64 protein-coding genes and 3 tRNA genes (2 of these 67 cut by a window edge) are annotated in these 53,652 nt (G+C 68.0%); 19 read left to right on the forward strand and 48 right to left on the reverse strand.

Annotated elements, in window-relative coordinates; genetic code table 11:
- The 5 genes from ACK5NO_RS10955 to ACK5NO_RS10975 all read left to right on the forward strand — a co-directional run.
- Positions 1–452: the end of a reductase gene (locus ACK5NO_RS10955; RefSeq protein ID WP_416812712.1), read on the forward strand. It extends 523 nt beyond the left edge of the window; only the last 452 of its 975 coding nucleotides appear in the window; the start codon falls outside the window, past its left edge; the stop codon is at positions 450–452.
- A gap of 150 nt (positions 453–602) precedes the next feature.
- Positions 603–1,280 (forward strand): hypothetical protein, encoded by a 678-nt coding sequence (locus tag ACK5NO_RS10960; protein WP_416812713.1) that lies wholly within the window; start codon positions 603–605, stop codon positions 1,278–1,280.
- Complete coding sequence (locus ACK5NO_RS10965; protein ID WP_416812714.1) at positions 1,277–1,576, forward strand: transcriptional regulator; 300 nt, start codon at positions 1,277–1,279, stop codon at positions 1,574–1,576. Before ACK5NO_RS10960 ends, ACK5NO_RS10965 begins: the two co-directional genes overlap by 4 nt.
- Entirely contained in the window at positions 1,573–2,454 is an 882-nt protein-coding gene (locus tag ACK5NO_RS10970; RefSeq protein WP_416812715.1) for an ABC transporter ATP-binding protein, read from the forward strand. The genes ACK5NO_RS10965 and ACK5NO_RS10970 overlap by 4 nt, the downstream gene beginning before the upstream one ends.
- Positions 2,454–3,206 (forward strand): ABC transporter permease, encoded by a 753-nt coding sequence (locus ACK5NO_RS10975; protein WP_416812716.1) that lies wholly within the window; start codon positions 2,454–2,456, stop codon positions 3,204–3,206. Before ACK5NO_RS10970 ends, ACK5NO_RS10975 begins: the two co-directional genes overlap by 1 nt.
- A 206-nt stretch (positions 3,207–3,412) precedes the next feature.
- Here the strand turns inward: ACK5NO_RS10975 and ACK5NO_RS10980 are convergent, their stop codons facing one another.
- The 5 genes from ACK5NO_RS10980 to ACK5NO_RS11000 form a co-directional block, all read right to left on the reverse strand.
- Complete coding sequence (locus ACK5NO_RS10980) at positions 3,413–4,114, reverse strand: uridine kinase (protein ID WP_416812717.1); 702 nt, start codon at positions 4,112–4,114, stop codon at positions 3,413–3,415.
- 3 nt (positions 4,115–4,117) lie between these two features.
- Entirely contained in the window at positions 4,118–4,819 is a 702-nt protein-coding gene (gene purQ / locus ACK5NO_RS10985; RefSeq protein WP_416812718.1) for a phosphoribosylformylglycinamidine synthase subunit PurQ, read from the reverse strand.
- Positions 4,819–5,067 carry a phosphoribosylformylglycinamidine synthase subunit PurS gene (purS, locus tag ACK5NO_RS10990; RefSeq protein ID WP_416812719.1) on the reverse strand — a complete coding sequence of 83 codons (249 nt, stop codon included), beginning with the start codon at positions 5,065–5,067 and terminating at the stop codon, positions 4,819–4,821. The genes purQ and purS overlap by 1 nt, the downstream gene beginning before the upstream one ends.
- Before the next feature lie 18 nt (positions 5,068–5,085).
- Positions 5,086–5,532, reverse strand: coding sequence for a septum formation family protein (locus tag ACK5NO_RS10995; RefSeq protein WP_416812720.1), 447 nt, complete (start codon positions 5,530–5,532; stop codon positions 5,086–5,088).
- A gap of 81 nt (positions 5,533–5,613) precedes the next feature.
- Complete coding sequence (locus tag ACK5NO_RS11000; protein WP_416812721.1) at positions 5,614–6,105, reverse strand: hypothetical protein; 492 nt, start codon at positions 6,103–6,105, stop codon at positions 5,614–5,616.
- A 160-nt stretch (positions 6,106–6,265) separates the two neighbouring features.
- On the opposite strand from ACK5NO_RS11000, the gene ACK5NO_RS11005 reads away from it, so the two are divergent.
- Positions 6,266–6,988, forward strand: a complete 723-nt coding sequence (locus ACK5NO_RS11005; RefSeq protein WP_416812722.1) for a trimeric intracellular cation channel family protein — start codon at positions 6,266–6,268, stop codon at positions 6,986–6,988.
- Between the two features lie 19 nt (positions 6,989–7,007).
- On the opposite strand, the gene ACK5NO_RS11010 is transcribed toward ACK5NO_RS11005, so the two are convergent.
- The 14 genes from ACK5NO_RS11010 to ACK5NO_RS11075 form a co-directional block, all read right to left on the reverse strand.
- Positions 7,008–7,904: a phosphoribosylaminoimidazolesuccinocarboxamide synthase gene (locus tag ACK5NO_RS11010; RefSeq protein WP_416812723.1), complete on the reverse strand. Its 897-nt coding sequence runs from the start codon at positions 7,902–7,904 to the stop codon at positions 7,008–7,010.
- Positions 7,904–9,172, reverse strand: coding sequence for a phosphoribosylamine--glycine ligase (gene purD / locus ACK5NO_RS11015; protein ID WP_416812724.1), 1,269 nt, complete (start codon positions 9,170–9,172; stop codon positions 7,904–7,906). Before purD ends, ACK5NO_RS11010 begins: the two co-directional genes overlap by 1 nt.
- Before the next feature lie 177 nt (positions 9,173–9,349).
- The gene (locus tag ACK5NO_RS11020; RefSeq protein ID WP_416812725.1) at positions 9,350–10,648 is read right to left on the reverse strand and encodes an adenylosuccinate synthase; all 1,299 of its coding nucleotides are present in this window, start codon (positions 10,646–10,648) and stop codon (positions 9,350–9,352) included.
- A gap of 141 nt (positions 10,649–10,789) precedes the next feature.
- On the reverse strand, positions 10,790–11,809 hold the full coding sequence (gene fbaA, locus ACK5NO_RS11025; RefSeq protein ID WP_416812726.1) for a class II fructose-bisphosphate aldolase: 1,020 nt from the start codon (positions 11,807–11,809) through the stop codon (positions 10,790–10,792).
- Between the two features lie 93 nt (positions 11,810–11,902).
- Positions 11,903–12,562, reverse strand: coding sequence for a metal-dependent transcriptional regulator (locus tag ACK5NO_RS11030; RefSeq protein ID WP_416812727.1), 660 nt, complete (start codon positions 12,560–12,562; stop codon positions 11,903–11,905).
- Positions 12,529–13,419 carry a metal ABC transporter permease gene (locus ACK5NO_RS11035; protein WP_416812728.1) on the reverse strand — a complete coding sequence of 297 codons (891 nt, stop codon included), beginning with the start codon at positions 13,417–13,419 and terminating at the stop codon, positions 12,529–12,531. Before ACK5NO_RS11035 ends, ACK5NO_RS11030 begins: the two co-directional genes overlap by 34 nt.
- Positions 13,416–14,174: a metal ABC transporter ATP-binding protein gene (locus tag ACK5NO_RS11040; protein WP_416812729.1), complete on the reverse strand. Its 759-nt coding sequence runs from the start codon at positions 14,172–14,174 to the stop codon at positions 13,416–13,418. The genes ACK5NO_RS11035 and ACK5NO_RS11040 overlap by 4 nt, the downstream gene beginning before the upstream one ends.
- Positions 14,171–15,133 (reverse strand): metal ABC transporter substrate-binding protein, encoded by a 963-nt coding sequence (locus ACK5NO_RS11045; RefSeq protein WP_416812730.1) that lies wholly within the window; start codon positions 15,131–15,133, stop codon positions 14,171–14,173. The genes ACK5NO_RS11040 and ACK5NO_RS11045 overlap by 4 nt, the downstream gene beginning before the upstream one ends.
- 58 nt (positions 15,134–15,191) lie before the next feature.
- Positions 15,192–15,845 (reverse strand): TrmH family RNA methyltransferase, encoded by a 654-nt coding sequence (locus tag ACK5NO_RS11050; RefSeq protein WP_416812731.1) that lies wholly within the window; start codon positions 15,843–15,845, stop codon positions 15,192–15,194.
- Complete coding sequence (purT, locus tag ACK5NO_RS11055) at positions 15,842–17,026, reverse strand: formate-dependent phosphoribosylglycinamide formyltransferase (protein ID WP_416812732.1); 1,185 nt, start codon at positions 17,024–17,026, stop codon at positions 15,842–15,844. Before purT ends, ACK5NO_RS11050 begins: the two co-directional genes overlap by 4 nt.
- A 49-nt stretch (positions 17,027–17,075) precedes the next feature.
- Complete coding sequence (locus tag ACK5NO_RS11060) at positions 17,076–17,636, reverse strand: LemA family protein (RefSeq protein ID WP_416812733.1); 561 nt, start codon at positions 17,634–17,636, stop codon at positions 17,076–17,078.
- 35 nt (positions 17,637–17,671) lie between these two features.
- Positions 17,672–18,790 (reverse strand): hypothetical protein, encoded by a 1,119-nt coding sequence (locus ACK5NO_RS11065; RefSeq protein ID WP_416812734.1) that lies wholly within the window; start codon positions 18,788–18,790, stop codon positions 17,672–17,674.
- 51 nt (positions 18,791–18,841) lie between these two features.
- Entirely contained in the window at positions 18,842–19,408 is a 567-nt protein-coding gene (gene pyrE / locus ACK5NO_RS11070) for an orotate phosphoribosyltransferase (RefSeq protein ID WP_416812735.1), read from the reverse strand.
- A gap of 125 nt (positions 19,409–19,533) precedes the next feature.
- On the reverse strand, positions 19,534–20,298 hold the full coding sequence (locus ACK5NO_RS11075) for an SDR family NAD(P)-dependent oxidoreductase (protein WP_416812736.1): 765 nt from the start codon (positions 20,296–20,298) through the stop codon (positions 19,534–19,536).
- Positions 20,299–20,469: 171 nt separating this feature from the next.
- Here ACK5NO_RS11075 and ACK5NO_RS11080 point away from each other — a divergent pair, with 171 nt between their 5' ends.
- The gene (locus tag ACK5NO_RS11080; RefSeq protein WP_416812737.1) at positions 20,470–21,261 is read left to right on the forward strand and encodes an exodeoxyribonuclease III; all 792 of its coding nucleotides are present in this window, start codon (positions 20,470–20,472) and stop codon (positions 21,259–21,261) included.
- The gene (locus ACK5NO_RS11085) at positions 21,258–21,908 is read left to right on the forward strand and encodes a septum formation family protein (protein WP_416812738.1); all 651 of its coding nucleotides are present in this window, start codon (positions 21,258–21,260) and stop codon (positions 21,906–21,908) included. Before ACK5NO_RS11080 ends, ACK5NO_RS11085 begins: the two co-directional genes overlap by 4 nt.
- Before the next feature lie 40 nt (positions 21,909–21,948).
- On the opposite strand, the gene ACK5NO_RS11090 is transcribed toward ACK5NO_RS11085, so the two are convergent.
- Positions 21,949–22,515, reverse strand: coding sequence for a hypothetical protein (locus tag ACK5NO_RS11090; RefSeq protein WP_416812739.1), 567 nt, complete (start codon positions 22,513–22,515; stop codon positions 21,949–21,951).
- A 202-nt stretch (positions 22,516–22,717) separates the two neighbouring features.
- On the opposite strand from ACK5NO_RS11090, the gene ACK5NO_RS11095 reads away from it, so the two are divergent.
- From ACK5NO_RS11095 to ACK5NO_RS11105, 3 genes are read left to right on the forward strand one after another with little or no spacing between them, the layout of a single operon-like run.
- Positions 22,718–23,347, forward strand: a complete 630-nt coding sequence (locus tag ACK5NO_RS11095) for a LuxR C-terminal-related transcriptional regulator (RefSeq protein ID WP_416812740.1) — start codon at positions 22,718–22,720, stop codon at positions 23,345–23,347.
- Positions 23,344–24,519 carry a sensor histidine kinase gene (locus tag ACK5NO_RS11100; RefSeq protein WP_416812741.1) on the forward strand — a complete coding sequence of 392 codons (1,176 nt, stop codon included), beginning with the start codon at positions 23,344–23,346 and terminating at the stop codon, positions 24,517–24,519. Before ACK5NO_RS11095 ends, ACK5NO_RS11100 begins: the two co-directional genes overlap by 4 nt.
- A complete protein-coding gene (locus ACK5NO_RS11105; RefSeq protein WP_416812742.1) occupies positions 24,516–25,580 on the forward strand; it encodes a hypothetical protein in 1,065 nt (354 codons plus the stop codon). The genes ACK5NO_RS11100 and ACK5NO_RS11105 overlap by 4 nt, the downstream gene beginning before the upstream one ends.
- A 6-nt stretch (positions 25,581–25,586) precedes the next feature.
- Here the strand turns inward: ACK5NO_RS11105 and ACK5NO_RS11110 are convergent, their stop codons facing one another.
- The 3 genes from ACK5NO_RS11110 to ACK5NO_RS11120 all read right to left on the reverse strand — a co-directional run bounded on the left by ACK5NO_RS11110 (position 25,587) and on the right by ACK5NO_RS11120 (position 26,372).
- Positions 25,587–25,979, reverse strand: a complete 393-nt coding sequence (locus ACK5NO_RS11110) for an SHOCT domain-containing protein (RefSeq protein WP_416812743.1) — start codon at positions 25,977–25,979, stop codon at positions 25,587–25,589.
- Between the two features lie 161 nt (positions 25,980–26,140).
- Positions 26,141–26,216: transfer RNA gene (locus tag ACK5NO_RS11115), tRNA-Arg, on the reverse strand.
- Positions 26,217–26,285: 69 nt separating this feature from the next.
- Positions 26,286–26,372 (reverse strand) — tRNA-Ser (locus tag ACK5NO_RS11120).
- 232 nt (positions 26,373–26,604) lie between these two features.
- On the opposite strand from ACK5NO_RS11120, the gene ACK5NO_RS11125 reads away from it, so the two are divergent.
- The 6 genes from ACK5NO_RS11125 to ACK5NO_RS11150 all read left to right on the forward strand — a co-directional run bounded on the left by ACK5NO_RS11125 (position 26,605) and on the right by ACK5NO_RS11150 (position 29,096).
- Complete coding sequence (locus tag ACK5NO_RS11125) at positions 26,605–26,976, forward strand: ArsR/SmtB family transcription factor (protein ID WP_416812744.1); 372 nt, start codon at positions 26,605–26,607, stop codon at positions 26,974–26,976.
- 193 nt (positions 26,977–27,169) lie between these two features.
- Entirely contained in the window at positions 27,170–27,412 is a 243-nt protein-coding gene (locus ACK5NO_RS11130; protein ID WP_416812745.1) for a hypothetical protein, read from the forward strand.
- A gap of 592 nt (positions 27,413–28,004) precedes the next feature.
- Positions 28,005–28,400: a hypothetical protein gene (locus ACK5NO_RS11135; RefSeq protein ID WP_416812746.1), complete on the forward strand. Its 396-nt coding sequence runs from the start codon at positions 28,005–28,007 to the stop codon at positions 28,398–28,400.
- Between the two features lie 11 nt (positions 28,401–28,411).
- Positions 28,412–28,597 carry a helix-turn-helix domain-containing protein gene (locus ACK5NO_RS11140; protein ID WP_416812747.1) on the forward strand — a complete coding sequence of 62 codons (186 nt, stop codon included), beginning with the start codon at positions 28,412–28,414 and terminating at the stop codon, positions 28,595–28,597.
- Positions 28,598–28,632: 35 nt separating this feature from the next.
- On the forward strand, positions 28,633–28,854 hold the full coding sequence (locus ACK5NO_RS11145; protein WP_416812748.1) for a hypothetical protein: 222 nt from the start codon (positions 28,633–28,635) through the stop codon (positions 28,852–28,854).
- Positions 28,851–29,096 (forward strand): hypothetical protein, encoded by a 246-nt coding sequence (locus ACK5NO_RS11150; protein ID WP_416812749.1) that lies wholly within the window; start codon positions 28,851–28,853, stop codon positions 29,094–29,096. The genes ACK5NO_RS11145 and ACK5NO_RS11150 overlap by 4 nt, the downstream gene beginning before the upstream one ends.
- Before the next feature lie 291 nt (positions 29,097–29,387).
- On the opposite strand, the gene ACK5NO_RS11155 is transcribed toward ACK5NO_RS11150, so the two are convergent.
- From ACK5NO_RS11155 to ACK5NO_RS11250, 20 genes are all read right to left on the reverse strand, one after another.
- Positions 29,388–30,107 (reverse strand): GAF domain-containing protein, encoded by a 720-nt coding sequence (locus ACK5NO_RS11155; RefSeq protein WP_416812750.1) that lies wholly within the window; start codon positions 30,105–30,107, stop codon positions 29,388–29,390.
- Positions 30,108–30,346: 239 nt separating this feature from the next.
- The gene (locus ACK5NO_RS11160) at positions 30,347–30,790 is read right to left on the reverse strand and encodes a hypothetical protein (protein ID WP_416812751.1); all 444 of its coding nucleotides are present in this window, start codon (positions 30,788–30,790) and stop codon (positions 30,347–30,349) included.
- A gap of 65 nt (positions 30,791–30,855) precedes the next feature.
- Positions 30,856–31,296 (reverse strand): hypothetical protein, encoded by a 441-nt coding sequence (locus ACK5NO_RS11165; RefSeq protein WP_416812752.1) that lies wholly within the window; start codon positions 31,294–31,296, stop codon positions 30,856–30,858.
- A 12-nt stretch (positions 31,297–31,308) separates the two neighbouring features.
- Positions 31,309–31,761 (reverse strand): Panacea domain-containing protein, encoded by a 453-nt coding sequence (locus ACK5NO_RS11170; protein WP_416812753.1) that lies wholly within the window; start codon positions 31,759–31,761, stop codon positions 31,309–31,311.
- A 232-nt stretch (positions 31,762–31,993) separates the two neighbouring features.
- Positions 31,994–32,236 (reverse strand): hypothetical protein, encoded by a 243-nt coding sequence (locus ACK5NO_RS11175; protein ID WP_416812754.1) that lies wholly within the window; start codon positions 32,234–32,236, stop codon positions 31,994–31,996.
- Between the two features lie 7 nt (positions 32,237–32,243).
- The gene (locus tag ACK5NO_RS11180; protein WP_416812755.1) at positions 32,244–33,803 is read right to left on the reverse strand and encodes a hypothetical protein; all 1,560 of its coding nucleotides are present in this window, start codon (positions 33,801–33,803) and stop codon (positions 32,244–32,246) included.
- A 62-nt stretch (positions 33,804–33,865) separates the two neighbouring features.
- Positions 33,866–34,147 carry a hypothetical protein gene (locus ACK5NO_RS11185; protein WP_416812756.1) on the reverse strand — a complete coding sequence of 94 codons (282 nt, stop codon included), beginning with the start codon at positions 34,145–34,147 and terminating at the stop codon, positions 33,866–33,868.
- A gap of 206 nt (positions 34,148–34,353) precedes the next feature.
- Positions 34,354–34,884, reverse strand: coding sequence for a hypothetical protein (locus ACK5NO_RS11190; RefSeq protein WP_416812757.1), 531 nt, complete (start codon positions 34,882–34,884; stop codon positions 34,354–34,356).
- Between the two features lie 384 nt (positions 34,885–35,268).
- Positions 35,269–35,568, reverse strand: a complete 300-nt coding sequence (locus ACK5NO_RS11195; protein ID WP_416812758.1) for a WhiB family transcriptional regulator — start codon at positions 35,566–35,568, stop codon at positions 35,269–35,271.
- 127 nt (positions 35,569–35,695) lie between these two features.
- On the reverse strand, positions 35,696–36,754 hold the full coding sequence (locus ACK5NO_RS11200) for an AAA family ATPase (protein ID WP_416812759.1): 1,059 nt from the start codon (positions 36,752–36,754) through the stop codon (positions 35,696–35,698).
- Complete coding sequence (locus ACK5NO_RS11205) at positions 36,751–37,098, reverse strand: hypothetical protein (RefSeq protein WP_416812760.1); 348 nt, start codon at positions 37,096–37,098, stop codon at positions 36,751–36,753. Before ACK5NO_RS11205 ends, ACK5NO_RS11200 begins: the two co-directional genes overlap by 4 nt.
- Positions 37,095–37,310, reverse strand: a complete 216-nt coding sequence (locus ACK5NO_RS11210) for an excisionase family DNA-binding protein (RefSeq protein WP_416812761.1) — start codon at positions 37,308–37,310, stop codon at positions 37,095–37,097. The genes ACK5NO_RS11205 and ACK5NO_RS11210 overlap by 4 nt, the downstream gene beginning before the upstream one ends.
- Before the next feature lie 108 nt (positions 37,311–37,418).
- Positions 37,419–37,868 (reverse strand): hypothetical protein, encoded by a 450-nt coding sequence (locus ACK5NO_RS11215; protein ID WP_416812762.1) that lies wholly within the window; start codon positions 37,866–37,868, stop codon positions 37,419–37,421.
- Between the two features lie 2 nt (positions 37,869–37,870).
- Positions 37,871–39,034: a tyrosine-type recombinase/integrase gene (locus ACK5NO_RS11220; protein ID WP_416812763.1), complete on the reverse strand. Its 1,164-nt coding sequence runs from the start codon at positions 39,032–39,034 to the stop codon at positions 37,871–37,873.
- A 149-nt stretch (positions 39,035–39,183) separates the two neighbouring features.
- A tRNA-Ser gene (locus ACK5NO_RS11225) sits at positions 39,184–39,272 on the reverse strand.
- Positions 39,273–39,415: 143 nt separating this feature from the next.
- The gene (locus ACK5NO_RS11230; RefSeq protein WP_416812764.1) at positions 39,416–39,847 is read right to left on the reverse strand and encodes a hypothetical protein; all 432 of its coding nucleotides are present in this window, start codon (positions 39,845–39,847) and stop codon (positions 39,416–39,418) included.
- A 70-nt stretch (positions 39,848–39,917) separates the two neighbouring features.
- Positions 39,918–40,520, reverse strand: a complete 603-nt coding sequence (locus ACK5NO_RS11235; protein WP_416812765.1) for a GTP-binding protein — start codon at positions 40,518–40,520, stop codon at positions 39,918–39,920.
- Positions 40,501–40,896, reverse strand: a complete 396-nt coding sequence (locus ACK5NO_RS11240) for a DUF742 domain-containing protein (protein WP_416812766.1) — start codon at positions 40,894–40,896, stop codon at positions 40,501–40,503. The genes ACK5NO_RS11235 and ACK5NO_RS11240 overlap by 20 nt, the downstream gene beginning before the upstream one ends.
- A gap of 12 nt (positions 40,897–40,908) precedes the next feature.
- The gene (locus ACK5NO_RS11245; protein WP_416812767.1) at positions 40,909–41,349 is read right to left on the reverse strand and encodes a roadblock/LC7 domain-containing protein; all 441 of its coding nucleotides are present in this window, start codon (positions 41,347–41,349) and stop codon (positions 40,909–40,911) included.
- A 73-nt stretch (positions 41,350–41,422) separates the two neighbouring features.
- Positions 41,423–46,609 carry an ATP-binding protein gene (locus tag ACK5NO_RS11250; RefSeq protein ID WP_416812768.1) on the reverse strand — a complete coding sequence of 1,729 codons (5,187 nt, stop codon included), beginning with the start codon at positions 46,607–46,609 and terminating at the stop codon, positions 41,423–41,425.
- A gap of 178 nt (positions 46,610–46,787) precedes the next feature.
- On the opposite strand from ACK5NO_RS11250, the gene ACK5NO_RS11255 reads away from it, so the two are divergent.
- Positions 46,788–47,750, forward strand: a complete 963-nt coding sequence (locus ACK5NO_RS11255; RefSeq protein ID WP_416812769.1) for an NAD(P)H-quinone oxidoreductase — start codon at positions 46,788–46,790, stop codon at positions 47,748–47,750.
- Between the two features lie 91 nt (positions 47,751–47,841).
- Here the strand turns inward: ACK5NO_RS11255 and ACK5NO_RS11260 are convergent, their stop codons facing one another.
- From ACK5NO_RS11260 to serS, 4 genes are all read right to left on the reverse strand, one after another.
- The gene (locus ACK5NO_RS11260) at positions 47,842–49,074 is read right to left on the reverse strand and encodes an AGE family epimerase/isomerase (RefSeq protein ID WP_416812770.1); all 1,233 of its coding nucleotides are present in this window, start codon (positions 49,072–49,074) and stop codon (positions 47,842–47,844) included.
- A 58-nt stretch (positions 49,075–49,132) separates the two neighbouring features.
- Positions 49,133–49,993: an HAD family hydrolase gene (locus ACK5NO_RS11265; RefSeq protein ID WP_416812771.1), complete on the reverse strand. Its 861-nt coding sequence runs from the start codon at positions 49,991–49,993 to the stop codon at positions 49,133–49,135.
- 85 nt (positions 49,994–50,078) lie between these two features.
- Positions 50,079–50,969, reverse strand: a complete 891-nt coding sequence (locus tag ACK5NO_RS11270) for an HAD family hydrolase (protein ID WP_416812772.1) — start codon at positions 50,967–50,969, stop codon at positions 50,079–50,081.
- Positions 50,970–50,995: 26 nt separating this feature from the next.
- Positions 50,996–52,267: a serine--tRNA ligase gene (gene serS, locus ACK5NO_RS11275; protein ID WP_416812773.1), complete on the reverse strand. Its 1,272-nt coding sequence runs from the start codon at positions 52,265–52,267 to the stop codon at positions 50,996–50,998.
- 34 nt (positions 52,268–52,301) lie between these two features.
- On the opposite strand from serS, the gene ACK5NO_RS11280 reads away from it, so the two are divergent.
- Complete coding sequence (locus ACK5NO_RS11280) at positions 52,302–53,444, forward strand: diacylglycerol/lipid kinase family protein (RefSeq protein WP_416812774.1); 1,143 nt, start codon at positions 52,302–52,304, stop codon at positions 53,442–53,444.
- A gap of 168 nt (positions 53,445–53,612) precedes the next feature.
- Here ACK5NO_RS11280 and ACK5NO_RS11285 read toward each other — a convergent pair whose 3' ends face one another.
- On the reverse strand, positions 53,613–53,652 hold the final stretch of the coding sequence (locus ACK5NO_RS11285) for an endonuclease domain-containing protein (protein WP_416812775.1). Its footprint extends 875 nt past the window's final position; the window shows 40 of its 915 coding nt (coding positions 876–915); its start codon lies beyond the right edge, outside the window; the stop codon is at positions 53,613–53,615.

Consider the following 53,652-nt stretch of genomic DNA (forward strand, 5'->3'; position numbering starts at 1 on the left):
CCGTGCTTGCGCCCACCCTGGAAGGGCGGCACGCGCAAGTGATCGACGTTGAGGATCTGGCGGCGTGGGTGGTGCGGGCTGGCGCTGCTGCGGCCACGGGGGCGGTGAACGCCGTGGGCGCGGTGCACACGCTCGGGGACGTGCTGGAGGCGGCCGCGCGGGTGGCGGAGTTCTCTGGCCGGTGGGCGCACGCCGACGACGACGCGCTGCTCGCGGCCGATGTGCGCTACTGGGCCGGGCCGCGCTCGCTGCCACTGTGGCTTCCCGCCGACCATGGCGGCTTCATGCGGCGCTCGGGTGCGCGGTACCTTGAGCTGGGCGGGACGCTGACGCCGCTTAAGGAGACGCTCGAGCGTCTGCTGGCCGATGAGCGTGGGCGGGGGCTCGACAGGCCGCGCCGCTCGGGGCTCACCCGCGCCGAGGAACTCGAGGCGCTCGCGACCCTCCCCTGACCCACTCTTTTCCGTCAAATGGATCCATTTGGTCGGAGAGGCGGCGCCCTCGTCCGGTCAAATGGATCCATTTGACGGGACGGAGACTCTCACAAGTCAAGAAAATGGATCCATTTGACGGGGTGAGGTTTGTGTTACAAACTACTTTGCATGACGAGCCCTCGCGACACTGACGCCGACGCACCCGAGCCAGCCGACGCATCGGCCGCCCAGATGCTCGCCCTCATGCGCGACCAGCGTCGCAGCGTGCGCGTACGCCTCGACCACCGCTTCACGGTGCTGCTGGCGGTGTGGGCGGTCGTGTGGTGCGTGGGGTTCGGGGCGCTGTGGAGCGGCGAGAACATCGGAGGCAACACGGCCTTCCGCATCCCGGAGGCGGCCGCGTGGATCGTGTTCGGCTGCCTGATGGTGGTGGGCATCGTGTGGTCTATCGTGACCGGAATCCTGAGCGGGCGTCACTTCAGGGGCGGCTCGCGGCTGTCGGGGATGCTCTACGGCTGGTCGTGGAGCGTGTCGATGACGGGCGCTGGGCTCTTCACGGCCGGCCTGCAACGCGCGGGACTCACCGACGAGCTCGCGGCGCTGCTGTACCCGGGCCTGTTCGTGAGCCTCGTGGGCGTGCTGTACCTGACGGGAGCCGCCCTCGAACGCTCCCCGGCCTTGTTCGCACTCGGCTGCGCCATGATCGCCATCGTCGTGGTCGCGACCTTCGTGGGAAGTCCCACGCACTACCTGCTGTACGCGACCGCGGGCCCCGTCGCAATGGTCACCGTGGCGGCCTTGCAGGCGCGCGGCGTGCTGCCCGCCGCGACCGAGGACCCCGCATGAGCGACCTCGACCCCGTCATCCACGCCCCGGCCCGGCTGCGGATCATGACGACCCTGGATGAGGCCCTCGCCGACGGCGACCAGGTCACGTTCCCCGGCCTGCAGAAGTTGCTCGGCATGACCGCAGGCAACCTCACCACTCACCTCGCCAAGCTCGAGGCCGCAGGCTACGTCGACATCTCCAAGACCTTCGCTGGCCGCAAGCCAGTCACGTATATCGCCCTCACCCACGAGGGCAGGGGGGCGTTCCGCTCCTATCGCCACGCACTGCTCGATCTCCTGGGAGGACACGCATGACCGCTCTGCTCACTGCGCGCGAGCTCACCAAGCACTACGGCGACGTCGCCGCGCTCGCCGGCGTCGACATCGACATTCGCGCTGGCGAATGTGTGGGGCTGTTGGGCCCCAACGGCGCGGGCAAGACCACGCTGCTATCGCTGGCGCAAGGCCTGAGGCGCCCCACGAGCGGTCAGGTGCGACTGTTCGGCGGCGACCCGCTCGACCCTGCATCGCGGGTGGCATTGGGCTCCACCCCGCAGGCCACCGCGCTGCCCGAGTCCCTCAAGGTGGGCGAGGTGCTGGACTTCATTGCCGCGCATTTCCCCGACCCAGCGCCCCGCGAGCGGATTGTCGAGGAGTTCGACCTGGGACCGCTGCTGCGCAAGCAGTGCGGGTCCCTTTCTGGTGGACAGCAACGGCGGGTTGCGGTCGCGCTGGCCTTCGTGGGCAACCCCCAACTGGTGCTGCTCGACGAGCCCACCACCGGGCTCGACGTCGACGCCAGGCGCTCGCTGTGGGACGCCGTGCGCGCCCGCCATGCCGATGGCTGCGCGGTGGTGGTCACGAGCCACCATCTCGAGGAGATCGAACAGCTCGCGCAGCGCGTGATCGTCATCGACGACGGCCGTGTCCGGGCGGACGATGCGCTGGCCACCATCGTGTCCAACGTCGCCAGGCGACGGGTCACCCTCACCGGGGTGGCACCCGAGCGGATCGTCGCCTTGGATCCCAGTGCGGCGGTGACCGTCGACGGCGCCACCGTGGAGGCCGTGGTGGCCGATGCCGATGCGCTCGTGCGGGCATTGGTCGCGGCCGGCGAGCCGTTTGCCGACCTCACCGTCCGCGGGGCCACGCTCGAAGAGGCCTTCCTCGCGCTCACCAAGGAGACCGTCTGATGTCCACTGCGCAACTGATGTTCGTCCACACCCGCTACAACCTGGTCGAAACGGCCCGGGTGCCGATCGCCGTCATCGGATCGCTGGTGTTCCCCACCCTGGCGTTCTGCCTCTTTGTGCTGCCCCAGTCATACGTGACTGAGGACCCGCAGATGGCCACCGCATCGGTCGCTTCGATGGTGGTGTTTGCTTTCATGTCGGCGGGATTGTTCTCGATTGGTATCGACCTCGCCGAGCAGCGTGCCAAACCCTGGGTGCCCTTCATCCGCACGCTGCCCGCCAAGCCCAGCGTGCGCATCGGCGGGTTGCTGCTGGCGACCGTCGCCATCGCCGTGCTCGCGATGGTGCCGCTACTCGTGGTGGGCGCATTGTTCACGGCGGCCGCGCCCACGGCCGGGCAGTTGGTGGCCGCGATGGCGCTCGCGATCCTCACCTCGGCGCCGTCGATGCTCATCGGAGTGATCATCGGCACGCTGTCGGGACCCAAGGCCGCGATCGCCGTCACACAGGTGGCGATGTTCCTGCTGGCCTTTGGCGGCGGCCTGTTCCTGCCCCCGCAGATGTTCGCGCCGTGGCTCGACAGCGCGTCGTCGTTCTTGCCGGTGCGTCAGGCGCGCGAGATCGTCGTGGGCACCGCCACGGGTGGCGCCGTCCCGTGGTGGGCAGTGCTCGGCATCATCGCGTGGACGCTCGTGCTCGGCGCCCTGGCCGTGTGGCTGTACCGCCGCGACGAGGGCCGCCGCTACCGCTGAGTGACGGCCGGAGCTTCCGGCGCCCTGCCCGTGCCCCTGCCCCTGCCCCTGCCCCTGCCCCTGACAGGTACGAACCACAATCCGCGCGACACGCCGTACGAACGGGCCGGAACCGGCGCATCGGCCGGCGTGTCGGCTCCCAAGTGTTCGGAAGTGTCGGGCGCGGGGCGGGCGCGGGGCGCGGGCGAGAGCGCGCGAGCGCGACCCTAGGACCGCTCGAGCCCCAACGCCGTGACGGGAGCCTCTTCGCCGTCGGCACGGGGCAGCACGCGCGGCCGCGCCGGATCGGTGTTGTCGAGCACCACGGTCGCGCGCTCGCGCGGCCCCACCTCGGAACGGTAGATGAGCTGCCCGTCGAAGTAGCGCCGCTGCAGCGGGTCCTCGGGGTCGCGCTTGAGGCCGTCGCGCTCGACCATCCGGTCGAACCTCACGGAGAACGGCGCCTCCACCCACACCACGGCGTCCCAGTAGTGGGCGAGTGCGGGGTGCTGCATGAACAGGCCGTCCGCGAGCAGCGTCACCGAGTCGCCGACGGTAAACGATGGGACGCCTTCGATCAGCGCGTCGGAGGCAAGGTCGTGATGACGCAACGTCACCGCACGGTCGCCGTCCAGGCTCAACGGGTCGAGCACCTTGGCGATGAAGGCCTGATGGTCGAAACTGTCTTCCCAGAACCCGCGCCCAGAGGTGCGGCCCTGGCGGTAGCGGTGTGCGGCCGGGTGATGGAAGTCGTCGAGGCCGACCTCCACGACGTCACGCCCGCGCTGGCGCATGATCGCGGCGAGCTCGCGCCGCAAGGTGGTCTTGCCGGAAGCATCCGGCCCGTCAATCGCGATCAGCACCGGCCGGCCATGGGGCACTGGCAGTGCGTCGGCGACGGTGCCGATGACCTTCTCGCGGCGACTCATGTGCTACCCCGCGGCCACCAACCGGGAGATCGCCGAGGTGAAGAAGCCCAGCCCGTCCGTGCCACGGCGGCCATTCAGCACCGAGTCGGGACCAAAGCCGGCCTCGACCGCGTGCTCGGGGTGAGGCATGAGCCCCACGACGTTGCCACGCTCGTTGGTGATGCCTGCGATGTCGCGGCGCGAGCCGTTGGGGTTGAAGCCCACGTAGCGGAATGCGACGCGGCCCTCGGCTTCAAGCTCGTCGAGCGTGTGCTCGTCCGCGACGTACTGGCCGTCCTGGTTCTTGAGGGGGACGGTGATTTCCTCGCCCGCCTCGTAGTCGCTAGTCCACGCCGTGGACGCGTTCTCGACGCGCAGCACCTGGTCACGGCAGATGAAGTGAAGGTGCTCGTTCTTGATCATCGAGCCCGGTAGCAGGTGCACCTCGGTGAGGACCTGGAAGCCGTTGCAGATGCCCAGCACCGGCATGCCACCGTTCGCGGCGTCGACCACGCGCTCCATGATGGGCGCAAAGCGGCTGATCGCGCCCGCGCGCAGGTAGTCGCCGTAGGAGAAGCCGCCGGGCAGCACCACCGCATCGACGTCCTGCAACGAGGTGTCGGAGTGGAACAGGTTGACCGACTCGCCGCCCGCCAGACGCACCGCGCGCGCGGCGTCCCGGTCGTCGAGCGAGCCGGGGAAGGTGACGACGCCGATCCGGGCCATCAGTCCACGACCTCCACGGCGACGACGTCTTCGATGACGGGGTTGGACAGCATGGTCTCGGCGGCCTCGCGGGCCTTGCCGAGCAGCTCCTCCGTCACCTCGCCGTCGACCGTCAGCTCGAACCTCTTGCCCTGGCGGACCGAGGCGAAACCCTCGAAACCAAGGCGGGGAAGGGCGTTACCCACTGCCTTGCCCTGGGGGTCAAGAATCTCGGGCTTGGGCATCACGTGGACGACGATCGTGGGCATGTGCGGCAGTCTACCGGCTCAAGCAGCGGCGCCCTTGAGGCTTCCGGTGAGCTTCTCGTCCACCTCGCCCAGCAGCATGCACGCCACCTGGCGGTCGCCCATGTCCCACGAGGACTGGGTCGGGTACGTGAACGAGTAGTAGTACCGCGAGTCTTCGTACGCCACGCCCACGTAGGACTCGTAGTTCTCGCGGCAAGCCGCTTCTGCCTGCGCCTCGGCGTCGGCCGGCAGGTCACCCTCGGGCAGGTCGAGCACGAAGTAGACCTCCGCATCGTGTTCCTCTGCGCAGTCGACAGTAGGCAGCGCGCCCACCTCGGTCTCCGTCTCGGTGTCGAACGCCTCCGTGTTGACGCATTCACCCACGGAGACCTGGAGTTCCTCGACGGTCGCCCCTCCCAACAGCGAGCATCCGCTCAGCGCGAAGACGGCTGCGACAGGGGCAATCAGAACACGACGAATGCGCACGAGCATTCCTTTCCAAGAGTGAGGGTCGCCCGAAATCTAGCAGTCACACGCACGCGTGAATAGAGGCACTTTCCAGCGGTGTCAGCACACCCACTGGTATACGAGTTCGGTGGTCGTCAGCCACGTGTCCAGTTCGCCGTTGTCCGACACCCAGTAGGCGTGTCCGCCCTGGTAAATGGTCAGGGTTCCCGTGTCGTCGCCTTCTTCGGGCGCCACCACCGCTCGCAGGGCCGATGCGCGCGCAAAGCCCAGCGCCGCCCCGTCCAGTTCCAGCGGCGCGGCAGCGGTGGCCGGGTCAGGGAAGGTCGCGAGACCCGCGGGCGTGTAGGGGAAGTACTCGGTGCCCTCGAAGTCGAGCACCTCGTTGCCACAGGCCGGGTAGTAGGTGACGTCGCGCACCACTCGTTCTTGCTCGCCCGGGTAGCCCAGGTCGAGTTCCGCGTCCCATTCCAGCGGCCCGCTGGGCCACACCCCACCCGCGCCAGCATGGGTGCCCGAACCGGCGCAGCCGGCCACCATGGCCAGGCCCGCCACAGCGCAAGCCGCGGCGGTGGCGGATCTCAACACGCGCATCGTCCCTCCCTCTCCGTGACCGCCCCCGTCAAATGGATCCATTTTCATCGTCAGGATCCGGCGAATCCCCGTCAAATGGATCCATTTGACGGGAAGGGGGTGAGGTCACAGGTATGACGGCCCGCACGAGCGAACCGTTGGGTGAGATTACGCTTGCGACGTGCTTTCGCTCACGCTTGATACGCCCGAACTGATCGACTCGGCGCTGGAGACCCTGCGCGCGATGCTCGAGTACACGGGCACCGTCGCCTTCGCGATCTCGGGTGCGGTGGCCGCCGGGCGCAAGCGCATGGACATCGTGGGCGCAGTGGTGCTCGCTTGCATGGTCGCGGTCGGCGGCGGAACCTTGCGCGACGTCCTTCTCGACGTGCCCGTCTTCTGGATGGAAAGCCCCAGCTACTTGGTCGTGGGCGCGGTGACGGGCCTGGCCGTGGCGCTCATCGCGCGCTGGCACCCGCCGGACCGGCTCGACCGCTACCGGATTGTCCAGCTCACCGACTCCGCGGGCCTCGCGGTCTTCGTCGTGGTGGGCGCGGGCGTCGCGGTCGACGCTGGCGCCTCGATCGGGACCGCCGCCGTCATGGGCGTCATCACCGGCGTGGGCGGCGGCATCATCCGCGACATGCTCGCCAACGACGTCCCGGACGTGCTGCGCAACGGCCAGTTCTACGCGACCGCGGCCCTCGCCGGCGCGACCCTGTACGGCGTGCTCATGGCGCTCGACGTCCATCGCACCATGGTGATCTGGGCGCCCATCGCACTCATTCTTGCGATCCGCCTCGCCTCGTTGAAGTTCGGCTGGGGCGTGCCGACCATCGGCGGCAAGCCGGTTGACCTCGACTGGCACGAGCACCACACGGACGGCGAGGCGCCCCGGATTTAGCGCCGACGCGCCGGCTGGCTCAGTTCTTCGCGAGCCGGTCGTAGGCCTCGAGATAGCGCTGCCGAGTGCGCTCCACGACGTCCTCCGGCAGGGCAGGCGGCGGGACATCCGACGCCTTGTCCCAGCCAGAGGCGGGCGAGGTGAGCCAGTCGCGCACAAACTGCTTGTCGAAGCTGGGCTGAGCGCGGCCCGGCTGCCACTCGTCGGCGGGCCAGAACCGGCTCGAATCAGGCGTGAGGACCTCGTCGGCGAGCACAATGGCGCCGTCCGCGTCGCGACCAAACTCGAACTTGGTGTCCGCGAGAATCACCCCGCGCGTCGCCGCGAGTTCGTGGGCGCGCGAGTACACGGCAAGCGTGAGGTCACGCAGCGCGGTCGCATCCTCGAGCCCGATGCGCTCGACCACCTGCTCGAAGCTGATGTTCTCGTCGTGCTCGCCCACATCCGCCTTCGCGGCCGGCGTGAAGATCGGCTCGGGCAGCTTGGAGCCATCCTCGAGACCCTCGGGCAGCGGGATGCCGCACACGGTGCCGTGCTCGCGGTATTCGACCAGCCCGGAGCCGGTCAGGTATCCGCGCGCCACGCATTCGATGGGGAACATGTCCAGGCGCTTGCACACCATCGCGCGGCCCTCGACCTCGGCGGGCACGGGAGCCTCGACGGTGTGGTTCGCGACGATGGGAGCGACCTGGTCGAACCACCACAGGCTCAGGCCGGTCAGCACGCCGCCCTTGCCAGGGATCTCGGTGGGCAGCACCCAGTCGTACGCGCTGATCCGGTCGCTCGCGACCACGAGCACCACGTCGCCGCGTGGGTGCGGCTCGACGGGCTCGTACAGGTCGCGAATCTTGCCCGAGTACACGTGGCGCCAGCCGGCGAGCTCGGGCGCCGTGGGTGGCGTGACGTGCCCGGGCATCAGCCCTGCTCGGCTTCCGCGACGGCGAGCGCGATATCGCTGCGGTGGTGAGATCCCGCCAGGCCGATGCGCCCGAGGGCTTTGTACGCCGTCACCCTGGCTTCACTGAGGTTGGCACCCACGCCGACGGTGCACAGTACGCGGCCGCCAGAGGCGACCAGCGCGCCGTCGCTGTCAAGGGCGGTGCCGGCGTGCAGCACGTGAGCGCCCGCCACCTCCTCGGCCTGCGCGGTGCCCGTGATCGGGTCGCCGCTGCGCACGTCCTCGGGGTAGCCGTGGGCGGCGAGCACCACGGTCACGGCGGCGTTGTCGCTCCACGTGAGCGGGGGAAGTTCTGCCAGACGGCCCTCGGCCGCCGCGAGCAGCACGCCCGCGAGGGGGGTCTCGAGGCGCGCCAGCACCGATTGCGTCTCGGGGTCACCAAAGCGCGCGTTGAACTCGACGACCCGCAGGCCCTTCGAGGTCAGCGCGAGGCCGCAGTACAGCACACCCTGGAACGGGGTGCCGCGGCGGGCCATCTCGTCGACCGTGGGCTGGGCGACGGTGCGCACCACCTCCTGGACCAGACCCTCGGGCGCCCACGGCAGCGGCGAGTACGCGCCCATGCCGCCTGTGTTGAGACCCTCGTCGCCGTCGTAGGCACGCTTGAAGTCTTGGGCGGGCTGCAGCGGGACCACGGTCTCGCCGTCGCAGATGCAAAACAGGGACACCTCGGGGCCGTCGAGGTACTCCTCGACAACGATCGTGCCGCCCGCGCCCAGGATCGCGTCGCCGTGCGCGGTCGCCTCGAGCAGGCTGTCGGTCACCACCACGCCCTTGCCCGCGGCAAGCCCGTCGTCCTTGACCACGTAGGGGGCGCCGAACTCGCCGAGCGCCGCTGCGAGCGATGCGGCATCGGTGCACACGCGCGGAGCCGCCGTCGGCACGTTCGCGGCCGCCATGATCTCCTTCGCGAAGGCCTTGGAGCCTTCCAGCATCGCGGCCTGGCCGGAGGGACCAAAGCAGGGGATGCCCGCCTCGCGTACCGCGTCCGCGACGCCAGCGACCAGCGGAGCCTCGGGCCCGACGACGACCAGGTCGGCACCCACTTCCCGCGCGAGCGCCGCTACCGCCGCGCCGTCATTCGCGTCGCCCTGGTGCAGCGTCGCCAACGCGCCGATGCCGGGGTTGCCCGGGACCGCATGCAGTTCAGTGACGCTGGGGTCAAGGTGGAGTGAGCGGGCGAGCGCGTGCTCGCGGGCTCCTGAGCCGACGATCAGTACCTTCACGCGAGCGAGTCTAGCGACCGCACACGGCTCAGCCGATGGCGCCTGTGGCCGTCGCGGTCGAGTGGCACGGTGGCGCATTCGAGTCGGCGCGCCTGTACCGGCACAGCTCAGGCTCCGCCGATGCCGTGACCCGATGGATCGCGACGCTCGGCAGAGCCTGAGTGGGGAAACTACGCCTTAGGCGCCGCGGGCGTGCAGCAGGTCGTGGTTGACGATGATCTCGTCGCGGCCGGGGCCCACGCCAATGGCGCTGATGCGGCAGTTCGAGATCTTCTCCAGTGCGAGCACATAGTCCTGCGCCGTCTGGGGAAGGTCCTCGAAGGAGCGGGCCGCCGAGATGTCCTCGGTCCAACCGGGCAGGTACTCGTACACGGGCGTCGCCGCGGCAAAGGCCGCCTGGTCCTGGGGAAGCTCGTCGTAGCGCACACCATCGACGTCGTAGGCCACGCACACGGGAATCTGCTCAAGCCCGGTGAGGACATCGAGCTTGGTGAGCACCAGGTCGGTGAGCCCGTTGATGCGTGCCGCGTAGCGAGCGATCACCGCGTCGTACCACCCGCATCGGCGCTGACGGCCCGTGGTGGTGCCGAACTCGCGGCCCACGCGCGCCAGGAACTCGCCGTTCTCGTCGAACAGCTCGGTCGGCATGGGCCCCTCGCCCACGCGGGTCGTGTAAGCCTTCACGATGCCAATGACGGAGTCGATGCGGGTGGGGCCCACGCCCGATCCGGTGCACGCGCCACCGGCCGTCGCGGACGACGACGTGACGAACGGGTACGTGCCGTGGTCGACGTCAAGCATGGTCGCCTGGCCGCCCTCGAACAGCACGGTTTCGCCACGGTCGAGCGCCTGGTTGAGCACCAGTGCCGTGTCGGTGACCATCGGCTCGAGGCGGTCGCGGTACTGCAGCAGCTCGTCCGCGACCTCGTCGACGGAGATGGCGCGGCGGTTGTAGACCTTCACGAGCAGGTGGTTCTTCTGCTCGAGCGAACCCTCGATCTTGTCGCGCAGCAGCTGCTCGTCGAACAGGTCTCCCATGCGGATGCCAAGACGGTTGATCTTGTCCGCGTACGCGGGGCCAATGCCGCGACCGGTCGTGCCGATCTTGCGCTTGCCAAGGAAGCGCTCGGAGACGTTGTCGAGCGTGCGCGCATACGGGGCAATCACGTGCGCGGCGTTCGAGATCAGCAGCTTCGACGGGTCGACGCCGCGCTCGATGAGCGCATCGATCTCCTGGAACAGCACGGAGATGTCGACCACCACGCCGTTACCGATCACGGGAATCACGTCCGGCGTCAAAATGCCCGAGGGGAGCAGGTGCAGGGCGAACTTCTGGTCGCCAATCACCACCGTGTGACCGGCATTGTTGCCGCCGTTGAACTTCACCACATAGTCGACGCGGCTTCCCAGCACGTCGGTGGCCTTGCCCTTACCTTCGTCGCCCCACTGGGCTCCGACGATCACCACTCCGGGCATCGTGCCCTCTCCCCTCCCCCCGGTCCTTGCCGGGGGCTCTGGTTCCGTCCTGACGAGCGCTGCACGCGCATCGGCCGGGACGTACGCGAGCCCCGATCAGTCGTCCGACCGATCGGGGCTCGCGCCTGCCGAATATCGGACTTAGATCTTCTTACCAGCGGAACCGAGCTGCTCGCAGGCCTCGACAATGCGAGCGGCCATGCCGGCCTCGGCGAGCTTGCCCCAGGCGCGCGGGTCGTAGGCCTTCTTGTTGCCCCACTCACCGTCGACCTTGAGGACGCCGTCGTAGTTCTTCATCATGTGGTCGACCACGGGACGCGTGTAGGCGTACTGGGTGTCCGTGTCGATGTTCATCTTGACCACACCGTGGCTGACCGCGGTCGCGATCTCCTCGGCGGTCGAGCCGGAGCCACCGTGGAAGACCAGGTCGAACGGCTTGTCCTTGCCGAACTTCTCGGCAGCAGCCGACTGGATGTCGCCGAGGATCTCGGGACGCAGCTTGACGGCGCCGGGCTTGTACGCGCCGTGCACGTTGCCGAAGGTCATGGCGGTCAGGTAACGGCCCTTCTCGCCAAGGCCCAGACGCTCGATGGTGGCGATGCCGTCCTCGGGGGTCGAGTAGAGCTTGTCGTTGACCTCGGCCGAGTGGCCGTCCTCCTCGCCACCGACAACGCCGATCTCGATCTCGAGCAGCGTGTGCGCGGCCTGCGAGAGCTCGAGGAGCTCCTCGGCGATCGCGAGGTTCTCGTCCATCGGCACGGACGAGCCGTCCCACATGTGCGAGTTGAAGATGGGGCCGTTGCCCGAGGCGATCGACTCGGCCTCGATCTTCAGCAGCGGCTTGAGCCACTCCTCGAGGTAGACCTTGTGGCAGTGGTCGGTGTGCAGCGCGATGGTCACACCGTACTTCTCCGCCACGACGCGGGCGTAGGCCGCGAGCGCGAGCGAACCGACGACGGCGTCCTTGATGGTGGAGCCGGAAGCGTACTGGCCACCGCCCACCGAAACCTGGATGATGCCGTCAGACTCGGCCTCCGCGAAGCCCTGGATGGCGGCGGTGACGGAGGACGACGAGGTGATGTTGATCGCGGGGAACGCGTAGCCGCCAGCCTTGGCGGCATCAAGCATCGCGGCGTATGACTCGGTGGTGGCGATAGCCATGGGTAACTCCTGAATTTGGACGGATGGAACCGCCGTCCATTCTGTCAGATGTACCCCGGGTACGTCATGGGGCCATTGGTCCCGCTCTGCGCCTCACGCGGGAGCGGTGAGGATTTGACTGGCGGCGGGCAGTCCCAAGGTCACGGTGGCGCCGTTCACGTCGAGTTCGATGACCCCAACGACGGCCCGACGCGCCCGCACTGTCAGTTCGGCGCCGATCTGCAGGGAAACCTCGGCAAGGTGGCGCAACAACTCGGGGTCGTCGTCCCACACGCGAGCGACGCGCACTCGGACGCCTTCAGCCACCTGGTCGAGGGGCAGGTGACGTTCGACGGGCAGGGTGCCGTCGGCGGCAGGGATCGGGTCCCCGTGCGGATCGTGGGTGGGCGAGCCGAGCTTGAGCGCGAGCCGCTCGACGAACTCGTCGGACACGGCGTGCTCGAGTACCTCGGCCTCGTCGTGGACCTCGTCCCACCCGTACCCGAGGTATTCGACGAGGAAGGTCTCGACCAGCCGGTGCTTACGGACCGTGGCGAGCGCGATGACCCGGCCCTCATCGGTCAGGGAGATGGAGCCGTACTTGACGTGCGTGACGAGCCCGGAGTCCGCGAGCTTGCGCACCAACTCCGACACGGATGAGGGCGCGAGCGCCAGGCGCGACGCGAGCACGCTCACGGTGACGGGAGCGTCGGACCATTCGGCCGCGTTCCAGATCGCCTTCAGGTAGTCCTGCGTGGTGCTTTCCGTTGCCACTTGCTTGCTCCCCGCCGCGACGTGAGCCACTTGCCAAGCAGGCCGTGGCGCGGGCTGAAGAGGTAGACCAGGGCGAACACGCAGCCCTGCACCACCACCACCAGACCGCCCGAGGCCGCATCGAGCCAGTAGCTGAGGTAGATGCCAAGGATCGAGCATAGTGACGAGATCAGCGGAGCGAGCCACAGCATGCGGGAGAACCGGTCGGTCAGCAGGTACGCGGTGGCGCCCGGAATGATCAGCAGCGCGACCACGAGCACCACCCCCACCACCTGGAGCGCGACCACCGACACCACGGCAAGCAGGCCCAGCAGGATCGACCCCAGCACCCGCGGCGACAGCCCGATGGCACGGGCGTGCACCGGGTCGAAGGCGTACAGCGTCAGGTCGCGGCGCTTGATCACCAGCACGGCGAACGCGATGGCCGCGAGCACACAGATCTGCCACAACTCGGATGCGGACACCCCCAAGATGTTGCCGAAGATGATGTGGGTGAGGTCGGTGGTGCTGGGGGTGACGGACACCAACACGAGCCCCAGCGCAAACAGGGTCGTAAACACGATGCCGATCGCCGCGTCTTCCTTGACCCGACTGGTGCCCCGCACCACCCCGATGAGCACCACGGCCAGCAACCCAAAGGCGAGCGCACCGAGCGCGAACGGCGCCCCGATGATGTACGCGAGCACCACGCCCGGCAGCACCGCGTGGGACACCGCGTCTCCCACGAGCGACCAGCCCACGAGCACCAGCCAGCAGGACAGCAACGCGCACACCGCGGCAGCGATGACGGTCACCACGAGCGCCCTCACCATGAAGTCGTACTGGAGCGGCTCGACGAGCAGGTCCACGATGCTCATGCCGCCCCCTCCTGCGATCCCCACTCCATGCCGAACGCACGGGTGAGGTTCTCCGGCGCGAGCGCCTCGGCCACGGAGCCATGAAAGAGAGTGCGGCGCAGCAGCAAGATGGCGTCGTCGGCGAGCGCGGGCAGGGCGTGCAGGTCGTGGGTCGACACCAGCAGCGTGCGACCCTCGGCGGCGAGTTCGCGCAGCAGCGTCACCATCGTCGCCTCCGAACGCTTGTCGACGCCAGCGAAGGGCTCGTCGAGCAGCAACAGTCCTGCTCCTTGAGCAAGGCCTCGCGCGACGAAGGCGCGCTTGCGTTGCCCGCCCGACAAGCGCCCGATCTGGCGACCGGCCAGGTCGGTGAGCTCGACCCTGGCGAGTGCCTCGTCAACCGCCGCGTGGTCCACGGCACGCGGCCGGCGCATCGGCCCCATCGAGCCGTAACGGCCCATCATCACCACGTCGCGCACGGATAGCGGAAAATCCCAGTCGACCTCCTCCGTCTGTGGCACGTACGCGATGGCCGAGCGGGCGCGGGCGCGCGCGGCGTCCTCGCCGTCGACCCGCACGGTGCCGTACTGCGGCCGAACCACCCCCATCACCGTCTTGAACAGCGTCGACTTGCCCGAGCCATTCATGCCGATCAGCCCCGTGACGCGCCCGCGCGCGAGCGTGAGCGAACAGTCCTCGAGGGCGGGGACGTCGCCGTACGCGACACTCACGCCCTGGACGTCCAGGGCAGCCGATGCGGCGGCAGCGTTCGTCACGGCGTTCCACCCGTGAGCGACTCGGCAATCAGCTCCGCATCGTGCCTGATCAAGTCCAGGTAGGTGGGCACGGGGCCGTCTGCAGTCGACAGCGAGTCCACGTAGAGGGTCCCGCCAAACGTCGCGCCGGTGGCCTCCACCACCTGCTGCATGGCCGTGTCCGAGACGGTGGACTCGCAGAACACGGCAGGCACGTCGCGCTCCTTGACCTGCTCGATGGCGGCCGCGATCTGCTGCGGCGTCGCCTGCTGCTCGGCGTTGACGGGCCAGATGTAGACCTCCTCCAGCCCCGTGTCGCGCGCGAGATACGAGAACGCCCCTTCGCAGGTGACGAGCACGCGCTGAGCGTCGGGAATGGTCTCGATCGCGGCGCGCAGTTCGTCACCCACCTCGCGTAGTTCGCGCTTGTAGGCCTCGCCCCGCGCGGCGTAGTCGGCGGCGTTGTCGGGGTCGAGTTCGGAGAAGGCGCCGATCATCTCTCCCACGTAGGCCTGCGCGACGTAGGGGCTCATCCACGCGTGCGGGTTCGGGCGCCCCTCATAGGCGTCAGAGGCGATGTCGATGGGCTCGATGTCGCGCGACAGGTCCACATGGGGCGCATCGACGGACTGAATGAACTGGTCGAACCATGCCTCAAGCCCCAGCCCGTTGTCGAGGATGAGGTCCGCCTCGGCGGCCTTCGCGATGTCCCCCGGAGTGGGCTCGTAGCCGTGGATCTCCGCGCCTTCCTTGGTGATCGACTCGACCGTGAGGTCGTCGCCGGCCACCTCGCGCGCCATGTCAGCGATCACCGTGAAGGTCGTCAGCACCAGCAGGTCGCCGTCGCTCGCGCCGGCCTGGTCGCCGGAGCCGTCCGGTGCGCTCGAGCTGCACGCCGTCAACGCCAGCAGGACGGCCGATGCGGCGGCTGAGTTCGCGAGAACCGCTGACTTCGCGAGAAACCGGGGAGTTTTCGGCATGCCGAAAACTCTAGTCGCGGCGGACAGAAAAGCAAGGTCCGGGACGGGCCGAGTCGGCTCAGGCGTGCCCCGCCGCGATGTCGCCGTGTCGGGAGACCCACGCGTGCATCGCGATCGCGGCGGCGGCGCCCGCGTTGATCGAGCGCGTCGAGCCGTACTGCGCGATGGCCAGCGTCGCATCGGCGGCCTCCCGGACCGCGTCGGTGAGCCCGACGGACTCCTGCCCAAAGACCAGCACGCACTCACGCGGCAAGGCGTACGTCTCCAAGGGCACCGAGCCGGGAAGGTTGTCGATACCGATCACCGGCAGCCCCGCGCCGTGCGCCCAGTTCACAAACTCCTCGACCGTCGGATGGTGGCGTACGTGCTGGTAGCGGTCGGTCACCATCGCTCCGCGGCGGTTCCAACGCCGGTTGCCCACGATATGCACCTCACGAGCCGCGAAGGCATTGGCGGTGCGCACCACCGAGCCGATGTTGAAGTCGTGCTGCCAGTTCTCGATGGCAATGTGGAACGGGTGCCGCAGTGCGTCGAGGTCCGCGACGATCGCCTCGTGCCGCCAATACCGATAGCGGTCCACGACGTTGCGGCGGTCGCCCTCGCGCAGCAGGTCGGGGTCAAAATGCTCGCCTACCGGCCAGGCGGATTCACTGCCGGGCCACGGACCCACGCCGTGCTCGGGGGCGAGGTCGCCTTCGATTAGCTCGCTCACGACAGCGTGACGTCCAGCGCTGCGGCGGCCGCCCGGGCCCGCTCGCGCGCCTGGTCCACGTTGGCGCCGCGCGCGACGGTCGCGGCAATGCGCCGGCGCCCCTCGACGCGGGGCTTTCCGAACAGCCGCACGTCGGACTCGGGCACCGCGAGTGCCGCGTCGACCCCGGCAATGACGGGCACGCCCGAGCCTTCGGCAAGCACCGCGCACGAGGCGGCAGGCGCGGCCTCGACCTCGTCGGGCAGCGCGATGCCGAGGATGGCGCGGGCGTGGAGCGCAAACTCGGAGAGCCGTTGCGACGCAAGCGTCACTAGCCCCGTGTCGTGCGGGCGAGGCGACACCTCGTTGAACAGCACCTCGTCCCCGCGAACAAACAGCTCGACGCCAAACACCCCGTAGCCGCCAAGCGCATCGGTCACCGCGCCCGCGACCTCGCGGGCGCGTGCGAGGGCGGCGTCGCTCATGGGGTGCGGCTGCCACGACTCGCGATAGTCGCCGTCCTCTTGGGTATGCCCCACGGGCGCCAAGAAGGTGGTCCCGCCCGCGTGGCGCACCGTCAGCTGCGTGATCTCGTAGTCGAAGTCGACGAATGCTTCGACGATGAGCCTGCCGCCGGCCGCGCGAGCCCCAGCCGCCGCGTACTCCCAAGCCGCCGCCGCATCGGCCGGATCACGCACGACCGACTGGCCCTTGCCCGACGAGGACATCACGGGCTTGACCACACAGGGCGTTCCCAGGTGCGCGACAGCCTGCTCGAGACCCTCACGCGAGTCGACAAACAGGTACGGCGAGGTGGGCAGGCCAAGGTCCTCGGCCGCCAAGCGGCGAATCCCCTCGCGATCCATCGTGAGCCGCGTCGCCCGCGCGGTGGGAGTCACCGTCGCCTGGCCCGCGGCCTCGACCTCGAGCAGCACCTCGGTCGCGAGCGCCTCGATCTCGGGCACGATCAGGTGGGGGCGAACCTCGGCGATCACCTCGCGCAGCGCGGCCGCGTCGAGCATGTCGAGCACGCGGAAGTCATGGGCGACGTGCATCGCGGGGGCCCCGGGATAGCGGTCAGCCGCGATCACCTCGACGCCGAGCCGCATGAGCTCGATGGCGACCTCTTTGCCCAATTCTCCCGAGCCCAGCAGGAGCACGCGGGTGGCGTGAGGGGTCAGGGGCGTGCCGATCACAGTCATGGCCATAAGTGTGACACCGCCCCGGCGGTGGCCCGCGGGACCGCCTGGGTCAGAAGCTGACGGTCGGTGCCTGCCGGGCGCCGGGGTCGACCACCTCGAAGTAGTCCTCGCGACCAATGTTCATGGTGGACGCGACCAGGTTGGAGGGGAAGGTCTCGACCTTGGTGTTGAGCGCGCGCACGTTGGCGTTGTAGAAGCGCCGTCCCGCAGCGAGCCGGTCCTCGGTGTTGGTGAGCTCGTGTTGCAGGTGCAAGAAGTTCTGGTTGGCCTTGAGGTCGGGGTACGCCTCGGCGACGGCGAACAGTCGTCCCAGCGCCTCCGTCAGCACGTTCTCCTGGCGGGCCTGCTCAACGCGGTTCGCCCCGGGAGCGGCCGCCGTGTCGCGCGCGAGCGTCACTTCCTCGAGGGTGGCCCGCTCGTGCGCGGCATACCCCTTGACGGTCTCCACCAGGTTGGGGATGAGGTCGTGTCTGCGCTGCAGTTCGACGTCGATCTGACGCCACGACTCCTCGACGAGGTTGCGTAGCTTGACCATGGCGTTGTACTGAGCGATCGCCCACACGATCGCGATGACCACAAGCACGCCCAACGCGGCGAAGAACCATTCCATGATGCGAACCCCCTCGTACTGTCCCTGAGTGGGCCCTACGCTAGCGCCCGCGGGGGAGCCTCGTCACGGGGCATCTGCTTCCAGTCCTCGATGCCGTCACCGTCCGCGTCCACCCCCACGCCCGTGTAGCGGCGGCGCGTGAGCGCCCCCGCCTCCGTCGCCCAGGCGGGCCCCGTCATGGGTGGGGTGGGAGCGTGGGCCTCACGCGCATCGGCGATGCTGGCCTTGGGCGAGACCGGCGGGACGGCACGGCCGCCACGGGACGGCGGCTCAACGCCCAGCGGCGACCAGCCCGCCTGCGCCGCCAACTCGGTGGGGCGCCGGGTGGTGAGAGCGCCGGGCTCGGTGGCCCAGGACGGTGCGGACTCGGGCATGCCGTCACGCATCCCCAAGCCCTGCTCGCGGTATTCGCGCAGCACGTGCGCAGGAATGCGCCGCGCGATGCCGGCCACGAGCGCGAGGCGGCGCGCGAGGCCATCGACCTCTTTGCGGCCCAGGCTCCACGTGTAGACCGCCGCACCCTCAATGCGCACGGCCGTTCCCCGCGCGTCGAAGGCGAGCAGGCGCTCGATCATGCGGGCGTCCAGTACCGCGTGCGCGTACCGGGCATCGCTGGCCTTGACCCGCCACAGCTTGTTGAACTCGTGAGACTCGACGTCCACGTCCGTGCCGCCGAGGGCGCGCATGACGGTGGTCGACACGCCCTCGGGCACGATGTCGATGCGCGGCAGCCGCACCGGCAACTCCGCGAGCGTGACCTGGTGGGCCACCGTGACGGCGGTGTCGAGGTCGCGGTCGGTGCGTTCCTCGTACACATGGGCGAAGGTCGCGCAGCGGATTCCGCCAAACTCGCCTCGCACCACCGACTCCTGGCGGCGGCGAATACCCGACGCGAAGGGGTAGGCAGAAAAACGACCCCCGTACTCGGGGGTCGAGGTGAGGTACTCCCAGCCCTGGGCCTCGGCGAAGGTCCGGTACGCGTCGCTCAAGCGGGAGGCCTTGAGCGCATCGGCAATGGTGAAGGCCGCACCCGCTGCGGCGATCGCCGCGCCGAGCGCGAGGACCCAGCCGTAGCCAGAGCCCAGCAGCATCACAATGACTCCGACCGCGAAGGCCGACGTGCCCGTCCAGCGTCCATGCAGGTGGCGCAGCATGCCGCCACCCTACTCGCGGTGAACCCCTCCCGAAAGGGGAAGGATCTCAGGTCAGGACAACCCCAGGTCTTCCAGGCCAAACAGCGACAGGTAGGGCAGGCCCTCAGCCTCGATCTTCTCCCGCGCGCCGGTGTCGCGGTCCACGATGACGGCCACCGCGGCGACGGTTGCGCCGGCCTCGCGGATCGCCTCGACGGCCGTGAGCACCGAGCCGCCGGTGGTCGAGGTGTCCTCGACGGCAACGACGGTGCGGCCCGCGATGTCCGGTCCTTCGATGCGCCGCTGCAGGCCGTGGGCCTTGTTCTCCTTGCGCACCACGAAGGAATCAAGGTCGAGTCCGCGGCTGGCCGCAGCGTGCATGAGGGCGGTCGCGACGGGGTCCGCGCCCAGGGTCAGGCCGCCGACGGCGTCGACGTCAGCGGGCCCGTAACCGGACACCTCGAGGTGGTCGAGCAGCACGTGGCCTACGAGCGGCGCCGCGCGGTGGTGAAGCGTGACGCGGCGCAGGTCGACGTAGTAGTCGGCCTCCTTGCCAGAGGCCAGGGTGATGCGGCCGTGGACCACGGCCAGCTCCTTGATGAGGTCGCGCAGCTGCTCGCGAGGCGTGCCGGAAGTCATGGGGCCGATCCTACCGACCCCCCTTCCCATCAAATGGATCCATTTGGCTCGTTCGGGCAGCCCTCACACCCGGTCAAATGGATCCATTTTCCTTTTTTGGGGGCGGGGAGGGCCGATGCGCTGGCTCAGTCGGGATTGACCGACCGGCTTCTCCTGGTGAGGGCACGCGGAGCCATCTTGAGCAGAGACCCTCCGGCGGCGTAGCGCACCGACGGCGTCACGACGACCGCCTTGCGGCGCACGGCGGCGAGCGCTGATTCCACCACCTGCTCGGGCTCGAGCCACAGATACGAGGGGAAATCGTCGCGCATCTGCGCTAGCTCGGGGGTGTCGTGGAAGTGGGTGCGCACCAGACCGGGCAGCACCGCCGTCGCCGACACTCCCGTGCCCTTGAGCTGGCCCGCGAGCGCCTGGGTGAACTCGACGACCCAGCGCTTGTGCGCGGCATAGGTGGTGTTCGACAGGTGCGCGGCAATGGACGCGACGTTCAGCACGGCACCGTGTCCGCGCGCCACCATCGCCTTGGCGGCGGCCTGCGACAGTTGCAGCGGCGCGGTGACCAGCACGTGAAGCGCGGCCTGCTCCTCTTCCCACGTGGTCTCCAGCAGCCCCTTGCCCAACCCGTAGCCCGCATTGTTGACCAACAGGCTCACAGGGCGGTCCTCATCCGCCAGGCGCTGCGCGACGCTCGCCACACCGTCGGCCTGCGACAGGTCCGCGGGCAACACCTCGACGTTGACCCCGGCGGCACCGCGGATCGTGTGCGCGAGTTCGGAAAGGGAATCGGCATCGCGCGAGACCAACACCACGTCGTGGCGTGCGGTGGCCAACTGCCACGCAAACTCCTCGCCAAGGCCGCGGCTCGCGCCAGTAATAAGTGCGGTCGCCATGCGCTCAGCGTACGCGCCGATGCGCGGGCTGGGTGAGGACCCTACGGGCGCCGGCGTGCGCATCGGCCCTCCCCCGACGAGCCAAATGGATCCATTTGACGGGAAGCGGCCTGCCCGATCACACGCAAATGGATCCATTTGACCGGAGGGGTGGGAGGTAGCGTTGAGGCCATGCGCCTTGCCACCTGGAACGTCAACTCCGTCCGTGCCCGCTGTGACCGTGTCGTGGAGTGGCTGGGCCGCTCCGACATCGACGTGCTCGCCATGCAAGAGATCAAGTGCAAGCCCGAGCAGTTTCCCCGCGAGGCCTTTGAGGCTGCCGGGTATGAACTGGCCATCCACGGGCTCAACCAGTGGAACGGCGTCGCGATCGCCTCGCGCGTGGGCCTTGAAGACGTGCAGGCCACGTTCGCGCAGCAGCCTGCGTTCGGCAAGCCGGGCCAGGAACCGGTCGTCGAAGCTCGCGCGCTCGGTGCGGTGACGGGCGGCGTCCGAGTGTGGAGCCTGTACGTGCCCAACGGCCGCGCACTGGCAGACCCGCACTACGACTACAAACTGTCGTTCCTCGACCGGCTTCGTGAGGCCGCCGCCGCATGGGCCGACGAGCCCACTGCGCTCGTGGGCGACTTCAACGTCGCGCCGCTGAGCACCGACATCTGGTCCGAGCAGGACTCCGAGGCCGAGACCCACGTCACTGCCGAGTCGCGCGCCGCGTTCGCAGCCCTCGCGGACGCCGGCTACGAGGAACTGTCCAGGCGGTTCGTGCCCGACGACAACAAGTACACGTTCTGGGACTACAAGGCCCTGCGCTTCCCCAAGAACGAGGGCATGCGGATCGACTTCATGTGGGCCTCGCGCCCGCTCGCCGACCGTGCGACCGCCCTCGAGATCCAGCGCGACGAGCGCAAGGGCAAGGGCGCCTCTGACCACGTCCCGATCGTGCTCGAGATCGACCCGGCATGAGTGACCAGTTCGCGCCGCCTGGAGGCTCGTACGAGCCCCCGCCATCGCATCGGCCCTCCATCGCGCCCAGCGCGAGCCCTACGGCGGCAGAGCCGAGTCGTCCCACGATGGTGCGCAAGGCCGGCCGCGGCATGACCATCGCCGCGTGGACCGGCATCGCCGCAGGCGTCGCGCTGCTCGGGGGCATTGCCTGGTCCGTCACGCTCAGCGTGCAGGACAACGCCCTCGCACCGGCCGATGCGCGGGCCACTGGCGACTTTGCCGCCATGTCCGTCGTGCCTGGCATGTGCCTCGAGACCCTCGGCGAGGACGGCGCGGTGGGAGGGGCAACGGTCGTCGACTGCGACAAGGCGCATGTGGCCGAGGTGATCAGCGAGGTCCTGTACGCCGAGGCCCGCTTCCCCGGCGACGACGAGATCTCGCAGCGCTCGCTGGAGGCCTGCGCCACGCGCATGGACGGGATTGGGCCCGAGGGTTCGACCTGGACCGCGTGGGTGCCCTCCGCGCAATCATGGGACCGCGGCGACAAGGTGGCGCTGTGCATCCTGGTGCTCGACGGGCCCCAGGAGGGTCGGGTGGGGCCCGATGCGTCGGGCGGCTCGGACGACGAAGGCTCCGTCGACGCCGAGCCCGGCACGGAGGCGTAGGGCCTGGGCGCCTGCGCGCCCGGGCAGTAAGGAGAGCTGGCTAGGCCTCGGGCTGCCGTACTACGCGGGGCGCAGGGATCGCATGGCGAGCCGCGATCGCGGCACTGACCGAGGCGTCGCCCAGGCTCGACAACCATTCCAAGACGCTCGACGGCGTCGACGGGTTGGCCGCAATGAGAGGGCGCAGGGACTCATGCCGCCAGGCGAGCCGAGCCAACTCGTCCCCTGTCGCCAGCGGGTTGACGGCGCGGGCGGCGAGGGCGCGAGTGGCGGCGGTGTCCGTGGGGGGTTCGCGGAAGGCGGGTGCACGACGCACCACCACGGGTTCGGGCTCGCTGGGAACGTGGGCAAGCCTGCGAGAGTCGCGCACCAGCACCACCAGCGCCAGCAGCGGCACCACAGGGGTGAACCACACCAAAGGCGGGAAGAGGACGTCCTCGAACCTTGCCAGGAGTGCGGCTGCCCCGATGAAGGCTGCGGCGCCGATGGCAAGCGCCGCGCGGGTCATGGGGGTGAGTTCCACCCTGGGAAGGAACGAGGATGCCACGACTACCAGGAAGAGAAGGCCGGTGATGACTAGGACGAACTCCTCCGCCGACCAGTACATCGCCCACCCTCCCCGGGGCTTCATGGCAAGGGGGGCGAACCCCTCCTCGACCTCACCATGAGGCTCCCACGCGACCGGGCATCGCGGTATCCCCATTTGTGGGGGGTGAAGATGAACTTTTCGTCTCGCTCGCGGGCTTGGCGCGCCGACCCGGGACCTTGGCGCCGCTAGGGTGAGCGCAGGTACAACCCCAAGGAGCGCCGTGGAGCCGCATCGGATCGCACTGGTCGAGGACCACGCGCTCGTGGCTCGCGGTCTCGAGGCTTTACTCGAGGGCTCTCCCGATCTCGCGCTCGTCGCCACGGCGGAGACCGTGAGCGGCCTGCAGGGCCTTGATCCGGCACCTCGGCTCGTCATCCTCGACCTGCGCCTGGGAGACGGCTCCGATCCCGCCGCGAACGTGGCCGCGCTTCATCGGATGGGCGCGTACGTCCTGATCCACACCGGCGCGGAGGACCGCGCGCTCGTGCAATCGGCGGCGCGCTCGGGGGCACTGGGGCTCGTGCGCAAGTCGTCCGACCCCTCCGATCTGCTCGCCGCGATACGCACTGCGGTGCGTGGCGAGGCGGTGTTCAATGCCGACTGGGCGGCCGCGATCGATGCCGACGCTCACCTCGAGGACGCCCGCCTGTCGGAGCGCGAGCAACAGGTGCTGAGCATGTACGCCTCCGGAGAGACCGCGGCCTCGGTGGCCGATGCGCTCGGCATCAGCCGCGGGACCGTCGCCGACTACGTCAAGGCGATTCGGCGCAAGTACGAGGCTGTCGGCCGCGAGGCCGCGTCCCGAGTCGACCTGTACCGCCGTGCTGTGGAAGACGGCATCCTCGAATGAGCGTGGCCGCCGCTGAGTCGGCCACCGACAAACTCCAGCGCACGCTCTACACCGCGGTCGGGATAGGCGCCGTCGTCTTCGGAGGACTGCTCATGCCCGGCAACGGCGGCTTCATGGTGCAACGCACCATGCTCGAGCCGTGGTTCTGGACCTTTGCCATGGCGGTCGCCCTCGTGCTGCCGGCCTCGCTGACCGTGCTGGCCAACCGCGTGCCGTTGGCGGTGACGAGGACCATCGCGCGTGTGTGCGTGGTGGGTTTCGTCTCTGCGCAGTTGCTGTGGACCACCGCCATGACGGTCGACCAGATGCCCGCGGTGAGCCCTCCCTGGCTGCAAGGTGTGACCGCAATTCCTTGCACGCTCGCGGGCATCACCTGGCGCACCCGGTGGGTGTGGGTCGTGCCCGCGCTCCAGGGGCCACTCGTCACCGGCGTGCAACTACTCGCTGCCGAGACGACCGTCTTGGGCGCCGCCATGGATGGTGTGGGGGCGTTGCTGTTCTGTTCAATTCTGGTGGGGATCGGCCAGGCCATCATCAGCGCGGGCGAGGCTCAAGATGCGGCAGCCGCTCGCGCACGAGAGGCTGCCATGGCCGCTGCCGCCTCTGCCACGGTGGACCGCGAGCGCGCGCGCATCAACGCGATCGTCCACGACGACATCATGTCTGTGCTGCTTGCCGCCGAACGCGACCAGGCCACCCAGGACCTCCCCGCGAAAGCGACCGAAGCGGTCGACGCCATCCACGCACTGGAAGCTCCCGACTCGGGCGCGCGCGCCTACAGCACCGCCGATGCGGCTGCCATGTTGCGAGCCATGGTGGCCGATGCGCGACCCGACACCGTCGCGACTGTCAGCGTGGGAGAAAGCGGCGAGATTCCCGGCCGGGTTGCCTCTGCTGTGGGTGAGGCCGTCGAAGAGGCGTTGCGCAATACTGCGCGCCACGCGGGCGATGCTGCCCGTGTGGAGGTGACCGCGTCCATCACGGCCAGGCGCGTGGTCGTCACGGTCAGCGACGACGGGGCAGGATTTGACCCCCGGCTCGTGGGCCCCACTCGCCTGGGCATCGCGGCTTCGATCGCAGGCCGCATGGCGAGCGTCCCCGGCGGCGCGAGCCGGGTGGACTCGGCGCCAGGAGTGGGTACCAAGGTCACCGTGAGTTGGGATGCGCCGTGAGCACGATCGACAGCGCCAAGGAACCCCGGGCCTCGGCCGCTGCGCGGGCTCGAGACGGCGACGTCTCCGCTCTGCTGCACCTGGGATCGGCGCCCGCCCGTGCGATCGTGGTGCTGTTTGTGACGTCGTGTGCGGTCTTCACGGTGGCAACGTCACACGTCTTGCGTGACCCCTGGCAGTCCTACGTCGCCATGGTGATCGTCAGCACGGCAGGGGTGCTGTTGAGCCGTCCACTCCCCGACCCGTTCCCTCTGCGCGATACCGCCTTCGTCTTTGGTGCCGTGGTGCTGTCGACTGCACTGGTCACGACCAACCTTCCCGACTCCGGGGTGATTGGGCGCGAAACCTGGCACTTGGGGGCCAACACGTGGCTGATGTTCTTCCTCACCCTGAGAAGACGTGCCGCGTGGGCCTGGGCGTCGATGGCGGCCATGTGTGCGATCACGATCGCGTGGACCTTGACGAGTGGGCGCGGGCTCCTCGCGGCGTTCATGATCCTCGACACGCACGTGGGCGTCCTGGTGTGCGCCACGCTGTTTGCGCTGATCCTGCGGCGTACTGCGCGCCGTACGGCGGCGCTTGAGCGTCGGTCGATCGCGGCCGCCGCTGAAGAAGCGCGCACGGCTGCAGCCGCGCAAATCCGGCGCACGCGTGTTGCTGAGCTCGCCAAGCTCGCGGTGCCGCTGCTCACTCGCATCGAGCAAGGCGGACCCTTCTCTGGCGCCGAGCGCCTCGAGTTCCGACTCGCAGAGGCGCGCCTGCGCGACGGTGTGCGGGGCCGGTCACTCATGTTGCCTGCAGTGATCGAAGCGGCGGCAGGGGCCCGGCGGCGCGGCGTTGGTGTGACGCTGTTGGATGACAGGGACGCACTGCCTGCCGATGGCGAGGCGGTGGAACGTATGGTGGGCGCCATCGTCGGAGCATTGGCCTCGGCCGCGGGCGGCAGCGTCACCATACGACTCGTGCCCGCCGGCCGAAGCGCCGCGCTGACGGTCGTCGCCACCGATGGTGACGATGTTCGCCGCACGACGCTCGGGCCCGACGGGCACGAGATCGCGTAGAGCTTGTTAGCGGAGCGCCTTGGCCTTGAGCGCCTCGAACTCCTCGGCGGTAATGGCTCCGGCGTCGAGCAGCTCCTTGGCGGCCTTGATCTCGCCGGCGGGTCCGCCCACTTCTTCTACGAGGCCCCGCGTGTACTCGCGCTGGGCTTCACGGACGTTGGCTGCTGCCTGGGCATCACGGTGAGCCATACCGCGCCCGCGCGCCAGGAGGTAGATGATCGAGCCCAGGCAAGGGATCAGGATGACCAGCAGCAGCCAGCCGGTCTTGCCCCATCCGCTGAGGTCCTTGTCGCGGAAGATATCAAAGATGATGCGGATGACGACCACGAAGAACGCGATCACGATCATGATCCACAGGGTGAAGAAGAGGATCGCGAGGAAGTTCTCGAAGAATTCCATCTGACAGGCTCCGTTTCGCGTAGGTGCCCCGGATAGGGTCAATCGCACCCTAGCGGCAAACCCCCTGCGTCGGCGAGGGATATGTTGTGGCCGGATACGGTGACGTTCTCGGCCGAGGAATAGCGAAGACCCCGCCGCTGATGCGACGGGGTCTTCGTGTCTGGCGCGCCCTGAGGGATTCGAACCCCCAACCTTCTGATCCGTAGTCAGATGCTCTATCCGTTGAGCTAAGGGCGCCAGGCCCGGAAGGGCCGAGTCACGAGTATACAGGCTCTTGGACCGTGGTCTTGACGAGCCAACTCGCAGCGGAGACGGTGGGATTCGAACCCACGGATGGGGAACCCCATCACATCCTTAGCAGGGATGCACTTTCGGCCGCTCAGTCACGTCTCCCGAGTGGACGTCCCCTAGGGTACCGGTCGCGTGCCACCACGAGCAAAACTGGGCCGGCGAGCGGGTGATCAGGCCGCCGCCGGGTACCACTTAGCAGCAGCCTCCGCCGCAGCATCCACCGCCGGTCATGTTCGTCGTGCTCACCATCGCGATCACCCCCTTTCGATATTCGTTTGAACGTCAGAGTGGCCAAAGATTCGATATATGTCAAATCTCCTGCCATGATGGCGACATGCCCGCCACTCGTCCCACGATCGATGCCACGACAGAGCTCTGCTGCGCCCCCTTGGGGTCGCCGCGGTTCCAAACCGCCAGCGATCCCGAGCAGATCGCGGCCCGGCTCAGGGCACTGGGCGACGCCAATCGGGTCCGCATCCTCCAGGAGCTCGCCTGTTGCGAGGGGCATGCGCTGACCACGACAGATCTTGCGGGTCTGCTCGCACTGTCAGCCGCCACGGCAAACCACCATCTGCGGCAACTCGAAGCCGCGGGCCTCGTGACGGCCCATCGCGATGGCGCTCGCGTGCTGTATCGGCTCGAGGCCGACCACGTACGCGCGTTGGCGGCCGTGCTGACCATCGGCTGCGCCATCGACTGCTGCTAGCGCGGACGAACTCGCATCGGGCCGCGCGTCGGCAGGACGAGCGCCCACGGGCGGAGAGTGTGGGATTCTCCGGCGACTAACGATCTACCTGGAATGACGCGGCAATCAGGTTCCTCAAGTCCAGTCACGGACTAAAGAGCCCGCCTCGGTGCGCGAACACCGGACGGGCGAGACGGACTAGAAGGAGCCCGCCGTGGACCAGAATACCGCCGAATCCCCGCTCGCGACAGAGGCCGACTACGCGGCCCGCGCCACCGATGCCCGCGACCGTGCAGCCCTCGAGTGGGACAACCTCAACATCCACGCAGGGCTCGAGTGGGACCAGCGGGCTCGCTGGGGCGCCCTCTGTGCCGAGTGCCTGTTCTTTGAGCGCCTGAACGCTGAGCGCTGGCTCGCGAAGCGCTTCCCCGCCCTCGCCGCAGGCGGTGTCGAGTGAACGGCCTACTGACCAGGCCCGAGGTCGACCCGGAGGCGCTACTCAAAGACGAGCGCGCCTGCGACTTTCACAATGACGCTTGCGACGGCGCCGCGTCGCAGAAGATCACCCACGATGGCGGCGACTGTGTGCGTCTGTGGTGCGAAGGCCACGCGAGCGCACTGCGCGCGCACCTGACCACGCACCCGCGGTATCGCTGCGTGCGGTGCCGGGCGATCTGGCGACCTGGCGCTGTTCACTTCCGCCCGGTTTAGCAGTCCTGTATCGGTCCCAGGCTCTCCCCTGGTGCCGGTGCAGGGCTTCTAGTCCTCGGCGCTCTCTCTCCGTCTCAGCCGCTCTCGAGACGCCCCGTATGTGGAGTGTGACGGGCCTCCCGCCGTGTGTGTGCGATCTCCCTGGCCAGGGTGTGCACGCGGTCCAACGTTCAGCGCGCTCATTCCGTGAGGGCGCTACGGGCGTTGGTCGAGCGCGGCAACTCGAGGTCGGTCCGTGGGAGTCCGGGGAGGGGTCTTGACCCGCCCGGGCGTATGCCCGGTCCGATGTCACAGGCTCGAGGTACGACAGGCGTACCCGAGGAATCAAGGAGGATCCCATGACCAAGTTGAAGACCGCTACCGACGTGCTAATCGAGGTCGAGGACAGCGGTAGGACCGTTGAAGAAGTGGCGGCCGAGGCGATGGCGCAGCGTGAGCTCACTGAATGCCCCGACTGGGCGACGGACACCATCACGTTCGATGAGTGCACGCCCGACGTTTGGTACCACCACACGCGGGCAATCCCGTCTGAGGCCCAGTTCGTCGAACCTCACACGGAAGCCGTCGAGGATGCGGAGTTCATCCTCAGATACGACACGGTGGATCACCGCACTCAGCTCGAAGTGGGCAACGAGGGGATCGCTTGGCTCGACCCTCAACAAGCCCGGGCATTCGCGCTGGCACTGTCCAAAGCCGCCGACGAGTGGGAGCGTCTGACGGGAGGCCAGCGATGATCACCGCCGTCATGAGCTGTCGCGGAGCCACCGTGGTACGACTGTCGGCGGCTACCGGCATCCCCTCGGGCGTACTGCGGCGCCGCATCGCCAATCCCGAGAAGCTCACGCTGCCAGAGCTCGCGCGAATCGCAACGGCCCTCCACGTTCGCCCGAGCGAACTGCTCGGCGCACAGGTTCCGGCGGTGACATCGTGATCTGCACCGAATGTGGCAGCGACAACGGTGGGCGCATGCGCTGCATCCACTGGTTCGCCGGCGAGATGGGCGCCCCCGTGCAGTTCATCCGCCGCAACATGCGCACGATCCCCCACCACAAGCGCGGGCGACTCGTCCGCTTCACCGAGGGCGACGCCGACGAGTACGAGGCCGCGACCAAGGTCGAGGCCGAACCGGAGATCGCCCTGACGTCGCTGAGTCGGGCACGACAGGCGGCCAGGGGACGACGGCCGTGAGCGTGGAGCACGGTAGAGGTCACCACGGGCCCGAGGACACCATTCCGGTATGGGCCAAGCGTCCCGAGGTTTACATACTCAAGTCTGCTTCGGAAGCGTCAGGGCTGAGCGTCGAACTCATCCGTCGAGCCGTGCGCGCGGGGGATCTCCGCGTAAGCAACCCGCGCGTGGCCGGCCGCCCCATCTCCAAGTTCGTCATCGATGCAGACGAGCTGAGACGCTGGCTCCTCGACCAGCCCTGAACACGGAGCGCCCCTCACCTGGCCATGGCGGCTAGGTGAGGGGCGTTGCTTCACTTTGGGGGGGACTATCGAGCGTTGCCGTTGCTTCGAGGATCATGCTTAGCGCTGCCGCGAAGGGGCTTGCTTTGCGGAGCGGCCGATGCGGTGAGACCACGACGTGCATTGGCAAAGTAACCCGCGGGATCCTTTCGGGCCGCGGAGAGTTTGCGGTCCATCTGCGATGACCAACCTGACGCCTGAGCCATGATGATCAACTCCCTTCTTTGACTATTCAATCAGAACCGTGCGACTTCAGCGCGACATTCCGATAGCTGTGCCCATCAAACTCGCGATGACCTGCATCACGGTTACGTCCTCGTCGCTCAGGTCTCCCGCCTTCGGCGAGTTGATGGTGAGCAACCCTTCAAGTGACTTGCCGCTGAAGATGGGCACTGTGATGAATGCCCGGTAGGCCCGCTTGCGACTTGCATCCCAGCCGGAGGGGACTCGCGCTTCGAGATCCGGATAGAACCGGGGGTCGTCGCCCTCGGCGGCATCCCAGACTTCGTCACCCTCGGGAGTGCCACGCTCGAGGCGCGATTGCGGCGCATCGCCTCGTCCGAGAGTCAGCCCGTCCCAAGGCACGAATGCCTCAACTCCACTACTCCGGTCAACCCGGAAGATGGTGGCTCGAACTCTGTCGGACTCGGTTACTCCAACGGCTAGCGACAGAGCGCTCATGAGCGTTGACGTCAGGTTGTAACGCCGCCCGGGCTTGGAGTCCGCGGCAAACTTGTTGAGCGCATGGGCCATGGGCCCAAATTGGTCAGAGACCATGACGGACCGCTCTCGCCGCTGTTCCTTCGCGCTCCGAATGGAGAGGCCCGCCACTACTGCTTGCCCGACGATCGCGGCCACGAGGATGGCGGCAATGAGCCAGTACCACCAGCCAACATCGCTGCTCAAAACCTGGAGCACAACGCCCGCGACCCCACTCGCGATCGCGAGCAGGATTGGATAGCGCCTCTTCATGATCGAGAACGTTAGCGGGTTGAGACGAGGGCGTCACGTACTCGTCACGTGTTCGCGTGCTTGCAGCCTTCGCGTGCTTGCAGCCTTCGCGAGCTAGGGACTGACGCCTGCCGACACGAGAAGTTGCGACATCGCGGGCGGCGCTCCCCGCACTCGCCTCGGGTCATCGGAACTACGACGACAGTGAGCACAGCCACACCGATTGCCGCCGACGCTTCGAACATCTGGGGAAGCCGGCGCTACCGGCCGCTCTCGCGACCGAGTAATTCCAACCGATCCGCGATCTTCTGCACCGCGAGACCGGCCTCAATCTTGTGCCTGACCCACTCTTCCCTCTCCAGGTCATCGGCGGCGTCGTCAAGGTCGCCAGCGCTGCCTACGCGCTTTTCCCATTGGCGCGGGACATACTCGCGGCCGAGTACGGTAATTAGGGCGAGAGCTTCAGCGCCCATCCGCGAAGACTCCTGACGATCGGCCGAGCCGCCCTGAGCCAAATTGGCGGCAAGCTTGATCGCGGCGTCGAGTTTGAGTGCCAAGATCTCGCGCTCGGCGGCGGCCCTGCGATCGGCCAGTGCAACCGCGGCTGCGTGTCGGCGATCCGTGGTCGCGATCGCTAGCGCGATCACGGCCGCACCCATGGCGACTACCACCGTGGCTACCTGGAGCCAGCCTGCGAAGTCCACGTTCACCAACCTTTCCCAGCGGTTCTCTGGCACTGACCGTCAATGCTCGACACCTGCCAAGGGCCTTAGTGGTTATACAGATCCCCGAACTTGGCTTCGATGTAGAGGATATGGAGGGTGTTGCTAACTCGCACACCGGCGAACACATTCTTGTTCGAGTTTCGGCGGAAGACGAGAACATCGTGAAACGCGTCGGCCTCCGCAATGGCTCCTGGCATGAGGTCTGGCTTGCCTGCCTTGAGTGAGTCGAACGACATCTTCTCCGCCCCATACGCGTGGCGATCTTGCTGCCGCACTTCCTCCCACGTCAACTGGCTTAGTGCATGCAGCCGGTCAAGCATCTGCGCCTTGTCCTTTGTGGACAACTTCTTGTTCTTAAGGCCGTGCTTTCCGTGAATGTACCTCAGACAGAACACCGGGTGACCGTCGTCCGCAGACTTGTACGAGGCGCTGACGTCGAGCGTGCGGTCATCGCCCGCGAGATCCGCGGGCCGGCTTCCCCCCATAGCGTGCTCAGGCTACTGAGGCATCGCGACGTTCGACTTAAAAAACACCGCGATGTCCTCCTTCGGGATAGTGATTCCGGGAACGCCATCCCGGTAGTGGTCGAGCCACGGCGATTCCTGGTGCGTCATCTCACGTAACTTCCAGGCACTCTTCGACCCGAATGTGTTCCACACGAGAACCAAGATCTTCGCATCTTCCCGATCGACGACGGTCCACTCGAAGGGCTCCTCGTCGCTAACAGGACTGCCACCAAACTGCTTGTAGCAGTGGTAGACATCCGGGATCACGGGGCCGTGCGCCCACGCCTGGATCTCATCCTCGAACAGTGGCTCGCCCTTGACGGCGAAATGTGTGCCCTGGGCGTAGTAAAGCAACTTCTGCAGCTTCAGGTTCGTGAGGGCCGCTTCGTCGTCTGCGTTCGCCCAGGCGATGAACCAGCGCGCGATCTCTCTTGCTCTGTACATGCGGCTCCCCCTCTCACTTGTGTGCAACCTTACGGCGCTTCGCCCAATGCCCGCCGCATTTGCGAGCCGATCCACCAACATACAACGTCCCACCGACACAGAACTATCCCGGCCAGCCCTAGCCTGCGTAAGCAGTTTCACCGTACCGATGTCTCCCAAGCGGCCCGCTCGTTCTTGGCGAACTCCCTATCGCCATAGACGCACAGGACGAGATCGCCGATAGTGGGCCGGCTCATGTCGTCATACCGTGGTTCCACCGCTTGCGTGTGCGCGCGGCTTCGACTTGCGCCATTGCCATGTAGATCAGCAGTCCCGGCGTGGCCTCGTTCATCCGCCCGCGAGCACGCACCTGGAACGCCTCGAAGATCGCCTCGATGTTGCCGGCCGCGGCGTCCTCGTCGATCAGCCGCTTGGTTTCGGGCGGGAACGCGGCCCAGTTGACTCCGTCGGCGACGCTGTTCTGTAGAGCTTCCACGGCTACCTCACCTGGTCAATCGAGGGTCGATGCCGCGGCCATTGCGGGAGCCTGACCACGAGTTGGAGCGGGCCGTCTGCTGGGCCTTGCGCGCGACGTCGGAGGAGTCGGAGAACTCGGCCTTGTTGATGTTGACGATCACGCCGTAGTCCGCGCTGTTGCCGTATGAGGTGCCGCCTACGCTGGGCGCCGTGATCGACGGAACGTCACCGGCGCGCGAGTTCAGGCTCAGGCTCGACGGAGCCGTGATCGACGGGATCACATCGTCGGGATTGAACGGCGTCTTCGGCTGGTCGCTCAGGTCGAACGAGAGGTCACCGGGCGCGGGCTCGACGGTTGGCGTCACCGAATAGACGAACCCCTCCCAAAGCGCGGAGGCCAGGCCCGGGAACCCTTCCTCGAAGTAGATGCGGAAGCCTTCGTCCATGCCGTTCACCCACTGCTGGGCGACGCTGTCGCCGGAGTCGGCCCACACCGAGAGCGCCGCGCCCTTCTCTGCGGCTTTCTCCAGTGCGGCAGGCATGCCGCCCTCTTCGTAGGCGCCCACCACGTCCGAGAACCCCTCGAGGAGCGCTGAGCCGTATCCCGCGCCGACGTCGATGAAGTTGATGACGTCATCGCCGAATGCATCCCACAGCGACTCGGCCGCTGTCGCCGCGGCCCCGCCGATGGTGCCCAGCGAGTCAACGATGGAGCCGATGGAGGTGGTGGGGTCGTCCAGGTCATCGATGAACGACTGGAAGGCGGGCAGGCCCTCATTGAGGATCCAGCCGGTCACTTCCGTCGCGACGGGGAGGAACTTCGTGCCCAGCTCGGCACGCATGTTGTCCCACTCGGCAGAGAGGATGCGCTGCGAGTTGGCCAGTTCGCCCGACGTGTTCGCGAAGTCACCCTGCGTCTGAGCGGTCTGCTCCATCAGGGAGCCGTAGCGAGCCTGAACCTTCTCGGCCTCAGAGAACCCATCGGCGGTGTTGATCGTCGCGTCGGCCAGCGCGTAGGCCTCGACCGCCGCGGCCGACAGGTCGATGCCGTACCGACGCAGCGGCTCCGTCTCGCCCGCAAGACCCGACTGGAACAGGCTGGCGGACTCGGCCACGTCGAGGTTCATGACCGACGCGAAGTCAGAGGCGCGCGTCGTGAGGTCGTCCAGCGTGCCGGTGACGTTGCCGCCCTCGCCCGCGATGGTCTTGGAGAACGCCGAGAACTGCACCGCGAGGTTGTTGAAGTCGACGTTCGACAGGCCGAGGTTGCGCGCGGCCTCCTCGCCCAGTTTCGCGACACCCTCCGACGCATCCCCGTAGGTGACGTTCAGGGCGTTCAGCGACTCGCCAAGGTCGGACGCCTCGGCGATCGCATCCTTCGCGAAGTCGACAGCGAACGCGCCGCCGAGGATGCCAGCCGCGGGGCCGATCATCGACTTCATGCCGCCGAGGAACGCCGTGCCCGACGCCTTGCCGGCCTTCGCGCCAGCACTTCCGGACACGCCGCCCAACTGCTTCTCGAGCGCGCGCTGGCCGCCCTTGAAGGACGGGATGACGGTGAGTTCTGCGGATCCGATTTCGGCCATGGTCATGCTCCTTCTGTGAGGTGTGCGGAGGCCTCGTCAAGGGTTCCTCCGATGCTCATTGACTAGATCGCCGAGTAATCGAAGGCTCGGGGAGCGAGCTCTACTGGGGTCGCCTCGGGCTCGGGTTCGAAGCTCTCGAGCTTCGCGATCTCCGCCGAGACATCGATCAGCCGGAGCGCGAGGGTGCCAAGGTCCCTGGCCGCGATTGCGGGTTCGGCGATGCGGGCCACGATGCGTGTGCGTAGCGCCTTCATGAGCGCGAGCTGGTCGCCTCGGGCTTCGGCGGCGACCATGCTGTCCGCTTGGTCGCCGTCCCATGATTCAGGGGGCTTGGGAGATGCCATGAACGCTCCTAGTTGTGGTTCCGAGTCGGGGAGAGAGATCGCTATGCCGAGGGTCGTGCGAGGGGGCGAGAGGCGAGGGCCACCCCCCGGGGTCCTGCCGCGACGGGGCCCGTAACGACCCCCCGTGCCCCAGAAATCTCTGTGTGTGAAAGTCGCTAAGCGCGTCGGGTGCGAACAAGACACCCACCTGAGCCACCCCCCGCCCCCTATGCGCGAATGGGGCGGAAGATGGCGCCCATGCCGACGTTGCGCGCTCTCGTAGACGCGTCTCGCTCACGGAAGCGCTCGAGTGCTGGCGCGCGGTCGGGGTGGGTCTCGGTGTAGATGTCGATCACGTCCTCCCAGCCCATCTTGATCGCCTTGCGCACGGTCTCGGCCACGAGCGTCACATCGTCGCGCTCAAGGGCACCGGACAGTAGCCGCGACGCTTCCCGCTGGCTGCCGAGTTCCGCGGCCCTGAATGAGGCGTCGCGCCACTCGACGGCGCCGGCGCTGCGCGCCGCGTCGAGATTGAGCGCCTCGGTCTCGTAGTTCCGGTACTCGCTGGCAACTGCATCATCGAACGCCTTACGCAAACGAGCGATCTCCACGTTGGCCGCTTCGATCGTCTCGGCCATCGCGTTCGCGATCCCGCCCGGCGTGTAGTCACCGGATCGCCGCATCGCCTCGATCTCGCGTTCGACTCGCTCACGCAGGCCCCGCGCCTGCTTCACGTGCACGTCATCCCTGATGGACATTGCCACTCCTTCGCTTGTGGTGCGCAGCCGCCTCGAGCCCGGCCCTATCTACCCGCCACGTGCCGCTGACACGCTCACCTGGCAGAGTTCCAAGCTCGAGGCGGCGCCTGACGGCCCGCGCCGTGATCCCAAGGACGTGTGCTGCATCCTCGGTTGTCACCCAGGGTGCTCCTAGGGCGTCGAGGCTTCCGCTAGAAGTTCCGCGGGGCGGAAGCGGCTGTTCGAGGCGCGCGTAGTACATCGCTGACAAAGGCCCATATACCTCGGGGTTTCCTACCATCTGCTGACGGAGACGCGAAAATCCAGGAAGTGCCGCGACCTGGGCGGCGACCTTGGTCGGGATCACCATGACGTCGCCGAACCGGTAATACTCCGATGGCCTCGTCATGACGCCTCCCGCTCGCGCACCGTCCGACGCCGTTCGTTCGGCGTGAGCCCGCCCAGCACGCCAACCTCGCCCAGGTGGGTGAGACCGAACGTGCGGCAGGCGTCGACCGCGGGGCATCGCCAGCACTGAGCAGCGGCTTCCGCGAGGTCTTCCGCGTTCTCCGATGTCCAGGCGTCGGGGTGGAGCACCTGAGACTCGCGGCACGGGATCGGCCGGCGCACGGCTACTTCATCGATGAGGTCGTGGAGTTGACGCCAGTCTTGCGCGAGGGCCGGGGGCATCGTGGGGAGGCTCATGATTGATCGCCACCCATGCCGTTGAAGTTCGGGCATGTGGCTTCGTGTCGGATCTCCACCACGAAGTACCCGGGCCTTGGGGTGGGGATGGCGGCAGTTGCGCCACAGTCTGGGCAGGTGAGGGTGTTCACCATCCACCCCCAAGGGGTGGTGTCCCCACTGTCCCGGTGTCCCATTCCTGTCCCAAGAGGCCGTCGGATGGGACAGATGGGTCTGTGGGGACACTCATGTACTGGCCACGCCCAGACTTCGCCAGACGTCCGCTCTCCACGAGTCGAGCCAGATAGCGCCGGGCGTCCGGCATGGTGAACTCGGTCTCGACTTCCTTCGGTGAGACGGGGCGCATCTTGTTGGCGACGAACGCCACGATCTCGGCGGACCGATCGCCCAGGTTCTCGATCTGGCTTCGCTGTGCGGCTGCGCGAGCGGCCTCGGCAAGGGTGGTCCCGTCGAGCGTCCAGCGTCCGTTGTCGCTGGTGACGGCGTACTCGTTCTCGGGCACGTCTCGGCCGGTGACCTTGAGCGTGCCTTTGGACTCGTTGCGGGTGCGCACGAGGGTTGCTGTCCAGTCCGCGGCGCCGTTGAGTCCGTTGGTGCCCGAGGTGGAGTCCATCCAGTCGCCGTCGCCGCCGCGCTTGTTCGTGTGATGCACGACCATGAGGCACGCGCCGGGATGTGCATCGACGAGACGCTTGAGCGCTGAGCCGACGCGGTAGTCGCGCTGGTAAGCGCCCTCGCCAGGAAGCGCGGCGGGCATCACCTTGCCAAGAGTGTCGAGCACGACGAGCGGTGCTCGATCGCCGTAGACGCCAAGCCATTCCTCGATGAGCGCCGTCACCTGGTTGGGGTGCACGCTCGTGGCGTAGTGGAGATCCGCGGGGATCGGCTGGCCCTCGCCGAGCAGGTGACGTGCACGCCCTTGCAGGCGCCGGTCACCGTCCTCGAGCGCGAGCATCAGTACCGGCCGCGGGTCACCTACGTCGACGTTACCGAGCGCACGGCCACCCGAAGCGACCGCGAGAGCGATCCCGAACGCGGCCCAGCTCTTACCGGTCTTCGGTGCACCGGTGAACAGGCCGAACCCTTCGGGGAGGATCCCGTGGACAGCCCAGCTGAGTGGTGGGAAGTGTTGGGCGTCGAGCCAATCGCCGGTGCGCACGGCGGTGAGCATGGTGGATTCGCTCACGCGGCCACCTCCGGTCGCGCGAGGACTGCCTGGACTTCCCAGGGTTGCCAACCGTGCGCAAGCAAATGCGCGGCGTACGTGCGGCGCTGGTCCGCGGTGAGCCCGAACGTGCACGGCTCGTGGCGAGGGCAATCCTCAGGCCCGATCCGGTCGAGGAGGCGGTCGAGAGCCCGGGCCGCGATCATCGAGTCGATGTGAGCGCGCCGGCGGTTGCGGCGCCCGACTGCCTCGCGCACCTCGGGCGACATCGGTAGGCTGAAGGGGAACTTCTCGCCGGAAGTCTTTGCTCCGCCCTCGGTCGTCGTCCAAGCGCCGGGGGCGGCGGCATGTGTGGGGAGAGTCACGCGCCACCACCTGCGCTCACGAGGTCGAGACGCGTGACGGGCTTCAATGCGCGCTCGAGGTCGTGGCGACGAATGCGGATCAGGCGAGGCCCGACCCTGTATGCCTTGATCTCACCGCGCGCAATCATGCGCCGTGTCGTGTCCTGAGAGCATCCGAGGTAGTCGGACGCTTCCGCGATCGAGAAGTGGTCTTGCTGCCGCTCGGCGGGCATGGGGGAACCTTTCGGTTCCGGCGCCCTGCTCGATTCCGGTCGCCTACTTAGGCGGGCAAGTACTTACAGGTTAGCAGTCATGGGCATGAATCCGCTTGCGTCTGTGGACTAGATGACGATCGGTGGAAGCGGTTTGCCTGGCTCGACGCTCTGAACGATCCCCAGGAGCTCGGCCGCGTTGATCGTCTGCTGCGCGTGCCGGCACACCACATCGAACCCGGCTTCAACTCCCCAGTGAGCAAGTTCATTCACGTCGTAGACGTGCCCGGGCCAGTGGTGGTCGCCGTCGAGAGTGTTCTTCTCTCGGGCACGCGGCACGCTGCGTTGCGCATTGAGCCCCGGTGAGTACTTGTAGTCGCGCACGGCGCACATCGTGACTGGCCCGACGCGGAACACGGTCGCTATTTGGCACCGGCGGGCCCGGCATTGGACCTTCACGAGGGTCACGCGGCTGAGAAGGCCCTGCTCGACAAGGCGACTATGGAGCAACTCGCGATCCACCTTGTCGACCTCAGTCTGCTCGATCAGGGTGGTGAGCCAGTTCGTTTCGCCTGCCATGGCTACCCACCCCCCAAGTCAATCTTCATCCGCGACACGTTCGCGCGGTCACGTTCGATGCTTGCGTGCTGGTAGCGCATAGCAACCTCGGGGCTCGAGTGCCCGCCGCGCTCCTGCAACTCGGCGAGCGTGGCGCCCGTGCGCGCGTACTCGGTGAGCCCCGTGTGGCGCAGGCTATGGAACCGGAAACCCGGTCGCACGTCCTCGCGTGACTGGCGCCAGGACTTATCGAAGGCCGACTGTGAGATCGGCAAGCGCGGGTTGCTCGGTCGCGGGAACACGGGCGCGTCGTCCCCGCCAGGTGTGTACGCGGCAAGGTGGGCAACGATCATCGGCACGAGCGACTCGGGCACCGCAATCTCGCGACGTGAGCCTGCCTTAGGCGCCGTGTAGCCCGGCGGTGTCGCCTTCGCGTTCCATTGGCGTTCGATCGTCACCGTGGCCTGCTGCGCGTCCTCGATGTGGCGGAAGTCGCGGCGCTGTAGTCCTAGCACCTCACCCTGGCGCATCGCGCACCATGCTCCGAGCATCACGGCGAGCTCGAGCGCGACGGGCATCGCCTTAGCCATCGCGCGGACCTCCGCGGGCGTCGCAAGGTCCATGCGGTCGAACGTGCGCGAGCGCTTCGTGCGGCTCGAGGCGATCTGGGTCGTGACAGGCGATACGGTGACGCCGCCGGCCCCGGCCGATACTGCCGCGAGGAACATCGCGCGGGTGGTGCGGGCCACGTTGGTCCACGCGCCGGGCTTCGCCTTGAGGGTGTCGAGCATCGCGTCTACGTCCGTGCTCGTGACGTCGACCAAGCGCATGTGACCGAGCGCGGGCAGGATGTGGGCATTGAGGGTCGAGGCATACGACCGCAGGGTGCCAGGACTGCGCTCAGCGCCTTCAAGGCGGCTCAGCCAGTCCTCGGCCCACTCACGCACCGTAGTGGCCGCAATGGCGTCGAGAACGTCCTGTGAGGCGCGATCCTGGCGCATCTGTGAGGGCGGGATGAAGATCCCGCGGGCCATCTCGGAACGAGCAATCGCCATCGCAGCCTTGGCGTCGCCGAGCGTGTAGTAGATCCCGATCGAGTGCTGCGTACCGCGCCAGTACACGCGCACGCGGAACTTGCCTTGAGCGGTCATACTCACGCCGGGCGGCAGCTTGAGCGGCTTCGCCATGTTCTCCCCCAGCCTGGTGGACTAGTCACAGTCTAGCGAAATGCAGACTCATGCGGTACTGTGCCTAGTAGTGCATCAAGCACTGACAACTAAAGTGGCTGGTAAAAGGGGAAAGCCCCTGGTAACCGTAGTCACCAGGGGCTCTGCCGCGGAGAGTGTGGGATTCGAACCCACGGAGACGCTTAAACGCCTCAACGGTTTTCAAGACCGTCACCTTCGGCCGCTCGGTCAACTCTCCTTGGCGGCCATGCGGCCGCCGGGCACTATTGTGCCAGGCCGCAGCCACCGCATCGGCCCTCCCCCAAAAAGCCAAATGGATCCATTTGGCGCGAAAGACGCGCCCCGTCACGATGAAAATGGATCCATTTGACGGGGAGGGGGTCAGGCGGGAGTCGAACCGCCGTGCCATCCCGGCTCGAGCCCAGGGCTAACGACCGTGAGCCCGTACAGTTCCGAGGCTTGAGCGAGTTCGGCGTCGTACGTGGCAATCGTGTCGATCGCCGGATGCGCCACCGCGGCACCAAGGTGCAACGCCGCGAAGGGTTTGAGCACCGCCGCGGCGTGCGTGGACACCGACACGTTTTGGTCCGAGAAGCGGATCATCGCGATCTTGGAGCGCACCTGGTCCACCACGTCGTAGGCGAGCATCTTCTGCTCGCGAGGCATGAGCTCCACGGCCTGACGGAGCTCCGTCACGCTCAACTGCGTGAGGGCAACCTGGTCGATGCGAGGGACCACCCACTCGTTCCACTCATCGAAGTACTTGACGCCAGGCAGGAACCTGCACAGAGCGGAGCCGTCGACGTAGATCACGTCACCAGGGTAGTCCGCGGGCGGTCAGCCGATGCGCGCGCGCCGTTGCGCACGCATCGGCCGTCTGGTGTCAGCCCTTCTTGAGCTGGCGCATCGCGAGCTGAACGACGGCGATCAAGGCCTGCTTGGTCGCCGCCTTCTCGCGGGCGTCGGTGTACATGACGGGGATCTCGGGCGGAATACCGAGCGCCTCGCGCACATCCTCAAGGGTGTGGCGCGCGACTCCGTCAAAGCAGTTGACGCACACGACGAACGGGATGCCCCGACCCTCGAAGTAGTCAACCGCAGGGAAGCACTGGTCAAGGCGCTCCGTGTCGACCAGCACCACGGCGCCAATGGCACCGCGGACCAGGTCGTCCCACATGAACAGGAAGCGGTCCTGGCCGGGCGTGCCGAACAGGTACAGCCACAGAGAACCGGGAAGCGCGATGCGACCAAAGTCCATCGCGACGGTCGTGGTGGTCTTACGGTCCGTCACGCCACCGGCATCGTCGATGCCGATGGACTTCTCCGTCATGGCCGCCTCGGTGTTGAGGGGGTCGATGTCGGAGATCGAGCCGATGAACGTGGTCTTACCCACCGCGAAACCGCCGGCAATCACAATCTTGACGACCGTGGGTGCAGTGGTCGGGTTCGCGGTCGCGACCGCGGCGTCAGAGGGCTGCGATGCCATCGAGGACACTCTCCAAGAGACTGAGGGAAATGCCGCCGGACTCGTCGTGCGTCGAGGAGTCGTCGGCCGTTCCACCGGTGTGAATCGTCAGGTGATTTTCTTCAGCAAGATCCGTGACCAGCACACGCACCACACCCAGCGGGAGCCGGGTGTGAGCGGAGAGCTCGGCAACGGATTGATATTGACCTGTAGCAAGCTGCAGGATCTTCTTCTTCTCAGGCGTGAGCCCTCGGGAAGTCTGGGTGCCGTGACGCGCCTCAACCAAGGCCTCCATCGGGAGGTCCTTGCTCGCTGCACTCACGCGGCCACCCGTCACGGCGTAGGGGCGCACCGTGTAGGTGTCCTCCTCGCCGTGAGGCGTCGTCGCGTCAGTCATGGCAGCGGGTCCTTAGGAGCGGAGCTGACCGTCGGTGGGCAGGTTCTGACGCATCTCGGTGATGAGCTGCGGCGTCAGCGCGTTCTCGGTGCGCGACACCAGCAGCGTCATCTCGTAGCCCACGAGACCGACGTCGCAGGTCGAGTCGGCAGCCACCGCAAGCACGGAGCCGTTCGAGACGCTCATGAGGAACAGGAACAGCTCGTCCATCTCGATGATCGACTGACGGACCTCGCCGGCCTGGAGCTGACGTGCCGCACCACGGGTCAGGCTCGCCATGCCGGAGACGACGGCGGCAAGGGTGTCGCCGCCCGTCCGGTCGAGGTTCTTCGACATCGCCATGAGCAGGCCGTCCGCGCTCACCACGAGGGTGTGGCGGGTGCCCGGCACGGTCTGGACGAAGTTGTCGAGCAGCCACCCAAAGTTCGTGGCCTCAGTGCTGAGCTCGGTCACAGCTCCTCCTTGCGGTTGAAGCTCCCTAGGTGGAGCAAGTTCTCGTTGATCTGGATGGTACTGGGTGCGGTGCTCACGTCTCGTTCGCCTCCGCAGGTGAAACCTGGTGTTCGAAGGCCGCGACGTCGTCGCGTGCACGCTTGGTGCCCGAGTAGAACGAGCTGAAGCGGTGGCGTACCGCCTCGGCGTCGCGGTCCTTCGGGGCGAGGTCCGCAGCTTCCTCGAGCGGCTTGACCTCCACCGGTGCCGCGTCGCTGGGACGACGGCGCTGGAGTCCGGCCCTGGTCTTCTCGACCTTGGGACGGGAGGAGGCAAGCGAACTGAGTTCGGAGAACACCGCGGACGTCACGTCTGCGTCGTTGCCGCCACTCAGGTCGGGCTGGATCACCGGCTGGTAGCTCGTGGCCACCTCCGGCTCGGCCGCCTGCAGCGCGCTCGCTCCCGCGGCCTCCCAGCCTGCCGGCTGGGCGAGCTGGTCGGGGGTGAAGTAGCCGGGCTGCTGCGGCTGAGAGGTCTCTTGCGCGGGGGCCCATGCGGCCGATGCGCCGGCTGGCTGAGCGGGGAACGCTTCAGCGGGTGCGGACTGCTGCGGCTCGGGGTTGAAGGAGGTGGGGGCCTCGTGCCACGGGGCGGGAGCGGGCTGCTGAACGGCCTGCTCCCACGGTGCCGGGGCGCTGTCCTGTACCGCACGCTCCCACTGCGACGCCTGAACAGGCTCCGCCGGCTGCGAGGGCGCGAACGACGTCGCCGCGGGCGCTGGCTCGGGCTCGACCGCCGCCACCGAAGGCGCGACCGGAGCGGAGTGCGCGGACGGCGCTGTGCGGTACAGCGAGGCGAACATGCCCGTGGAGGTGTCGGGCTCGGGCATTTCCTCGTCTGCGACATGCTGCACGGGGGCCTGCTCCGCCACTGGCAAGAACGCCGTCGCAGACGGCTGCGACGGGGCAACAGGCTGGGACGCTGCGGCGGCACGGCCTCCAGCCGCGACGCCGGCACCGGCCGCGAGGGCGGTCAGCGCGGATTCCGTCGTCGGCTCGGCGCCAGCCTTACGGTTGCCGCGACCGAACAGGCGCGTGAAGAAGCTCGGGCGCTCCTCGGCGTCGTCGTCCACCGCGCCCTTGATCAGGTCGTCGAGGCTCGGTGCCGGGCTCGGTGCCGGGCTCGCCGATGCGGCGACGGGGGCAGGCTCCTGCGTGGTGACCGGGGTGGCAGCCTGCGTGCCGAACGCAGCGCCAAATCCAGGCGCGCTCGCCTGGGCAGGCGGCTCCTGTCCGTGAGCCGCGGGCTGCGGCTCGAACGGGGCCGCGGGCTGAACCTCAGGCTGGGCCACCGACTGCGCCCACGGGAGAGCTGGCTCCACGGGAGCCGCAGGCTCATACGATGCGCCCGAGTCAAAGCCCACCGCGCTGTCAACACTGGGCACGGACTCGAAGGGCGCCGGCTGATGCTCGAGAGGCTGAGCCCACGGGAACGGCTGGTCAGACTCTGCCGCAGGCACGTCCTCGGCGAGCGAGACGGCGTCGACACCGTACGAGTCGTCCCCGAACGTGTCCTCCTGGGCAGCCGCGGGCTCGTCGCCCTCAAGCATCGGGATGACGAACGGCGCGTCGTCGACGATGGCGGCTGGCTCGGCGCTTGGCACGCTCGGCTCGGGCTCCACGGTCGCGGCAGGCTCGGCAACGTCGAACGCCGCCTGGTCCTCGGACTGCGCGCTGTCCTCCGCGCTCCAGTCGTCGTCGCCCGCGCTACGAGCCGCGTTGGCTCCCGCCACAGCGGTGGTCGCGGCGCCCGCAGCGAACCACGACGGCATGCGGAAGGTCGGCACCTCGTCCACGGGCTCATCGGCTTGCTCGATGACCTCGTCGGTCTCGTCGAGCGAAGCCTGGGCCTCCTGGTACTGACCCCACGGCGCCTGCTCTGCTGCGCTGGGTGCCTCGTCGACGGGCGCGAAGGCGTCGGCGGCGGGCTCGGGCAGCTCCGGTGACGGCGCCCACGGCGACGCGGCAACAGGCTCGAATGCCTCCGGCTCCAGGGCCGGCTCCGGGACTGCCTCAGTTGCCGACTCGACGACCGGTTCCGAGACCGGCTCGGCCTGGTCGCGACGCGAACCGAAGAACGCGGCCGCTCCGAACGCAGCGGCACCCGCAGCGATTCCCGCCGCAGCATCCGCGCCGTGTCCGGACTGGTCCACAGGTGCCTGATCCGGCTCGAGTCCGGGCACGAGTGGCTCGTTGGCGGACGGCTCGCCCTGGTGAGCAGCGGCAATCTCCGCCGCATCAATGCCTCCACGGCGAGCGGCGTGACCCAGCGACTCTGCGTCGGGATCAAGGCTGGCAGCGGCCTCAGTGTCCTTGCGCGAGCGGAAGCCGCGGAACATCGACGAGCGCTCCTCGACGCTCTGCGGCGCCACCTCGCTCGGCGCCACCGTCGGCATGAAGCCGCCCACCTGCTCGGCCTCGAGGGCCGACAACTGCGCATCGGTCGCACGTGCGGGCAGGCCCACGATCGAGGTCGCGTCACGCTCGGCGTCGGCGGGAGCCGGGGCCTCACGGCGGCGGCGAGTCGGCAAGCCGGCTCCGGTCACGCCTTCCGTGAGCTCCTCGGGGTTGGTCTGCTCGGCGGTCGGCGCCTGAGCGGCGTCGGCCGCGATCAGCGCCTCGATCGAGTTCAGGTCGGCGTCCACCTGGGCGGAATCCGCCGGCACAGCGATCGACTCAGCCTCAGCGGCGGGTGCGGCAGGAGCGCCACCCCGCGACGGCATCGGCTGGGCAGGAGCCTCGCCACCACGACCCGACAGCAGGCTCGCGCCCTCCTCGATCACGGTGGGCTTGTAGGCGTCCGTCGCTGCGTTGACACGCGACGGCAGCGAGGTGATCTCGTTGGCGACATCGTGCGTGACGAGCGCCGTCGGGGCGTGCGTGGCAGGGTCAACAGCCGTGGACGACACGTGCTCCACAGGCGTCTCATCGGTGGCGAACAGCGAGGCAGGCAGCGTGACGACCGCGATCGTGCCCTTGCCCTCCTGCGAGGACACGGACACCCGGGCGCCCACACGGCGGGCAATACGACCCACCACGAACAGGCCCAAGCGCTGCGCACCGAGAATTTCCGATGCGGCGGTCGAGGCCACACGGTCGTTGGCGTCCGCGAGCTCGGACTCGGTCATGCCGATGCCGTAATCCTCGATCTCGACCGCGAAGCCAGCCTCGTCGGCTCGCGTACGCACCACCACGGGCGAACCGGGGTCGGAGAACACGGTCGCGTTCTCGAGCAGCTCGGCGAACATGTGCGCGGCGGTCAGCGCCGAGTGGCCGAGCATCGACGGGTCGACGTCGAGTTCGAGCTGCACGCGCTCGTACAGTTCGATCTCGGAGGACGCGGTGCGGATCACGTCGGACAACGGCATGGGGCGACGCAGGCGACGACCAGTGTCGATTCCTGCGAGCACCAGGAGCGACTCCGAGTTTCGACGCATTCGCGTCGCCAGGTGGTCGAGGGCGAACAGGCGGGTCAGCGTGTCCGGGTCGTCCTCGGTGCGCTCCATCTCATCGATGGACTTCAGCTGACGGTTGAGGAGCACCTGGTCACGGCGGGCGACGTTGACGAACATCTCAGAGATCGAGCCACGCAGCGCGGCCTGCTCGGCGGCGATGGCCAGGGTGGCCGCGTTCACGCCGTTGAACGCCTCTGCGAGGGTGCCGATCTCGTCTCGCGAGTCAATCGCGATCTGCACCTCGGACACGTCGACCTGCTCGCCAGGGATGGCCACGCGTTCCACCAAGCGGGGAAGTTCCTGACGCACGGCGGTAGCCGTCGTGGTCAAGCGTCGCAGCGGCGCCACGATCAGACGTGCGATCAACAGTGCGACGACGATGGAGGCGACGACGACCAGGACGGCGACGATAGCGGTCAAGATGGCCGTCGCCACAGCGGCTTGGGCGTTGGAGGAGGCGCGGCTCTCGACGTCGCTCCACAACTGGTCACGGATGGGCTCGTAGACCGCGAGCTCCTCGTCGACCTGAGTCGACCACCCTGCGTCACGCGCATTGAACAGCGAACCGGTCTGACCTGTCAGGACGTCGTCACGAATGCTCTCGAAGGAGCCCGTGTCACCGGTGATGTTGGACTCCGAGGCGCCAAAGTCAGGGACGTCGACCGCGGGCTCAAGACCCGAAGCAGAGTCCTGCATGTCCGCGAGGGCGATGTCGGTCTGGGCCGCCATCGTCTGGACGTTGGCGAGCTCACCGGGAAGGAACGCACCGGCGCGCAGCAGGCGGCCGATCACCACTTCTTCGTGAAGGACGTCTTCGACCAGTGCGTCAGCGTCACCGTACGCCTGGACGGTTGCCACGAGGTCGCGGTCGGTCATGGCCACCGCGACGTCGTCAGCGGCGGACACGATGAGGTCGATGATCGCCGTGTAGCGCGCGATCAAGATGGTGGGGTGAATGGTCGCCGCCATCGCGTCTTCGCGGTGCTCGGGCAGACGCGCCACGAGGTCCTGGCCTGCGAGGAGTGCCTCGACGGCCTTCATGTTGCCCTCAGAGGTCGCCAGTTCCGTCGACGTTCCCAACAGAGCCGCGATTCCCTGATCCACGCGGCCTGCGGTGTTGATCATGGCCTCCTTGTACTCAAGGGGCTCGGTGAACAGCTGCGTGGCGGTGGTGCTCTCGGAATTGACGCGGAAGGTCAGCGTCGACAGCAGAACGTCGATGCCGTATGAGTCGGGCACGTCCGCTGCGACGGCGTTGAGGTCCTCCACGGCATCCGCATACAAGGCCTGCATCGCGGCGACGTCGTCAGCGGAGGGGAAGACCAGCCAGCCTTCCGACTCCTCGGTGGCGGAGGTCACTCGGTAGGAACGCGCATCGGCAAGGTAGGTCGATCCGGAGCGCGACAGTGCGCTGTCGATCCGATCCTGAATCTCCTGGGCACCTTCTTGGTCTTCTTCGTCAACCGCTGCCAGGGCTTGATCGATCTGGTCAAGGGCGGTGTCGGTGTAGTCGCGCGCGTCGTCGAGCACGCCGGTGGTGTCCTGGTACGCGGACACGTAGTTCGCGGTGGCCTCGCGCTCTGCCTGAAGGCTGTCCTCCAAGGAGCGCGCGCGGTCGAGGGTGTCGATGAGCTGCTCGGCGTTGCGGGCGGTGTTGAGGTCCTGAACAGAGCCGAAGGTAATGAAGCCGGCGGCGAGCACCAGAACGAGGATGGGCACAGCGACCACAGCGAGGAGCTTTCCTCGAATACCAAGCCTCTGGAGCATCTACCCTCTCCTCACAAGCCACCCGCCAGACGTCCCGGACACTCGCCGGACCGCCCCTGTGCATCTGGACCCCAGCGATATCGGCACCTTCGCCAACAAACTGAAATCCCGAGGGCTCCTGCAGGGTGAGACGCTATACCGTTGCGGCTATGACGCGAAATATCGGGGCCTCGATGTGATGATCTCCACTTTGCCCCGTTTCGGTGGCGCCGATGTTCTGACCTCAGCCGACGTCCCTGAACCCATCGCCGCTGCGCACGAGGTGGTGATCCACGTCCACGCCGCCGGGGTCAATCGCGCGGACATCTTGCAGCGCGAGGGTCACTACCCGCCGCCAGCGGGAGCACCCGCATGGCCCGGGCTTGAGGTCTCCGGGACGGTCGTCTCCGTGGGAGGCGGCGTCACCCAGTGGGCGGTGGGCGACGCCGTGTGCGCGCTGTTGGCCGGCGGCGGATACGCGCAGCGGGTCTGCGTGCACGAGGATCTTGTCCTTCCCATGCCCGTCGGGCTCTCCCACGAGGGCGCAGGTGGGCTGGTCGAGGCAGCGTGCACCGTGTGGTCCACCTTTGATGCGGCCGATGCTCGGGCCGGGCAGACCCTTCTTGTCGAGGGGGGCTCGGGTGGGGTGGGGCACATTGCCGTCCAGTTGGGCATCGCGATGGGGATGAGGGTGCTCACCACGGCCCGTGGACCCCAGCGAGTGCAGCGGTGCGAAGAGTGGGGTGCCACCGGGATCGACTACGCACGTGAGGACGTCATGGCGCGCGTGCGGGCCGAAGGCGGCGCCGACGTGATCCTCGACGTCCTGGGGGCCGGAGCACTCGACGACCACCTGCGCATGCTGCGTACCGGAGGCACGCTCGCGGTCATCGGGCTGCAGAAGGGTGTGCGCGGCGAACTGGACCTTGGTCGTCTGCTCGCGCTGCGTGCCCGCATTGTCGGCACCACGCTCAGGTCACGGCCCCACGAGGACAAGGCGCGCATCGTCCGGGGCGTTCGCGACCACGTCTGGCCGCTCGTGCCCGAGCGGGTGCGCCCTGTCGTGCACGCGACCTACCCGCTCGAGCGGGCGGGGGACGCGCATCGGGCCCTCGAGTCGGGCAAGGTGTTCGGCAAGGTGGTGCTGATCCCACCCCCCTAACCCGTCAAATGGATCCATTTGGCTCGTGAAGGGCGTGACTGAGGCGTCGTTCCCCGTCAAATGGATCCATTTGGCCCGTGAAGGGCGCGGCTTAAGCCAGGTTGCCGGCCGCGAGCGATGCCGCGAGCGCAGGCGAGACCGGCAAGCGCGGAATGAGTGTCGCCTGGACCGCGTGGTAGATGTCCGCCTTGCCCTCCCACACGGTGCGCGACACCGCGTTGTCGGTCCCCAGTTCGTGCCACCACGACCCGCCCTCGCGGTCGAGCAGGTACTCGCCGACGTAGTCCCACCAGCGGCCGTAGTCCTCTGCGTACACAGGCAGCTTGGTGGAAGCCCACAGCGCGGCGGCGGCGCCGATAGCCTCGGCGGCCACCCAGTGCATGCGCTCGCGCACCACGGGTTTGCCGTCCCAGTCGACGGTGTAGACAAAGCCCACCTCGCCGTCGACGTTCCAGCCTTCGCGGATGGCGGCCGCGTACAACTCCTTGGCGTCCTCAAGCATCCAGTCGGGGCGCGCCAGCCCGGACTTTTGCAGCGACGATGCCAACTGAGTGGTCAGCCGCGCCCATTCGAGCAGGTGCCCGATGGTGGCGCCGTAGGGACGGAACGGGTGCGCAGGCTGGTCCTCGTTGTACTCCAGCAGCGGCTCCCAGTCGGCGGTGAAGTGCTCGGGCAGACGCCACTGGTTGTCCCTCGCGAAGCCGTGCACCACGCGCTGCGCGATGCGCAGGCCACGCTGTAGCAACTCCTTGTCTCCCGTGACGTCGGAGGCCGCCATGTACGCCTCAAGCGTGTGCATGTTGGCATTGACGCCGCGGTAGTCCTCGACCTCGCTCCAATCACGAGCAAAGGCCTCTCGGCTCATGCCCACCTCGTCGTCCCAGAACCGCTCGGCGTGCACCTCGAGTGCCTCGTCGAGCAGGTCGCGGGCACCGGGACGCCCGGCCGCCGCGGCCGAGGACGCCGCGAGAATGACAAAGGCGTGGCCGTAGGCCTCCTTGGCGTCGTTGGTCACGGCATCGCCATCGACGGCGGCGAACCAGCCGCCGTTGTCGTGGTCACGCAGGCGGCCGCGCAACGCGTCGAGGCCGTGGTCGGCCAGCGAGCCGGCGCCAGGCCTGCCCATCATGGCCGCGAGCGCATAACAGTGCGTCATGCGACACGTGATCCACAGTTCGACGGGGTGAGACTCGTCGCGTGCACCTTGCTCGTCGAGCCAGCCAAATCCTCCTCGAGGGTCGCGGCTCGCGCGCCCAAACTCGAGCAGGCGATCGGTCTCAGACTCGAGCCAACGGTGGTGGGCAGCGGTGGTCATCCACGTCATGACCCGAGCGTAGTAGGGCCGATGCACCCCGCGCCAAGCCGGCTCGGCGCGCCTGGCGCTACAGGACCGCCAGCCGGTCGGGGTCGATCAGCCGCTCCAGCAGCCCCAGCACCCCGTCGTCTTGGACGGAACCCAGCACCTCGTCAGCAACGGCATGCACGTGCGCGGGCGCGTTACCCATCGCGGCTGACTGGCCCGCCCACTCGAGCATCGCGAGGTCGTTATTGCCATCGCCCACAGCAACCGTGTGCGCCGGGTAGACGCCCAGCCGGCGCCTGAGCGCCTCAAGGGCCGATGCTTTGGTCACGTTGGGAGGGGTCAGGTCCAGCCACGCCGAATAGCCCACCGCATAGGTGACGTCGTTGAGGCCGATGCGCTTGACGAGCTCATCAAAGTGGCCCACCTCTACCCCGGGAGCGCGAATCACCACGCGCGTGGCCTCGCCCTGCGCGAGGTCGTCAAAGTTGTCAACCACGAGCTGGCGCCCCTGGAGTTCGCCCATGGGAAACTCGCGGCTCACGCGAAAACCGACGCCCAGATCCTCCACCGCGAAGAACGCATCGGGCATCTCCTGGCGAATGAGTTCGAGCGCTGCGGTGGGGTCGAACGTCACCGTCTCGACAATGTCGTAGCCGCCAGGGCTCGCCGGGTTGAGCCGCACGGTGACCGCGCCGTTGGAGCACACCGCGTAACCGCGCCGAATCCCCAGGCGCTCCGCGACCGGCATGGTGCCGATGATGTTGCGTCCGGTGGCAAGGATCACGTGGTTGCGGCACATGCGCACCTGCTCGATGGCCTGCACGACCTTGTCGGAGATGTCGCCACCCCAGTGCATCAAGGTGCCGTCGATATCGAGCCCGAGCAATCGCCACGAGTCGTTGTCCAGGGGAGGGTGCATCTGCTCGGGGACCATGCTCATGTCCACGATGCTACGACGAGGCCCGGCCGCTGCACGCATGGGTATCCAGCGCGCGCCCACCGGGTGCAGGCCGGCGACACGGGTATCAACGGGGGGCTGGGGTGGGCGTGAAGGTGGGCGTGAAGGTGGGCGTGGGGGCCAGCGCCTCCACGACGGCGTCGAGCACCGCGACCACCCCATCGTCGGCGAGCGTGCCCGTGACGTGGGTCGCCTCGTCCCGCACCGCCCGCGACGCCTGGCCCATCGCCACCGAGTGGGCCGCCCACGCGAACATCGGCAGATCGTTGGCGGCGTCGCCCACCGCGACGGTGTTGGCCCGGGGCACTCCGTAGCGCAGGCGCAACTCTTCGAGGCCAGAGGCCTTGGTGACGCCCGGGGGTGACACATCCACCCATCCCGAGCCCAGGTCCGTGAAGGGATGGCAGCTCAGCCCCAGGTGCTCGATGACCTCGTGCAGTTCGCGCCCTCGGGCGCTCGTCGAACTGACCATCAGCGCAGTCGTCGCAGCGGCGTCCTCATCGGTCATCCCGGCGATCATGCGGCCAAAAACCGTGCCATGGGGGTGCGCGACGCCCACCGCGTGGCCCGTGTCCGCGTGTTCGACGCTGTAGCTGATGTCAGGAAAACGCGCGAGGAGCGCGGCCAGCGCTGGGCGCGCGTCGAAGGTCCGCCGCGCGGTCACCTCGAAGTCGCTCGCGTCCGACGAGGTGTGAACCGTGACCGCGCCCTGAGAGCACAGCATGTCCAGATCGCCCCAGCCCTGCTGGCGCGCCATCGACAGCGCGGAGTCGGTCTGACGCCCGGTCGCGAACACCACGTGCACCCCCGCGGCACGCACCCGTTCGATCGCTTCCTGCACGGGTGGCGCGACGACGCCGAGCGTGCGGACCCCGTCGACCGTCTCCTGGTACGAGCACGTGTCGTCGATGTCGAGCGCGAGCAGGACGGGCGCGCTCGGGTCAAGGCTCAACCGCATGATGCGCTCGCCTCCGACCCCAAGGCTTAGGCGACCGGCTCGAGTCGATCCACGCCGCCAAGGTAGGGGCGCAGAATCTCAGGGACGTACACCGAGCCGTCGGCCTGCTGGTGGTTCTCGAGCAGCGCGACAATCCACCTGGTGGTGCCGATGGTGCCGTTGACGGTCGCGACCGGCGTGGTGCCGTGCTCGCCACGCTCACGAATCGACAGGCGACGCGCCTGGTAAGTGGTGCAGTTGGAGGTCGAGGTGACCTCCATCCAGCGCTCCTGGCTCGGCAGCCACGCCTCGCAGTCGAACTTACGCGCCGCGCTCGAGCCCAAGTCACCCGCCGCGGTGTCGATCACCCGGTACGGCAGCTCGAGGGCCTGGAGCATGCGCTCCTCGGTGGCGAGGAACCGCTCGTGCTCTGCCGCCGCATCGGCCGCCGTGACGTAACTGAACATCTCCACCTTGTGGAACTGGTGCACGCGGATGATGCCGCGCGTGTCGCGACCAGCCGAGCCGGCCTCGCGGCGGTAGCACGCGCTCCAGCCGGCGTAGCGCAGCGGTCCGCCGGACAGGTCGAGGATCTCGTCGGTGTGGTAGCCAGCGAGCGCCACCTCAGAGGTGCCCGTCAGGTACAGGTCGTCGCGCTCGAGGTAATAGATCTCCTCGGCGTGCTTGCCCAAGAACCCGGTGCCCGCCATGGTCTCGGGGCGCACCAGGGTGGGGGTGATCATGGGGCTAAAGCCCGCCTCTTGCGCGACGCCCATCGCCGCGTTCAGGATCGCCAGCTCGAGCCGCGCGCCCATGCCCGTGAGGAAGTAGAACCGCGCGCCGGAGACCTTAGCCCCACGCTCCATGTCGATCGCGCGCAGGCCCTCGGCGATCGCGAGGTGGTCGCGCACCTCGACACCCTCCGCCGCAAAGTCGCGCGGCGAGCCTTCGTGACGCAGCACCGTGAAGTCGTCCTCGCCGCCGCTGGGCACGCCAGGCTCAGGAATGTTGCCCACCGAACGAGCGAGCTCGACAGCGGTAGCCGCTGCCGCATCGGCGCTGGCCTGGGCCTGCTTGACCTGAGCGGCAAGCTCCTTGGTGCGCGCCAGCAGCGCCTGCTTGGCCTCGCCCTGGGCCTGAGCGACCTCCTTGCCCAGCGCCTTTTGCTCAGCGCGCTTGGTCTCGAAGTCCGCGAGCGCGGCACGGTGCTGGGCGTCGGCCTCGAGCACCTGATCGACCACCGACGGGTCGTCGCCTCGGGAACGCTGGCTGTCTCTGACCAGGTCGGGTTGGGTGCGCAGCAGCTTGAGGTCGATCATGCGGGCGAGTCTAGTCGCGGGTTAGGCTCGAACCATGGTCGCCATCATCCTCGGGTCGATCGCCCTGGTGTTGGCGGTCTTCGCCCTCGCCATCGCGATCTCCGTGGCACGGCGCGTGGGGGCTCGTGATCCGTTCGCCCTGCCCGAGCTGTGGCGCAAGGCGCTCCGCGTGGGACCCGGGTCGTCGACCGTCACCGGGCCCGCGAGCCTCGATCACCCCGCCCGACAGCGCATCGCATTCGTCGCCAATCCCACCAAGGACGGCATTCCCGAGTTGCGCGAGCGCGCCTTGCGGGCGTGCGCCATTCGCTACCTGCCCGAACCCATGTGGTTCACCACCACCGAGGACGACCCCGGCACCGGACAGGCCAGGCAGGCCATCGCGCATGGGGCCGATGTGGTGGTCGCCGTGGGCGGCGACGGCACCGTCCGTGCGGTCGCCGAGGCTCTCGCGGGCAGCGGCGTCGCCATGGGGATCCTGCCCATGGGCACGGGCAACCTGCTCGCTCGCAACCTTGATCTGCCCCTGGCCGATCCAGCTGCGCTCATGCGCGCCGTGCTCGAAGGGGCAGACCGTCCGGTCGACGTGGGCTACCTCGACGTCGAGCGGGCCATCCCCACCCACGGTGACGACGGTCGGCACCTGTTCCTGGTGATGGCGGGCGCGGGGATCGATGCCGAGATGGTCGCGGGGGCCAATCCCGCGCTCAAGAAGCGTCTGGGCTGGCTCGCCTACTTCTTTGCCGCACTCGAGCACCTGGGCGACAAGCGCATGCGGGCCACCGTCACGATCGACGACGGCGAGTCGGTCACCAACGAGATGCGCACGGTGTTGCTGGCCAACGCTGGGCGCCTGCCCGGCGGGCTGCAGTTGATCCCTGACGCCTCCATCTCGGACGGCGCTCTCGATGTGGCGACCTTGGACGCTCGCGCGGGCATCGTCGGCTGGACCGACCTGTTCGGCACGGTCATCGCCCAGGGCGCTGGCATCAAGCAACTTGAGGTGCTGCAGGCCTGGCGGGCGTCGCGGATCGATCACGCACGCGGCCGCGACATTCACATCACCTTCGCCTCGCCGGAGCGTGTGCAGGTCGATGGCGAGGAACTCGGCCGTGCGATCCGTATGAGGGCCACGGTGGAGCACCAGGCGCTCAAGGTGCGCGTCCCCTCGGCCTAAAACCCACCGACCCGCCGACCCACCCCTTCCCCTTCCCCTTCCCCGTCAAATGGATCCATTTTCTCGGGCTGGCAGCGTGTGACCACCGGTCAAATGGATCCATTTTCATCGGGAATGGGGGCGTCGAGGGACGGCGGGCACCGAGGAACGGCGGGCACCGAGGGGCGACTAGGTGCGCTCCTTGAGCGCCGTGCGAAGCACCTCGCGG

It is taken from the genome of Demequina sp. (assembly GCF_047975725.1).
GTDB lineage: Bacteria > Actinomycetota > Actinomycetes > Actinomycetales > Demequinaceae > Demequina.

Excerpts from the sequence above, each read along its gene's own strand:
- ACK5NO_RS11110 (WP_416812743.1), bottom strand. The coding sequence starts at position 25,979 with ATGGAATTCTTCGAGAACTTCCTCGCGATCCTCTTCTTCACCCTGTGG.
- purQ (WP_416812718.1), bottom strand. The coding sequence starts at position 4,819 with ATGGCCCGGATCGGCGTCGTCACCTTCCCCGGCTCGCTCGACGACCGG.
- ACK5NO_RS11190 (WP_416812757.1), bottom strand. The coding sequence starts at position 34,884 with ATGTCCATCAGGGATGACGTGCACGTGAAGCAGGCGCGGGGCCTGCGT.
- ACK5NO_RS10975 (WP_416812716.1), top strand. The coding sequence starts at position 2,454 with ATGTCCACTGCGCAACTGATGTTCGTCCACACCCGCTACAACCTGGTC.
- ACK5NO_RS11135 (WP_416812746.1), top strand. The coding sequence starts at position 28,005 with ATGACCAAGTTGAAGACCGCTACCGACGTGCTAATCGAGGTCGAGGAC.
- ACK5NO_RS11000 (WP_416812721.1), bottom strand. The coding sequence starts at position 6,105 with ATGCGCGTGTTGAGATCCGCCACCGCCGCGGCTTGCGCTGTGGCGGGC.
- ACK5NO_RS11185 (WP_416812756.1), bottom strand. The coding sequence starts at position 34,147 with ATGGCATCTCCCAAGCCCCCTGAATCATGGGACGGCGACCAAGCGGAC.
- ACK5NO_RS11250 (WP_416812768.1), bottom strand. The coding sequence starts at position 46,609 with ATGCTCCAGAGGCTTGGTATTCGAGGAAAGCTCCTCGCTGTGGTCGCT.
- ACK5NO_RS11240 (WP_416812766.1), bottom strand. The coding sequence starts at position 40,896 with ATGACTGACGCGACGACGCCTCACGGCGAGGAGGACACCTACACGGTG.
- ACK5NO_RS11045 (WP_416812730.1), bottom strand. The coding sequence starts at position 15,133 with ATGCCGAAAACTCCCCGGTTTCTCGCGAAGTCAGCGGTTCTCGCGAAC.
- ACK5NO_RS11125 (WP_416812744.1), top strand. The coding sequence starts at position 26,605 with ATGCCCGCCACTCGTCCCACGATCGATGCCACGACAGAGCTCTGCTGC.
- ACK5NO_RS10970 (WP_416812715.1), top strand. The coding sequence starts at position 1,573 with ATGACCGCTCTGCTCACTGCGCGCGAGCTCACCAAGCACTACGGCGAC.
- ACK5NO_RS11260 (WP_416812770.1), bottom strand. The coding sequence starts at position 49,074 with ATGACGTGGATGACCACCGCTGCCCACCACCGTTGGCTCGAGTCTGAG.
- fbaA (WP_416812726.1), bottom strand. The coding sequence starts at position 11,809 with ATGGCTATCGCCACCACCGAGTCATACGCCGCGATGCTTGATGCCGCC.
- ACK5NO_RS10960 (WP_416812713.1), top strand. The coding sequence starts at position 603 with ATGACGAGCCCTCGCGACACTGACGCCGACGCACCCGAGCCAGCCGAC.
- pyrE (WP_416812735.1), bottom strand. The coding sequence starts at position 19,408 with ATGACTTCCGGCACGCCTCGCGAGCAGCTGCGCGACCTCATCAAGGAG.
- ACK5NO_RS11140 (WP_416812747.1), top strand. The coding sequence starts at position 28,412 with ATGAGCTGTCGCGGAGCCACCGTGGTACGACTGTCGGCGGCTACCGGC.
- ACK5NO_RS11145 (WP_416812748.1), top strand. The coding sequence starts at position 28,633 with ATGCGCTGCATCCACTGGTTCGCCGGCGAGATGGGCGCCCCCGTGCAG.
- ACK5NO_RS11155 (WP_416812750.1), bottom strand. The coding sequence starts at position 30,107 with ATGAAGAGGCGCTATCCAATCCTGCTCGCGATCGCGAGTGGGGTCGCG.
- ACK5NO_RS11210 (WP_416812761.1), bottom strand. The coding sequence starts at position 37,310 with ATGCCCGCCGAGCGGCAGCAAGACCACTTCTCGATCGCGGAAGCGTCC.
- ACK5NO_RS11060 (WP_416812733.1), bottom strand. The coding sequence starts at position 17,636 with ATGGAATGGTTCTTCGCCGCGTTGGGCGTGCTTGTGGTCATCGCGATC.
- ACK5NO_RS11195 (WP_416812758.1), bottom strand. The coding sequence starts at position 35,568 with ATGAGCCTCCCCACGATGCCCCCGGCCCTCGCGCAAGACTGGCGTCAA.
- ACK5NO_RS11075 (WP_416812736.1), bottom strand. The coding sequence starts at position 20,298 with ATGGCGACCGCACTTATTACTGGCGCGAGCCGCGGCCTTGGCGAGGAG.
- ACK5NO_RS11270 (WP_416812772.1), bottom strand. The coding sequence starts at position 50,969 with ATGCGGTTGAGCCTTGACCCGAGCGCGCCCGTCCTGCTCGCGCTCGAC.
- ACK5NO_RS11020 (WP_416812725.1), bottom strand. The coding sequence starts at position 10,648 with ATGCCCGGAGTGGTGATCGTCGGAGCCCAGTGGGGCGACGAAGGTAAG.
- ACK5NO_RS10980 (WP_416812717.1), bottom strand. The coding sequence starts at position 4,114 with ATGAGTCGCCGCGAGAAGGTCATCGGCACCGTCGCCGACGCACTGCCA.
- ACK5NO_RS11165 (WP_416812752.1), bottom strand. The coding sequence starts at position 31,296 with ATGGGGGGAAGCCGGCCCGCGGATCTCGCGGGCGATGACCGCACGCTC.
- ACK5NO_RS11065 (WP_416812734.1), bottom strand. The coding sequence starts at position 18,790 with ATGCTGCGCCACCTGCATGGACGCTGGACGGGCACGTCGGCCTTCGCG.
- purT (WP_416812732.1), bottom strand. The coding sequence starts at position 17,026 with ATGACTGTGATCGGCACGCCCCTGACCCCTCACGCCACCCGCGTGCTC.
- ACK5NO_RS11265 (WP_416812771.1), bottom strand. The coding sequence starts at position 49,993 with ATGAGCATGGTCCCCGAGCAGATGCACCCTCCCCTGGACAACGACTCG.
- ACK5NO_RS11100 (WP_416812741.1), top strand. The coding sequence starts at position 23,344 with ATGAGCGTGGCCGCCGCTGAGTCGGCCACCGACAAACTCCAGCGCACG.
- purS (WP_416812719.1), bottom strand. The coding sequence starts at position 5,067 with ATGCCCACGATCGTCGTCCACGTGATGCCCAAGCCCGAGATTCTTGAC.
- ACK5NO_RS11255 (WP_416812769.1), top strand. The coding sequence starts at position 46,788 with ATGATCTCCACTTTGCCCCGTTTCGGTGGCGCCGATGTTCTGACCTCA.
- ACK5NO_RS11235 (WP_416812765.1), bottom strand. The coding sequence starts at position 40,520 with ATGGCATCGCAGCCCTCTGACGCCGCGGTCGCGACCGCGAACCCGACC.
- ACK5NO_RS11035 (WP_416812728.1), bottom strand. The coding sequence starts at position 13,419 with ATGAGCATCGTGGACCTGCTCGTCGAGCCGCTCCAGTACGACTTCATG.
- ACK5NO_RS11220 (WP_416812763.1), bottom strand. The coding sequence starts at position 39,034 with ATGGCGAAGCCGCTCAAGCTGCCGCCCGGCGTGAGTATGACCGCTCAA.
- ACK5NO_RS11170 (WP_416812753.1), bottom strand. The coding sequence starts at position 31,761 with ATGTACAGAGCAAGAGAGATCGCGCGCTGGTTCATCGCCTGGGCGAAC.
- serS (WP_416812773.1), bottom strand. The coding sequence starts at position 52,267 with ATGATCGACCTCAAGCTGCTGCGCACCCAACCCGACCTGGTCAGAGAC.
- ACK5NO_RS11180 (WP_416812755.1), bottom strand. The coding sequence starts at position 33,803 with ATGGCCGAAATCGGATCCGCAGAACTCACCGTCATCCCGTCCTTCAAG.
- ACK5NO_RS11010 (WP_416812723.1), bottom strand. The coding sequence starts at position 7,904 with ATGCCCGGGCACGTCACGCCACCCACGGCGCCCGAGCTCGCCGGCTGG.
- ACK5NO_RS11280 (WP_416812774.1), top strand. The coding sequence starts at position 52,302 with ATGGTCGCCATCATCCTCGGGTCGATCGCCCTGGTGTTGGCGGTCTTC.
- ACK5NO_RS11215 (WP_416812762.1), bottom strand. The coding sequence starts at position 37,868 with ATGGCAGGCGAAACGAACTGGCTCACCACCCTGATCGAGCAGACTGAG.
- ACK5NO_RS11090 (WP_416812739.1), bottom strand. The coding sequence starts at position 22,515 with ATGTACTGGTCGGCGGAGGAGTTCGTCCTAGTCATCACCGGCCTTCTC.
- ACK5NO_RS10965 (WP_416812714.1), top strand. The coding sequence starts at position 1,277 with ATGAGCGACCTCGACCCCGTCATCCACGCCCCGGCCCGGCTGCGGATC.
- ACK5NO_RS11080 (WP_416812737.1), top strand. The coding sequence starts at position 20,470 with ATGCGCCTTGCCACCTGGAACGTCAACTCCGTCCGTGCCCGCTGTGAC.
- ACK5NO_RS11085 (WP_416812738.1), top strand. The coding sequence starts at position 21,258 with ATGAGTGACCAGTTCGCGCCGCCTGGAGGCTCGTACGAGCCCCCGCCA.